At 68.6% G+C, this 55,458-nt stretch carries 52 protein-coding genes, 1 tRNA gene and 1 pseudogene (1 of these 54 only partly in view); 26 read left to right on the top strand and 28 right to left on the bottom strand.

What is annotated here, in order from left to right:
- The 9 genes from ACO1BU_RS11190 to ACO1BU_RS11150 form a co-directional block, all read right to left on the bottom strand.
- On the bottom strand, window positions 1-209 hold the 5' portion of the coding sequence (locus tag ACO1BU_RS11190) for a type II secretion system F family protein (protein ID WP_424136024.1). Its footprint begins 745 nt before the window's first position; only the first 209 of its 954 coding nucleotides appear in the window; it begins with the start codon at window positions 207-209; its stop codon lies off the left edge, out of view.
- The gene (locus tag ACO1BU_RS11185) at window positions 209-1,168 is read right to left on the bottom strand and encodes a type II secretion system F family protein (protein WP_424136023.1); all 960 of its coding nucleotides are present in this window, start codon (window positions 1,166-1,168) and stop codon (window positions 209-211) included. Before ACO1BU_RS11185 ends, ACO1BU_RS11190 begins: the two co-directional genes overlap by 1 nt.
- A complete protein-coding gene (locus tag ACO1BU_RS11180; protein WP_424136022.1) occupies window positions 1,168-2,508 on the bottom strand; it encodes a TadA family conjugal transfer-associated ATPase in 1,341 nt (446 codons plus the stop codon). Before ACO1BU_RS11180 ends, ACO1BU_RS11185 begins: the two co-directional genes overlap by 1 nt.
- A gap of 24 nt (window positions 2,509-2,532) precedes the next feature.
- Window positions 2,533-3,771: a CpaE/TadZ family protein gene (locus ACO1BU_RS11175; protein WP_424136021.1), complete on the bottom strand. Its 1,239-nt coding sequence runs from the start codon at window positions 3,769-3,771 to the stop codon at window positions 2,533-2,535.
- Window positions 3,761-4,060, bottom strand: a complete 300-nt coding sequence (locus ACO1BU_RS11170; RefSeq protein ID WP_424136020.1) for a hypothetical protein — start codon at window positions 4,058-4,060, stop codon at window positions 3,761-3,763. Before ACO1BU_RS11170 ends, ACO1BU_RS11175 begins: the two co-directional genes overlap by 11 nt.
- Before the next feature lie 5 nt (window positions 4,061-4,065).
- Window positions 4,066-5,619, bottom strand: a complete 1,554-nt coding sequence (locus ACO1BU_RS11165) for a type II and III secretion system protein family protein (protein WP_424136128.1) — start codon at window positions 5,617-5,619, stop codon at window positions 4,066-4,068.
- A 2-nt stretch (window positions 5,620-5,621) separates the two neighbouring features.
- Window positions 5,622-6,467: a Flp pilus assembly protein CpaB gene (cpaB, locus tag ACO1BU_RS11160; RefSeq protein ID WP_424136019.1), complete on the bottom strand. Its 846-nt coding sequence runs from the start codon at window positions 6,465-6,467 to the stop codon at window positions 5,622-5,624.
- Window positions 6,468-6,470: 3 nt separating this feature from the next.
- The gene (locus tag ACO1BU_RS11155) at window positions 6,471-6,980 is read right to left on the bottom strand and encodes a prepilin peptidase (RefSeq protein ID WP_424136018.1); all 510 of its coding nucleotides are present in this window, start codon (window positions 6,978-6,980) and stop codon (window positions 6,471-6,473) included.
- Between the two features lie 81 nt (window positions 6,981-7,061).
- Window positions 7,062-7,226, bottom strand: a complete 165-nt coding sequence (locus tag ACO1BU_RS11150) for a Flp family type IVb pilin (RefSeq protein WP_424136017.1) — start codon at window positions 7,224-7,226, stop codon at window positions 7,062-7,064.
- A 596-nt stretch (window positions 7,227-7,822) separates the two neighbouring features.
- Between ACO1BU_RS11150 and ACO1BU_RS11145 the strand changes: the two genes are divergently transcribed.
- The 4 genes from ACO1BU_RS11145 to ACO1BU_RS11130 all read left to right on the top strand — a co-directional run bounded on the left by ACO1BU_RS11145 (window position 7,823) and on the right by ACO1BU_RS11130 (window position 11,988).
- Window positions 7,823-9,175, top strand: coding sequence for a pilus assembly protein TadG-related protein (locus ACO1BU_RS11145; RefSeq protein ID WP_424136016.1), 1,353 nt, complete (start codon window positions 7,823-7,825; stop codon window positions 9,173-9,175).
- A 3-nt stretch (window positions 9,176-9,178) separates the two neighbouring features.
- Entirely contained in the window at window positions 9,179-9,589 is a 411-nt protein-coding gene (locus ACO1BU_RS11140; protein ID WP_424136015.1) for a TadE/TadG family type IV pilus assembly protein, read from the top strand.
- A gap of 19 nt (window positions 9,590-9,608) precedes the next feature.
- Complete coding sequence (locus tag ACO1BU_RS11135; protein WP_424136014.1) at window positions 9,609-10,046, top strand: TadE/TadG family type IV pilus assembly protein; 438 nt, start codon at window positions 9,609-9,611, stop codon at window positions 10,044-10,046.
- Window positions 10,047-10,146: 100 nt separating this feature from the next.
- A complete protein-coding gene (locus ACO1BU_RS11130; protein WP_424136013.1) occupies window positions 10,147-11,988 on the top strand; it encodes a hypothetical protein in 1,842 nt (613 codons plus the stop codon).
- 39 nt (window positions 11,989-12,027) lie between these two features.
- Here ACO1BU_RS11130 and ACO1BU_RS11125 read toward each other — a convergent pair whose 3' ends face one another.
- Window positions 12,028-12,987, bottom strand: a complete 960-nt coding sequence (locus ACO1BU_RS11125) for a Bug family tripartite tricarboxylate transporter substrate binding protein (protein WP_424136012.1) — start codon at window positions 12,985-12,987, stop codon at window positions 12,028-12,030.
- Between the two features lie 112 nt (window positions 12,988-13,099).
- On the opposite strand from ACO1BU_RS11125, the gene guaD reads away from it, so the two are divergent.
- Complete coding sequence (gene guaD, locus ACO1BU_RS11120) at window positions 13,100-14,434, top strand: guanine deaminase (protein ID WP_424136011.1); 1,335 nt, start codon at window positions 13,100-13,102, stop codon at window positions 14,432-14,434.
- Window positions 14,435-14,492: 58 nt separating this feature from the next.
- On the opposite strand, the gene ACO1BU_RS11115 is transcribed toward guaD, so the two are convergent.
- On the bottom strand, window positions 14,493-14,783 hold the full coding sequence (locus ACO1BU_RS11115) for a hypothetical protein (RefSeq protein WP_424136010.1): 291 nt from the start codon (window positions 14,781-14,783) through the stop codon (window positions 14,493-14,495).
- A gap of 266 nt (window positions 14,784-15,049) precedes the next feature.
- A complete protein-coding gene (locus tag ACO1BU_RS11110; RefSeq protein WP_424136009.1) occupies window positions 15,050-16,468 on the bottom strand; it encodes a carbohydrate porin in 1,419 nt (472 codons plus the stop codon).
- 231 nt (window positions 16,469-16,699) lie between these two features.
- On the opposite strand from ACO1BU_RS11110, the gene ACO1BU_RS11105 reads away from it, so the two are divergent.
- On the top strand, window positions 16,700-17,770 hold the full coding sequence (locus tag ACO1BU_RS11105) for a S1C family serine protease (protein WP_424136008.1): 1,071 nt from the start codon (window positions 16,700-16,702) through the stop codon (window positions 17,768-17,770).
- Between the two features lie 137 nt (window positions 17,771-17,907).
- On the opposite strand, the gene hemE is transcribed toward ACO1BU_RS11105, so the two are convergent.
- On the bottom strand, window positions 17,908-18,960 hold the full coding sequence (gene hemE / locus ACO1BU_RS11100) for a uroporphyrinogen decarboxylase (RefSeq protein WP_424136007.1): 1,053 nt from the start codon (window positions 18,958-18,960) through the stop codon (window positions 17,908-17,910).
- Window positions 18,961-19,290: 330 nt separating this feature from the next.
- Here hemE and ACO1BU_RS11095 point away from each other — a divergent pair, with 330 nt between their 5' ends.
- Window positions 19,291-20,166 carry a pyruvate, water dikinase regulatory protein gene (locus tag ACO1BU_RS11095; protein WP_424136006.1) on the top strand — a complete coding sequence of 292 codons (876 nt, stop codon included), beginning with the start codon at window positions 19,291-19,293 and terminating at the stop codon, window positions 20,164-20,166.
- A 76-nt stretch (window positions 20,167-20,242) separates the two neighbouring features.
- Window positions 20,243-20,860, top strand: a complete 618-nt coding sequence (locus ACO1BU_RS11090; RefSeq protein ID WP_424136005.1) for a Maf family protein — start codon at window positions 20,243-20,245, stop codon at window positions 20,858-20,860.
- Window positions 20,861-20,898: 38 nt separating this feature from the next.
- Here the strand turns inward: ACO1BU_RS11090 and ACO1BU_RS11085 are convergent, their stop codons facing one another.
- Window positions 20,899-21,696, bottom strand: a complete 798-nt coding sequence (locus tag ACO1BU_RS11085) for an NAD(P)H-dependent oxidoreductase (RefSeq protein ID WP_424136004.1) — start codon at window positions 21,694-21,696, stop codon at window positions 20,899-20,901.
- A gap of 95 nt (window positions 21,697-21,791) precedes the next feature.
- On the opposite strand from ACO1BU_RS11085, the gene ACO1BU_RS11080 reads away from it, so the two are divergent.
- Window positions 21,792-22,742 (top strand): LysR family transcriptional regulator, encoded by a 951-nt coding sequence (locus tag ACO1BU_RS11080; RefSeq protein ID WP_424136003.1) that lies wholly within the window; start codon window positions 21,792-21,794, stop codon window positions 22,740-22,742.
- An 89-nt stretch (window positions 22,743-22,831) separates the two neighbouring features.
- Here ACO1BU_RS11080 and secB read toward each other — a convergent pair whose 3' ends face one another.
- Window positions 22,832-23,341 carry a protein-export chaperone SecB gene (gene secB / locus ACO1BU_RS11075; protein ID WP_424136002.1) on the bottom strand — a complete coding sequence of 170 codons (510 nt, stop codon included), beginning with the start codon at window positions 23,339-23,341 and terminating at the stop codon, window positions 22,832-22,834.
- Between the two features lie 118 nt (window positions 23,342-23,459).
- Entirely contained in the window at window positions 23,460-24,014 is a 555-nt protein-coding gene (locus ACO1BU_RS11070; RefSeq protein ID WP_424136001.1) for a histidine phosphatase family protein, read from the bottom strand.
- A gap of 138 nt (window positions 24,015-24,152) precedes the next feature.
- Between ACO1BU_RS11070 and ACO1BU_RS11065 the strand changes: the two genes are divergently transcribed.
- The 5 genes from ACO1BU_RS11065 (at window position 24,153) to dnaQ (ending at window position 29,809) form a co-directional block, all read left to right on the top strand.
- The gene (locus ACO1BU_RS11065) at window positions 24,153-24,803 is read left to right on the top strand and encodes a Tim44/TimA family putative adaptor protein (protein ID WP_424136000.1); all 651 of its coding nucleotides are present in this window, start codon (window positions 24,153-24,155) and stop codon (window positions 24,801-24,803) included.
- 10 nt (window positions 24,804-24,813) lie between these two features.
- Complete coding sequence (gene mltA / locus ACO1BU_RS11060; protein WP_424135999.1) at window positions 24,814-25,815, top strand: murein transglycosylase A; 1,002 nt, start codon at window positions 24,814-24,816, stop codon at window positions 25,813-25,815.
- Between the two features lie 502 nt (window positions 25,816-26,317).
- Window positions 26,318-27,154: a chromate resistance protein ChrB domain-containing protein gene (locus tag ACO1BU_RS11055; RefSeq protein WP_424135998.1), complete on the top strand. Its 837-nt coding sequence runs from the start codon at window positions 26,318-26,320 to the stop codon at window positions 27,152-27,154.
- Window positions 27,151-28,530: a chromate efflux transporter gene (gene chrA / locus ACO1BU_RS11050; RefSeq protein ID WP_424135997.1), complete on the top strand. Its 1,380-nt coding sequence runs from the start codon at window positions 27,151-27,153 to the stop codon at window positions 28,528-28,530. Before ACO1BU_RS11055 ends, chrA begins: the two co-directional genes overlap by 4 nt.
- 583 nt (window positions 28,531-29,113) lie before the next feature.
- Entirely contained in the window at window positions 29,114-29,809 is a 696-nt protein-coding gene (dnaQ, locus tag ACO1BU_RS11045; protein ID WP_424135996.1) for a DNA polymerase III subunit epsilon, read from the top strand.
- A gap of 9 nt (window positions 29,810-29,818) precedes the next feature.
- On the opposite strand, the gene ACO1BU_RS11040 is transcribed toward dnaQ, so the two are convergent.
- From ACO1BU_RS11040 to ACO1BU_RS11030, 3 genes are all read right to left on the bottom strand, one after another.
- The gene (locus ACO1BU_RS11040) at window positions 29,819-31,762 is read right to left on the bottom strand and encodes an AI-2E family transporter (RefSeq protein WP_424135995.1); all 1,944 of its coding nucleotides are present in this window, start codon (window positions 31,760-31,762) and stop codon (window positions 29,819-29,821) included.
- A 132-nt stretch (window positions 31,763-31,894) separates the two neighbouring features.
- On the bottom strand, window positions 31,895-32,521 hold the full coding sequence (locus tag ACO1BU_RS11035) for a DedA family protein (protein WP_424135994.1): 627 nt from the start codon (window positions 32,519-32,521) through the stop codon (window positions 31,895-31,897).
- A gap of 3 nt (window positions 32,522-32,524) precedes the next feature.
- On the bottom strand, window positions 32,525-34,204 hold the full coding sequence (locus ACO1BU_RS11030) for an ArnT family glycosyltransferase (protein WP_424135993.1): 1,680 nt from the start codon (window positions 34,202-34,204) through the stop codon (window positions 32,525-32,527).
- Between the two features lie 96 nt (window positions 34,205-34,300).
- Here ACO1BU_RS11030 and ACO1BU_RS11025 point away from each other — a divergent pair, with 96 nt between their 5' ends.
- The gene (locus ACO1BU_RS11025; RefSeq protein ID WP_424135992.1) at window positions 34,301-34,519 is read left to right on the top strand and encodes a hypothetical protein; all 219 of its coding nucleotides are present in this window, start codon (window positions 34,301-34,303) and stop codon (window positions 34,517-34,519) included.
- Between the two features lie 189 nt (window positions 34,520-34,708).
- Here ACO1BU_RS11025 and ACO1BU_RS11020 read toward each other — a convergent pair whose 3' ends face one another.
- The 4 genes from ACO1BU_RS11020 to ACO1BU_RS11005 form a co-directional block, all read right to left on the bottom strand.
- The gene (locus ACO1BU_RS11020) at window positions 34,709-36,466 is read right to left on the bottom strand and encodes an ABC transporter transmembrane domain-containing protein (protein WP_424135991.1); all 1,758 of its coding nucleotides are present in this window, start codon (window positions 36,464-36,466) and stop codon (window positions 34,709-34,711) included.
- Window positions 36,463-36,957, bottom strand: coding sequence for a metallophosphoesterase (locus ACO1BU_RS11015; RefSeq protein ID WP_424135990.1), 495 nt, complete (start codon window positions 36,955-36,957; stop codon window positions 36,463-36,465). Before ACO1BU_RS11015 ends, ACO1BU_RS11020 begins: the two co-directional genes overlap by 4 nt.
- A 112-nt stretch (window positions 36,958-37,069) precedes the next feature.
- Complete coding sequence (locus ACO1BU_RS11010) at window positions 37,070-38,326, bottom strand: DUF5666 domain-containing protein (RefSeq protein ID WP_424135989.1); 1,257 nt, start codon at window positions 38,324-38,326, stop codon at window positions 37,070-37,072.
- Window positions 38,327-38,331: 5 nt separating this feature from the next.
- On the bottom strand, window positions 38,332-39,177 hold the full coding sequence (locus ACO1BU_RS11005) for a DUF6502 family protein (protein ID WP_424135988.1): 846 nt from the start codon (window positions 39,175-39,177) through the stop codon (window positions 38,332-38,334).
- Window positions 39,178-39,299: 122 nt separating this feature from the next.
- Between ACO1BU_RS11005 and ACO1BU_RS11000 the strand changes: the two genes are divergently transcribed.
- On the top strand, window positions 39,300-39,983 hold the full coding sequence (locus ACO1BU_RS11000) for an ATP-binding protein (protein ID WP_424135987.1): 684 nt from the start codon (window positions 39,300-39,302) through the stop codon (window positions 39,981-39,983).
- 51 nt (window positions 39,984-40,034) lie between these two features.
- Complete coding sequence (hydA, locus tag ACO1BU_RS10995; RefSeq protein WP_424135986.1) at window positions 40,035-41,423, top strand: dihydropyrimidinase; 1,389 nt, start codon at window positions 40,035-40,037, stop codon at window positions 41,421-41,423.
- Between the two features lie 98 nt (window positions 41,424-41,521).
- Here the strand turns inward: hydA and ACO1BU_RS10990 are convergent, their stop codons facing one another.
- Window positions 41,522-41,716 (bottom strand): hypothetical protein, encoded by a 195-nt coding sequence (locus tag ACO1BU_RS10990; protein ID WP_424135985.1) that lies wholly within the window; start codon window positions 41,714-41,716, stop codon window positions 41,522-41,524.
- Between the two features lie 162 nt (window positions 41,717-41,878).
- On the opposite strand from ACO1BU_RS10990, the gene ACO1BU_RS10985 reads away from it, so the two are divergent.
- The gene (locus tag ACO1BU_RS10985; protein WP_424135984.1) at window positions 41,879-45,544 is read left to right on the top strand and encodes a hydantoinase B/oxoprolinase family protein; all 3,666 of its coding nucleotides are present in this window, start codon (window positions 41,879-41,881) and stop codon (window positions 45,542-45,544) included.
- 48 nt (window positions 45,545-45,592) lie between these two features.
- Here ACO1BU_RS10985 and ACO1BU_RS10980 read toward each other — a convergent pair whose 3' ends face one another.
- The gene (locus ACO1BU_RS10980) at window positions 45,593-46,564 is read right to left on the bottom strand and encodes a LysR family transcriptional regulator (protein ID WP_424135983.1); all 972 of its coding nucleotides are present in this window, start codon (window positions 46,562-46,564) and stop codon (window positions 45,593-45,595) included.
- A 94-nt stretch (window positions 46,565-46,658) separates the two neighbouring features.
- Between ACO1BU_RS10980 and ACO1BU_RS10975 the strand changes: the two genes are divergently transcribed.
- The 3 genes from ACO1BU_RS10975 (at window position 46,659) to ACO1BU_RS10965 (ending at window position 49,023) form a co-directional block, all read left to right on the top strand.
- Window positions 46,659-47,738, top strand: coding sequence for a TauD/TfdA family dioxygenase (locus ACO1BU_RS10975; protein WP_424135982.1), 1,080 nt, complete (start codon window positions 46,659-46,661; stop codon window positions 47,736-47,738).
- Window positions 47,735-48,721, top strand: a complete 987-nt coding sequence (locus ACO1BU_RS10970) for a Bug family tripartite tricarboxylate transporter substrate binding protein (RefSeq protein WP_424135981.1) — start codon at window positions 47,735-47,737, stop codon at window positions 48,719-48,721. Before ACO1BU_RS10975 ends, ACO1BU_RS10970 begins: the two co-directional genes overlap by 4 nt.
- Before the next feature lie 143 nt (window positions 48,722-48,864).
- Window positions 48,865-49,023, top strand: coding sequence for a DUF6726 family protein (locus ACO1BU_RS10965; RefSeq protein WP_424135980.1), 159 nt, complete (start codon window positions 48,865-48,867; stop codon window positions 49,021-49,023).
- Window positions 49,024-49,077: 54 nt separating this feature from the next.
- Here ACO1BU_RS10965 and ACO1BU_RS10960 read toward each other — a convergent pair whose 3' ends face one another.
- From ACO1BU_RS10960 to ACO1BU_RS10950, 3 genes and pseudogenes are all read right to left on the bottom strand, one after another.
- Window positions 49,078-50,385, bottom strand: coding sequence for an NAD(P)/FAD-dependent oxidoreductase (locus ACO1BU_RS10960; protein ID WP_424135979.1), 1,308 nt, complete (start codon window positions 50,383-50,385; stop codon window positions 49,078-49,080).
- A 249-nt stretch (window positions 50,386-50,634) separates the two neighbouring features.
- Window positions 50,635-51,471, bottom strand: a pseudogene (folD, locus tag ACO1BU_RS10955) (bifunctional methylenetetrahydrofolate dehydrogenase/methenyltetrahydrofolate cyclohydrolase FolD); the annotation flags it as partial.
- Between the two features lie 11 nt (window positions 51,472-51,482).
- Window positions 51,483-51,785, bottom strand: a complete 303-nt coding sequence (locus ACO1BU_RS10950; protein ID WP_424135977.1) for a YggT family protein — start codon at window positions 51,783-51,785, stop codon at window positions 51,483-51,485.
- 227 nt (window positions 51,786-52,012) lie between these two features.
- On the opposite strand from ACO1BU_RS10950, the gene ACO1BU_RS10945 reads away from it, so the two are divergent.
- From ACO1BU_RS10945 to ACO1BU_RS10925, 5 genes are all read left to right on the top strand, one after another.
- Window positions 52,013-52,088: transfer RNA gene (locus ACO1BU_RS10945), tRNA-Ala, on the top strand.
- Between the two features lie 260 nt (window positions 52,089-52,348).
- Window positions 52,349-52,720 carry a response regulator gene (locus tag ACO1BU_RS10940; protein WP_424136127.1) on the top strand — a complete coding sequence of 124 codons (372 nt, stop codon included), beginning with the start codon at window positions 52,349-52,351 and terminating at the stop codon, window positions 52,718-52,720.
- A gap of 148 nt (window positions 52,721-52,868) precedes the next feature.
- Entirely contained in the window at window positions 52,869-53,579 is a 711-nt protein-coding gene (gene pyrF, locus ACO1BU_RS10935) for an orotidine-5'-phosphate decarboxylase (protein WP_424135976.1), read from the top strand.
- Window positions 53,576-54,250 carry a phosphoribosylanthranilate isomerase gene (locus tag ACO1BU_RS10930; RefSeq protein ID WP_424135975.1) on the top strand — a complete coding sequence of 225 codons (675 nt, stop codon included), beginning with the start codon at window positions 53,576-53,578 and terminating at the stop codon, window positions 54,248-54,250. Before pyrF ends, ACO1BU_RS10930 begins: the two co-directional genes overlap by 4 nt.
- Before the next feature lie 241 nt (window positions 54,251-54,491).
- On the top strand, window positions 54,492-55,458 hold a 967-nt coding region (locus tag ACO1BU_RS10925), incomplete at its 3' end, for a calcium-binding protein (protein ID WP_424135974.1).

Genomic DNA, 55,458 nt, shown 5'->3' with positions numbered 1-55,458 from the left:
AGGCGAATGGGAGCCCAGACCGAGCGGCGCGTCCGGGTCCGCGGCTGGTCCGTCCTGTCGCTGGCTGAGGATAGGGAGGTGCGGATCCGGATGGAGAGGTCCCGCTCCTCCGCAGCATGGGCGAGCAAGGCGGCGGCGGCGGCGGCCAGGCCGACCGCCCCGATCCCCGCAGTGATGGCCAGCAGCCAGGTCTGGGACAGGGCGATCATCAGTCCCGCCCCGCCTGCCGGATGAGGTGCCGGATGGTGAGCATCCCCAGCGCCATGAGACCCAGGCCAATCATGGCGAGGCGCTGTCCCGCCGGATTCTCGGTAAAGGTCCGGAGATAGTAGGGCTGGATGAAGGACATGCCGGCGCCGGCCAGGAACGGCAGGACAGCCAGCATCCCGGCCTGCATGCGGCCCTCTGCGGCGAGAGCCTTGGCCCGCTTGGTCATCGCCACGCGCTTGCGGACCATATCGGCCAGCGTGTCGAGCGTCTCCGCGAGGCTGCCGCCGGTCTGCGCCTGCAGCCCCAGCGTCACGGCGAGAAACGAGAATTCCGTAAGGCCGGTCCGGGCATGAACCCGCATCAGCGCGGCATCCACGGGGCGGCCGATTGCGATGTCGCCCACCACCCGCGTGAATTCCTCCTTCAGCGGTGAGGCGCTCTCCCGCGCGATGCCCCGCAGGGCTTCGGCAAGGGGCAGGCCCGCGCGGATCGCCCGGACCATCAGCCCCAGCGCATCAGGAAGCTGCTGGAAGATAGCGTCCCGGTAACGCCCGGTCTGCCATTTGAAGATGCCACGGGATGTCAGCAGCGCTGAGCCGACTCCACCGAGGATCCCGAGCGGCGTGCCGAGCATGTCGACGAGGCGCGAGCCGCCGAACAGCCCGGCCGCGATCGCGAGCACGGCGATAACCGGCCAGGGAATGACCCGGGCCGCTTGCGGCAGATCGGGATCGAAACCGACCAGCCGAAAAAGGCGGAGCTGGATCGCGCTGTGACGCACTTCCGTGACCCGGATGCTCGGCGCGGGAACCTTCAGATCCACAACCGGCGTTCCGGCCACCGCGAGGACCCGTTGCCGGAGCCGCGGCGCCCGGCGCGCCTCGACCAGGGCCAGCCCGCCAAGCAGGAGGCCGAAGAGGAGGAGGCCGGGCAGGAGCAGGATCATGGCGCCCTGCATCAGACGCTCTCCCGCACGGCGCGCATCCAGGCATCGGCGAGACCGAAATACTCCAGGCGTTCGATGAAGCCGGGGCGTGTGGCGGGGCTGGTCCAGCGTCCCCGGATCCGGCCGTCCGGGCCGTCGCCGTCATATTCGAAGGTGAAGATCTCGTTCATCGTGATGACCTCACCTTCCAACCCGCAGACCTCGGATACCTGGGCCACGCGGCGGCCGCCGTCGCGCATGCGCTCCACCTGCACGATCAGGTCCACGGCGCTGGCGATCTGGGTGCGGATGGCGCGGCTGGGCAGGCTGGTCTGGCCCATCTGCACCATGTTCTCGATACGGATCACCGCATCGCGCGTGGTGTTCGCATGCACCGTGCAATAGGAGCCGTCATGGCCGGTGTTCATGGCCTGGAGCATGTCGAAGGCCTCAGCGCCGCGCACCTCGCCGACAATGATCCGGTCCGGCCGCATACGCAGGGCGTTCTTCATCAGATCGCGCTGGTTGATCTCACCCTTGCCTTCGAGATTGGCAGGGCGCGTTTCCAGCCGCACCACATGGGGCTGCTGCAGCTGCAACTCCGCCGCGTCCTCGATCGTGACGATGCGCTCGCCAGGGTCGATCATGCGGCTCATCGCATTCATCATGGTGGTCTTGCCCGAGCCGGTGCCGCCCGAGATCACCACGTTCAGCCGGCAGCGCGCCGCGATTTCGAGCACCCGAGCCAGATTGGGGGACATGGACCCGCCGGCGGCAAGATCCTGCAGATCCGCCTTCCGTTTCGCGAATTTCCGGATCGAGATGCAGGCGCCGTCGATCGCCAGCGGCGGAAAGACCACGTTGACGCGGCTGCCATCGGTCAGGCGGCAATCCACCAGCGGGCTGGATTCGTCCACGCGCCGCCCGACAGTCGCCGCCATCTTCTGGGCAATCGCGTTCAGCTGGGCATGGCTCTGGAAGCGGACATCGGTCAGGTGCACCTTGCCGCGCACTTCGACGAAGACCCGCTCCGGGCCGTTCACCATGATGTCGCTGATGGTGTCATCGTTCAGCAACGGCTCCAGCGGGCCGAAGCCGACCATGTCATGCGTCAGCTCCTCGGCGATCCGCGCCTCGTCGCGGCCCGAGATCTCAACCCGTTCACGATTCGCGACATCATGCACCAGCGCCTCAAGCTGGGCGCGCAGGGCAGGGCCGGCCAGGCGGCCGGCCGCCACCGGGTCAACCTGCTCCAGCACCTGGCTCCGCAGGCGGCGCAGCACGTTATCCGCGACATTGGCGGGCGCGGCAGCCGAAGCGGCCGGCGGCGGGGTGGGCGCGGCCTCCTCGGCACGTCGTCCAAAGGTCCTCACGGCAGGGTCCTCTCGTCCGTCCGCCTAGCGCTTCCCGCCGCCGAGCAGCCGGGCGACGAGAGAGGTGGCAGGGGCCGTCGTCTTCAGATCCGCAACATGCTGGGTCAGTGGCGTCAGGGCGCGCCGGAAGGCGCTGCTGTCGGTCAGGGCTGGCCGGCCGAGATGGGCGGCACGCGGCAGGTATTTCGGCAGATCGGGGATGGTGAAGTCTGGTGGGCCGCCAAGCCCTTCTTCCACCAGCTTCGCCTTCAGCCCGCCCGGCAGCCCCACGCGGTTCAGCACGGTCGCCACCTGGCCCGCGCCGAGCGTGCCCAGCAGCTTGCGCAGGCCGAGCGTATCGCGGATGCCACCGATATCGGGCCCCGTTACCACCAGCCGGTGTGCCGCCATGGCATGGGCGATGCGTTCCGCGATCCCGGGCGGCGAGGGCGCGTCCACGACAACATAGTTGAACCGGGCCGTCAGCATGGCGAGCAGGTTCTTGACGCCGCCCTCGGTGGGCCGCGGGTCGGCATCCATCGGTTCCTCGGCTGCGATCAGGCGTACGCGCTCCGAGACGGGAACAGAGGAGCGGTCGAGAAAGAGCCCGTCCACTCGCTCCGGATCCTCGAGCGCGACGCGGAGACCGGTGCCGGAGCGCAGGCCCAGCATCATGCCCGTGGTGCCGCCGCGGAGATGCAGGTCAAGCAGTGCGACATGGCCGCGGCTGATATCCGCGAGATGCAGCGCGAGGTTCACGGCCAGGGTCGTCGTGCCGCAGCCCCCGCGTGCGCCGGAGACAGTCAGCAGGGTTCCGCCGCGCTCCGCAGTGCCCTTCGCTGCGCCGCCCGTCACATGTGGGCCGAAAAGGCGGGTGACGGCGTCACGGGTCAGCGGCTTGTAGAGATACTCCGCGACGCCAAGGTCGCGGGTCATGCTGCGGTACAGCGCGAGGTCAGAGCTTTCGCCGATAACAAGGACCCGCACATCCGGCGTGCAGACGCCAGCGAGAGCATCCAGCGCGCCGAGCGGATCGGCGATGCCGGACACGTCCACCAGCAGCATGACCGGCGTCACCTCGCGTTCCAGCGCGCGGGCGGCGGCATGGGCGTCGCCACGCCGCACCTGGAGCCCGGCACCGATATCGACAAGCCCGCCACGGAGGGCCGCCTCGCTCTCCTCATCTGTGACAAAGGCCAGCAGTGGGATCCGCGATTCATCCTGGGGCGCGACGTAGCGGCTTTCCTTCGGCGATTCGCGCTGCGGATTGCGTTCAACGAGCATCCGAGTTTCCTTGCGCAGATCCTGTGGCACCGCCGCCAATGGCCGAGGCGCGGCCGGAGGAAGGCAGCCGCCGCACCCGGTCATGAAGCAGGCGGTCGATGGCCATGGTGCCGGCGGTGCCGCGTTCATCCTGCGCCTCGGCGCCGCGGGTCGCATGCGCAGGATCGGCCAGCATGACCTGGATATTGCGGTCGTTCACGCCGGCCGGCTTCCAGGTGCCGGGCCGGCTGTAGTCGCCGCCCCCACAGGCAACGAGAAGCAGCAGGGGGGTTAGATAGACAGCGCGCATCCTCGCTACTCCACCATGAAACCGGCATCGAGGCGGGCACCCAGCGGTGCCGCCGTGCCGCCACGGGCCAGCTGCCGGCGATACAGGATGCGATCCAGGTCCGAGGCCGGGCGGAAGTTATCCGTCGGTGCTGCCAGGGCACGCGGGTCGGACACGGGGCGCACGAGATAGGGGGTGATGATGATGACCAGTTCGCTTTCGTTCCGGCGGAAGCGGTCGGACCGGAACAGCGCGCCAAGCACGGGCACGTCGCCCAGGCCGTTCAGCCCGCTGCTGACCAGGGTATTGGAGCGTTGGAGCAGCCCGGCGATCGCGAAGCTCTGCCCGCTGCCCAGCTCCACGCTTGTCTCCGCGCGACGCACGGTCAGCGCGGGGATCGTGACCGTGCCGCTTGCAAGCGGCACGCTGATCGAGCCGTTCTCCGACAGCTCGCTCACCTCCGGGCGCACGCGCAGGTTCAAGCGGTCCGGTCCCATCACGGTCGGCACGAAAGCCAGGGACACGCCAAACTGCTTGAATTCGACGGTGATGGAGTTGTTGCTGTTGTTCGCGGCCACCGGCACCGGGAACTCGCCACCGGCGAGGAAGCTCGCGACCTCGCCGGATTGGGCGGTCAGGTTCGGCTCGGCCAGGATGGTGATGAGCTGATCGCTCGCCAGTGCATCGACCACTGTGTTGATATCAAAACGCGAGGAACTGAAGCCGGCGGCAAGGCGCTGGGCGCCCGAGCTGCTGGCCGCCGCGCCGGTGATGGCGTTCAGCACCGTCCCGGCCGTGCCCGTGCGAAGGCCGAGCAGGAAGTTGTTTCCGTCATAGGCCAGGGCCTGCCAGTTGAAGCCCAGCTCCCGCGTGACCTGGCGGGAGATTTCGGCGACGCGGACCCGCAGATTCACCTGGATGGAGGAGAGCAGGGAAAGCGTGTTCACCAGCTCTGCATCCTCTCCGATCGCAGCGCGGGCGATGGCCTCGGCACGCTGGGCGTCGGCCGCGGTGGGCACGGTGCCAGACAGGACAAAGCCGTTCCGGCCTGCCGCGGCGACGCGCACCCCATCTGCCCCGCGCACCATTCGCCGGATCATGCCCTCGACCGCCGAGGCGGTGGGCCGGGGGGGTGCGGCGGGCGCCGCGGCAGCCCCCGGCATGGCCATGGCCTGCGGAGCCGCTGCAGCCGCAGCCGCAGCGCTGGGCGACACGACCACGTCATATTGCGCGACCGGCGCGCCATCCTCGGCCGTCGCGAGGACGGTCGTGCGGCCGGGAGCAACGGCCATGAGGAACAGGCTTGTCGGCGAGGCCGGCTGGATGCGCGCCACGCGCGGATCGGCGGCAAGCACCGTCAGGGCGGGCCGGGGAAGCGTCAGCAACCGGCCGGTTCCGGCTTCCAGCGTAACGGTCAGGGGCACGGGCGCGGCGGGCGGCTGCACCACCTGGGGAGTACGGCCCAGGTCGGGGAAGGGCGCGCGCGGAGAAGCCGGGGCTGGCGGAAGACTCGCCTGCGCCAGGACCGTGCCGGGCAGGAGGAGAGTGAGCGCGAGGGCAAGGCCGGCACGGGATGCCATGGTCACCGGAACACCACCTCCTGCTTTTCTTCGCCCTGTATCACCTGCATCCGCGCGCCTTGCGAGACCATGCCGGAGGCCAGGGCGGAGGAGACATCGGCAGCGAAGACAGGAGCACCGGCCGGAACCGCGTCCTGCTGGGGCTCGATCGCCCGGACAGTGAGGGCGATTCGCCCGAGCCGTGTGGCTACGGCGACACGCTCGGCCTGTTCGGAGGTCACCTCCAGCGTCACAGTACGGGCGATGCGCCCCACGGCGCTGTCGGTGCCGGTCGCGCCCTGGGTGAATTGCTGGTCCACCGCAATGACGCGCACATCGGCCAGCACCGTCTCGCCGACCACGCGGCGCCCGATCGGGGCGTCGGCGGCTGCCAATTCCTGGGTCAGGATCAGATCCACCTGGTCCCCGGGCCAGATCAGCCCGGCCGTGCCGGTCACGACATCGACGCCGACCGAAATCGCCCGGCGCCCCTGGCGCAGCACCGCGGCCAGGAAGCCGCGATCGCGCGGGCGGAGCACCTCGGAACGTGGCAGGACTTCCCCCGCCTCAAGATAGCGGCGCAGCAGGCCGCCCTGCAGCTCGGCACGCGCATCCTCGAGGACCGCGCCCTCCGGCAGGGCGTCCGGCGCGACCTCGCGCACTACCAGGTCGACATCCTTCAGCAGCGTGCCGGCCGGCATCGCGCGGGCGGTCACCAGCATGCGAACGCGCGCTGGCGGAGGCGGCGGGGTGGGCGTTGCCTCGGCCACCGGGACCGGTGCGGCTGGCTCGAGCACGCGGAAGGCCAGCGCACCGAGGCCGACGGCACTGAACAGGAGCGAGAGGATGATCAGGATGCGCAGATACATGCCTCAGAGCCCCCGAGAGCCGAGCAAGACGATAATGCCGCCGGCCGCGATGGCGACGGCGTAGGGAAGCGGGCCGCGCCGGCGGATCCGCCAGGACTCGACGGCGAGCACGCGGCCGAGCAGGCCCTGGGCACCGGGCGAAGAGGCGGAAGCCGGAAGGAGCCGGGCAGCGGCGATGTAGCTGAGGCCCAGCGCGCCACCGGCGAAAACCGTTACAATGGTGAAATTCCAGATGCTGGCCGGCGGCAGGGCCACCGCAAAGGCGCCCGCCAGCTTTACGTCACCACCGCCGAGAATGCTGCGCATCGCAAGAACGAAGAGAAGGCAGAAGAGAAAAAGCGCGGCGCCAAGCGAGAGAAGCAATGCTTCGGGGCCGGCCGAAGCGCGAATTGCAAGGGCGCCGGCGAGAAGCGCGAGACAGAGACTGTCGGGAATGAGCCGGGTGGCGATGTCCCGCCAGGCGGCCAGAAGCAGCAGGCACACCATGAGCAGGATCAGCAAGGTGTCTGTCATGGGAGTGCTGAGCGCCTCCGGCGCGAAGCATGCAGGCCGCTCTACTCGGGTGCTCCGTGGGAGCACCCGAGCGGGCAGGCCTTACATGATGTTCGTGAACTTGTTGGTGATCTCGGTGCCCAGGGAGGCGGCAGCGAGGGCAACGACGCCGACGATCGCGGCGGCGAGCACCGCGTACTCGGCCGCGGTCACGCCCTTGCGGTCGCGCAGAGTGTTCAGGGTCTGAGACAGAAGATGGGACAGCATGATTCGGATTTCCTGTGTTGGTCGGGTTGGTGGCCCGTCGCGGTTTGCGCCGAAGCCTGCCGGGTGTGTTTGTAGATCAAATACCACCCGGAGTTGCAGTGCTAAGTTGAAGTACACGGTTAAAAATTCGTTAGGAGTTGCACAATTCGCACGCAACGTCGCCTATTGTGAGATCAGTTCTTCCATTCGGTAATGGATAATTAGGTTTCTCAGGCATTTACGTCTGTTTCTTGAGAAACTTCTTACATTAGGTTCTAGTCTATCTGACCGGAAGTTCTGACTTCGTAAGTAACACTTCTATTGAAACGTCTTCGTACCGAATGTGAGAACACAAACGCCGCGTACTGATGCGCCTCTCCTCTTCGTAGCGCTGATGCGATGCGCCGACCCCGTTGCCCGAAGGAGCTACTTCGGGGGAGGCTTGTCGCTTCGGTGTGGACAACTACCGGTTGCGTTTATTGATGTCAACAATTTGTGATCATGGTAAACAGTCGTTCAACACGCCCCCTGACATGCAGGCGGCGGGCGCTCCGACCGAGACAACAACCGTGGAATTGAAGTTTTACAGCCGCCATCTCCGGGCAGGAGCAGGCATCGTGGGTGGAAGCCTCCGGTCAAAGGCCACGCTCCCACCCCCGTTCCGCCCTGCAGCGAATCCAACTCGTTCGGGCTCGCGGGGGCGCGCCATCCTGGGCCGGCGCGGATCCACCTCCGCCATTGTCGCCGTCAGCGCGACGGTGCTGCTGGGCTTTGTCGGCCTCGCCGTCGATGGCGGCGTCTGGTACCTGTCCATGCGCAACGCAACGAGCGCGGCGGATCTTGCTGCCCTAGCCGGCGCATCCGCCCGGGACCGCAGCGGCGATGGCGCGGCCGCCGCGCGGGACATCGCCTCGCGAAACGGCTTCAGCCCGGCTGACGGCGCGACGGTGAAAGTTAACATCCCGCCGCTCGGTGGTGCCTTCCAGGGGAACGGCTCGGCTGTAGAGGTGCTGATAACAAAGCCGCAGCGTGCAAGCTTCGCCAGCCTCTTTATCTCGCAGGCTCCCACCGTCCATACCCGCGCCGTGGCGACTGCGAATGTGACGGAAAAGGTCTGCCTGCTTGCCCTGGAGGGCGGGCTGGAACTGGGCGGCAACAGCACAAGCAGCTCGGTGTCCTGCGCCCTGGCCAGCAACGCGCCTTCTCCCGGTGGTATCTCCATCGTCGGCAGCGCGAGTGTTCGCACCGCTTCGCTCGACACGACTGGAACCTGCGTAGGCTGTGCAAGCGGCGATGTCTGGACGGACGACTCCCGCACAACCCGTCCAGCGGTGAGCGCGAACCGGCCGGATCCGATCCAGGATCCCTTCCAGTCGCTGCGATCCTGGACCCCAACCCCGGCTTCGGGATGCCAGTCCCTGAGCGCGGTCAAAGGGGTCATCAGCGCGAAGCCTGATCCTGCCCCGCCGATCTGCAACATCACCGTCGGCACGAACGATACGCTCAACCTCGCGCCAGGCCTCTATTACGTGAAGGGCGATCTAACCGTGCAGGGCGCCATCAACGGCAATGGCGTCACCCTCGTCATGACCGGCGAGCCGGACAATGTGGGCACGATCCGCATCAACGCACAGGCCAGCGGCAAGCTACACGGCCCCTCCTCCTCCCTCATCCCCGGCTATCCCGCTGCTGCAGGGCTCGTGCTCTATCGCGATGCACGCGCCACGAACAACGGGACCACGAAAGAGGTGCAACTGAATGGCGGTGCCTCCATGGATATTTTCGGCGGTATCTATCTTCCCACCTCCGACGTGGTGATCAACGGCCGCAGCGCGATGGGGTCGAACTGCTTCTCCATCGTGGGATACCGGCTTTCCCTCTCGGGAAACTCGGATACGTCCGTCGATGTCTCAGGCTGCGCCGGGGTGACACCCTATGCGACTGTCCGCACCGTGCGCCTGGTGGAGTAGATGATGCGCCTGCCGAAGATCGGCCGTCGCGGCATCGCCGCCTCGGAATTCGCTGTGCTCGCCCCTGTGCTGATCCTGCTCCTCCTCGGCGTCCACGATGTCGCCAATTCCTTTTATACCTCGATCCAGCTGGAATCCGCGGTCCGGGTCGGCGCGCAGCAGGCGATTGCGACGCCTGGAAACCTGGATGCCATGCGGAACGCGATCATCGCCGCGGCACCCGGTCTCACCACGGCGGATGTTCCGCTGCCGGCCGTCTCCTGCGAATGCCAGGGCGTGGCCGCTTCCTGCGGAGGAACCTGCAGCGCCGGAGAGGCGCGCTATGTCACGCTGACCGCACGGCGCAATCTTACACCTTTGCTCTTCTCCTCCTTCTCCAGCGGATCTGGTCATGCAGTTGTCCGCCTCCGCTAGGATGAATCAGGCGCGGGCCATGACCCGCATCAGGAGCACGGTTGCCGGCGTGGTGCGTTGCCGGCGTGGAGCGGCGGCGTCGGAATTCGCCATCATCGGCGTTCTGTTGTTCAGTCTCATGATCGGCATCATGGAGGTCGGCCGCTACCTCATGATCGTGCAGGCCCTGCGGACCGTAACGGCTGACGCGGTGCGCCTGGCCGTGCTGCGCGCGTCGGCGAATCTGAATGCTGGCAACGCCGCTTGCACGAATCTGTCGGGCAACCTGTCCGGCGCGAACGCGCGGGTTCCCGTGCTGAAAAGCGAGGCGCTGTCGGTCACGCTGAGCGGCTGCGGCACCCAGGCCGGCATCACGACCGTCAACGTCACGGCCACGTTTCCCTTCACCTACTCGATCCCGCTGCTTCCCACCACATCGCTCCAGCTGCGCCAGACCGCGCTGGCGGTCGTCAATTAGACCGGTGCGCTACCCCGTCCAGGGGAAGCCAGTGCCGGACCCGCCGCGGCAAGCCCTCTGGCGCCCCGGGATTTTTCCTCGACAGTCTCCAGGTGGTCACGTGCAAAACTCCTCCAGCTCCGAGCCGCCGGCCTGGCTCCTCCTGCTGATCGTGCTGGTCGGCGCTGCACTGCATCTGCTCCTCGCCTCCAAGACGGACATCATGCAGGGCAGGCTGCCGGACACGGACAGCTATGTCCGGGTGATGCGCATTGATGAGCTGTGGCGCAGCGGTGCCTGGTATGCCGAGGTCACGCCGCGGCTGAACGCGCCGGAAGGCTTGTCACTGCACTGGACCCGTCCGCTCGACATCCTTGCCCTGGGGCCGGCCCTCGTGGCCCATGCGATCTTCGGCATCGACATGCGCGCGGGCATCTTCTGGTCCGCCGCTCTCCTGTGTCCCGTGCTTCACCTGCTCTGTGTGCCCGCCGCGATCTGGGCGGCGCGAGCCGTCTGGCCGGCGACGGATTCTCTTTTCGCGGGCCTGCTTATCCTTACCCAGCCGGTGGCCATGACGTACAGCATGGTCGGACGCTCGGATCATCACACTCTTGTCCTGCTCTGCGCCGTCATTCTCCTTGGCGCGGGGCTCCGGGCCCTGATGGATCCGGGGCGGCACCATGCGGCACTCCTCGCCGGCGCGGCCTCTGGCCTCGGGGTCTGGGTGAGCCCGGAGGCGCTTCTCGTCGTTACCCCCGTGCTCGCGGGCTTCGGTCTTTTCTGGTGGTGGGCAGAGGATGGCGCACCGATCGCGCGGCAGGGATCCCGCATCGCACTCGGCATGCTGGCGGTGATCCTGCTGGCCATCGCCACGGAACGGCCGCCTTCGGCATGGCTCGACGGTGACTACGACAAGGTTTCCATCCAGCACGCGCTCGCTGCCGGGCTGGCCGCGATGGTCTTCTTTCTGGCATCCCTTTTTCGTGGGGGCCGGCTGTCACGCCTCGCGGCGGGGACATTCCTGTGCGGCGTGGCGGCAGGAATGCTGTTGTTCCTGTATCCGGCCGCGGCTTCCGGCTCCATGGCGGCTGCCGACCAGGCGACAGCCACGCTCTTCCTCCCCTTCGTGGGGGAGATGCAGCCCTTGCGCGCCAACGCCGAGGGCGAACTGGCCGTTCTCGTGCACTGCCTGGGCGCGGTGCCAGCGGCAGGTCTGGTGCTTCTACTCGGGGGCGCCGGATGGCGCGACGGCGTGCGGGGCCGGGCCCTTGTTCTGCTTGGGCTGACACTGGCAGCCTGCACCGTGGCCGCGATCCTTCACCGCCGCTTCGCCCTGGATCTGGCGGCACCGGCCTCCCTCCTTGGCGCGGGATTGCTGACCTGCATCCAGTCGCGCCTGGCACACAGGCACCTGCGCCTCATGGCCAGCATTCTGGCCCCATCACTTCTGCTCTTCGCGCCGCCTGCCCTTGCGCGCTGGTGGCCGGAGGACAAGCCGGCGGTGCAAGCCTGCCGGTCCGGGGCCCTTTCCGAATGGCTGAACCAGGAGCAGCCCGGTCATCCGACGGAGGACGGGAAATCCTCTCCGATCATCATGTCGAACGATATGCGCGGCGCTCCCGAACTCGCCTGGCGCACGTCCTATCGCTTTGTCGTTGCTCCCTATCATCGCGGCGGCCACGCCTTCGCGGATACGCGGCAGCTCCTGGATGCGGCGAATGAGGACGAGATGCGCGCGGTGCTGCTGCGGCGGCAGGCCCGCTATCTCCTGTTCTGCACGCAAGGCGCCCCGGAGCGCCTGATGCCGGCGGAAGGCAGTTTCGGCGCGCGCCTGCTCGCCGGAACGGTATCGCCGGAATGGGCCCACCCGGTCAGCCTGCCGGAACCCCTGACCGAGGCTTACAGCCTCTTCGAATTGTCCCTGCCGGAGCACCGCGAGGCAGGAGGCAACCTTGCGCCATGACGGGGTTGCTGAACGAGCGGAGGTCCCGGACAGCCCAGGCTACTCCGCCTTCAAGTCCAGCTCGCGCACCTTCTTGCCCCAGAACTCGTATTCTTCCTGGATGGCGCGGGCGAAAACAGCGCGGGGCTGCTCGGCCGCGACCTCAAGCCCGTCCCGCTCCAGGCTGCGGGCAAAGCGCGGGTCGCGGATCGCCTTGTTGGCGGCGGCCTCCAGGCGGCTCATCTCGGCCTCCGGCGTACCGGCGGGTGCGAAGATGCCGTGCCAGCCCAGGATGACGATGCCGGGCAGTCCGGCCTCGGACAGGGTGGGCACCTCGGGCAGGGAAGGAAGGCGGTGCTCGCCGGTCACGGCGATGGCGCGCAGGCGGCCATCCCGCGCCAGCGGCACGGCGGGTGGCGGGGAGGAAAAATTCATGGTCACCCGGCCAGCGACCACGTCCTGCAGCGCCGGCGCCGTGCCGCGGTAGGAGATGTGCTCCATCTCAACCCCCGCGGCCTCCGCGAAGAGGATCCCGGCCAGGTGGTTGTTGGAGCCGACGCCACCGGAGGAGAAGGTGAAGCCCGCATTCGGGCGCTTCCCAGCCGCGATCAGCTCCTGAAGGTTGTTCGCCGGCACCTTCGGGTCGACCACCAGCACATACTGGTAGGAACTGGCCTTCGTGACCGGTGCGAGGGCGGTGGAGAGATTGATCCGGTCATTCCGCTGAAGATGCGGGTTGACCACGATGTTGGTCGAAACGGCGAAGAGCAGCGTGGTGCCGTCCGGCCGCGCGCGGGCAACCGAGGTGGCGCCGACATGCCCGGCCGCGCCGCCGCGGTTCTCGACGATGACGTTCTGCCCGAGCTGCTCCATCAGGATGGGCGCCAGTTCCCGCGCCACGATGTCCGTGCCGCCGCCAGCGGCATAGGGCACGACCAGCGTAATGGGGCGGCCCTGGGCGGAGGCGCGTGTGATGAGGGCAGGGGCCGCGAGGAGCGGCAGGAGGTGACGGCGCTTCATGGTGATTTCCATCCCGGTCAGGCGGACGTAGCCCTGTGGAAGGCCATGTCGCAAGCGGTCTTCACCGGAACTTGCAGGGTGGCATGATGGGCGGAGGAGCAGGGAGCAGCGCGTGACCGACGGATTGCTGGGCCTGCGCGGCCAAGCCTTCACCTTCCGCCATGATCCCTTCCGGGGCGATGCCGAGGCGGCGCTGCGGCACTGGCCCGACGCCCTGGTGGTGGTGCGTGGCGGCCGGATCATTGGCTTCGGCCATCATGCCTCGGAGCGCGCCCGGCACCCGGACGATATGCCGGTCCACCATTACCCCGATGGCATCATTGGGCCGGGCTTTATCGACGCGCATGTTCACTACCCGCAGTTGGAGATGACCGGCGCCTTCGGGGAGACGCTGCTCGACTGGCTGCAGCGCTACACCTACCCGACCGAGGCGCGCTTCGCGGACGCGGCCCATGCCGCGCGCGTGGCATCGCTCTTCCTGCGCGAGTTGCTGCGGGCGGGCACGACCACCGCCGCCGTCTACTGCACGGTGCATGAACATTCGGCCGATGCGCTTTTCGCCGAAGCCGAACGCCAGGGCATGCGCATCATCGCCGGCAAGGTGCTGATGGACCGCCACGCGCCGGACCAGCTGCTGGATGGCGCGGATCACGGCATCCCCGCCACGCGGCGCCTGATCGCGCGCTGGCACGGGCGCGGCCGACTGCTCTACGCCATCACGCCACGCTTCGCCCCGGCCTGCACCGGTGCGGCGCTGGAGGCGGCGGGGCAATTGTGGTGTGACAACCCCGGCACCTATGTGCAGACGCATCTCTGCGAAACCGAGGCGGAGATCGTCTGGGTGCGGGAGCTGTTTCCCGCGGCCTCATCCTATCTCGATGTCTATGCGCGCGCCGGCCTGGCCGGGCCTCGCGCGATCATGGGCCATGCCGTGCATGTGACCGAGGGTGATCGCGACGCGCTACGCAGCACCGGCTGCGCCGTGGCGCATTGCCCCAGCTCGAATCTCTTCCTCGGCAGCGGCCTGTTCCGGCTGCATGAAATGAAGGCGGCGGAGGTGAAGGTCGCGCTGGGCAGCGATGTCGGCGCCGGCACCGGGCTTTCCACCCTGCGGACGCTCGGCGATGCCTACAAGGTCGCGCGTCTGGGTGGCGCGCGGCTGCATCCGGCCCAGGCCCTCTGGCTCGCGACCCGCGGCGGCGCGGAGGCGCTGCGCCTGGAGGACCGCATCGGCACGCTGGCGCCGGGGATGGAGGCGGATCTGGTGGTGCTCGACCCCTGCGCCACGCCCGCACTGGCGCTGCGGACGGAGGGCTCGGCTGATCCGGCGGACCGGCTTTTCGCCCTGATGGCGCTGGGGGACGAGCGCGCCGTGCGGGCGACCTATGTCGCCGGACGCCTGGCACATGACCGGGATGCGCCAGGAAGACAGGATGACGGCGCCTGAAACGATACTGGCCCGCCCCTGACGGGACGGGCCAGTGAGGGCATCCGGATGGAATGCCTCAGCGGGCGCGGCGGCGCGCCGGGGCAGTGCGGGCCGGGGCCGGCGTGGGGGCGGGCTCGGGCGCCGGGGCGACGTTGGCCGGGGTCACGCCGCGCGACTTGTCCAGCTCCTCGAGCATGCACTTCTTGAGGCCGAACTCCGTCGCGTTCGGAAGGCGCTGGGTGCAGGCCGGCCGGAAGGCTTCCTCCGGCGGCGGCGCCACGGCCGGGGTCGGGGCGGGCGTGGTCGTGCAGGCCGCCATCAGCGCCAGCGACGGAAGCAGCGCGGCCTTGAGGATCGTCTTGGTCACTGGATCGTCCTTGGAGAATAGGACCCGCATGTTTGTTCCACGGGCGGTCGCCCTTCTAGGGCGCCCCGCCGCGCGCGTCACGGGGGCTTTTCCTGGGTTTGCGGGGTGGTGTTGCGATGAAGGATGAGGGTGGCTTTTAGAAGACTCTTCCACCCGGATCCCGGCGCAATCGGCGGAACTTCGGCTCATCCGCCAACAGATGGTGGGGTCCGGGGAGCATAATGCTCGCCGGTGAGGGGCTGGGAGGCAAAGCCTCCCCGAGCAGTCTAGAACGACACCCGCGCCCGCAGCGCGAACAGCGTTACCGGCCCACGGTCCCGGTTATAAGTCGGGTTGACCACGTGCTGGACATCGAAGGCCAGGTTGAAGCCCGGCGCGAGGGCCGCGTCGTAGAAAGCCTCCGCCACATATTCCGGCCCGCCACGCAGGGCGCCGTCGCCAGTGATGAAGCCGATGCCGCCGGCCTCCAGGTAGCGGCGGCGCCCTTCCGAGATCCAGCCGATATTGCCACCCAGCCCGACCGTATCCCCCGGCCTGTTCCAGCGCCCGCCTTTGAGCGAGAGGCCAGCGGAAACGGCGCGGTCCATCTCCGTGAACATCCAGTTCTGCGTACGCCCGTCATTCCAGGAAAGGCGGGCGAAGGCGCCGAGATCCTCGGCCAGCTCCTGCTCGAAGGTCAGGGCGGCCATCCGCTTCGTGCGGTAGCCATGCGGATTCAGCTCGAAACTCTCGGGATCCCGGGGGTCGATTTCGCCCCAGCTGGACTGGCGGGTGCGGGAGAGGCCGAGGATGAGGCGGATCGCGCCGGGGCGGCCGCCGATATTAGTGAAGCGGTCCACCTCCCCCAGCAACTGCCAGGCGCGGGTGATGGAGGGATCGAGGAAGAGGCCGTTCACGCGGCGCGCGACCTGAAAGGCGCCGGCGCGCAGGCCCCAGGTCCCATTCTCCCATTCGGCGGCGGCGCCGATGGTCCAGCCGCGGGCATCGGCCGCATAGTCCACCGCGCCGGCCCCCACCAGCGCCCAGTTGAGGAATTGGGTACGGGCATCATGGGCATAGCTGTTGCGGTCGAAGATGTCCCAGACCGACATCTTGCCGATGGTGATGGTCAGGCGCTCGCGCGGGATAGGGCCGCTGAAGCGCAGCGGGTCGTCCTCGCCCTCCACCATGTCGGCGGAAAGGCCGATGGTCTGGCGGAAGAAGGCGCGCGGCACGAAGAAGGTCGGCTCGGTAGAGCCGAGCCGGAAGGCCTCGTTGTTCGGGAAGGCGGCAACGCCCGTGGAGTTGGACAGGCCAAAGCCGCGCGTGACGGAAAGATCCACCACCGCTTCCGCCCCCTGCCAGAGGCGGCGGCCGAGGATCAGGTCGGTGGAGAGGGTGTTGGCGGCCGACGCCTCGGGCTTGAGACTGCCCGGGCCCTGGTAGGGCGAGCGGAAGCGGGGATGGCCCTGGAGGACGAAAGTCGCCTGGCCATGAACCAGCCAGCCCTGCTCCTCCAGCCGGCTCAGCCGGGCGGCGATCTCGGGGAAAAGGGCAGGAGCATCGGTGTCGTCGGTGCCGGGCGAGGCGCCCTGCTGGGCTGCCGCGATGCCTGGAAGCAGAAGCACGAGAAGAAAGGCCCGCATCAGCGGACCGAGACAGGCCCACCGCACCGGGCGGGGACGGCGGGTTAGGCGGCCAGGCATCGCAACTCCCTACATCGCTGGACAATACATGAAGAGCTGTTCATCTTGTGAGATGTGCAGAGATTTAATCAATCAAATCAAAGTCATAGCTTGGTAGATGAGGCGCAGCCATCTGGCAAGGCCAGATGGCTGACCGGAAGCCGCCTGCCTTGGCCGGGCGGCGGCCAGGTCGCTACCGGATCGGCGATCCGGATTGACGGAAGACGGAAGCTTCCACACATCGTCGCGGCCATGCGCGCCCCTCTCCCCGCCGTCCTGCTTTCCCTCAGCCTGATGGCGCCGGCTTTGGCGCAGGCACCGGCCACAACAGCCCCGCCCACCGCCGCCACCCAGGCCGAGGAGGGCTTCCGCGTGGTGAACCGGACAGGGCAGGAGGCAACTGCCCTCCACGCGGTCCGCAGCGGCCGGCCGGACTGGGCGGGCAACCTGCTGCCGCGGCCCCTGCCGGCCGATGCCGCCTATCGTCTGCGCCCCAGCGCCCAGGCCGGCTGCCGGTTCGATATCCGCCTCGTGTTGGCGGATGGGCGCGAGGCAGTGGCGCGCAACCAGGAAATCTGCGCGAACCGCGAAATCACGCTGGATGCCTCCACTGTGGTTGCCGCCGGCGCCGCGGGCCGCCCCTCCCCCAGCGCGCCCACGCCGCCCGAGGCCCTGCCCCGCCCCGGCGTCCGCGCCGCGACCGGCACAGGCTTCCTCGTCGCCAATGAGCGTGTCCTGACAAACCGCCATGTGGTGGATGAGTGCAACCGCGTCCTGGTCCGTGGGCCCGACGGCCGCAACCACGCCGCCGTTCCGCCCGCCCGCACCGACGCGAAGCTGGACCTGGCCGTGCTTACCGTGCCCGGCCTCACCGGCCCCGTGCTTGCCTTCCGCCAGGACCCGCCGCTGCGTCGGGGTGAGGGCGTAGTGGCCTATGGCTACCCCCTCAGTGGCCTGCTTTCCTCCGACGCCAAGCTGACGCGGGGCGAGATCAACGGCCTGCGCGGCTTGCGTGACAACCCCGACCAGATCCAGATCAGCGCCCCCGTGCAGCCCGGCAATTCCGGCGGACCGCTGCTGGACATGCAGGGCAATATCGTCGGCGTCGTCGTTTCCAAGCTGAATGCCCAGGCCGTGGCCGGGCGCACGGGCGACATCGCCCAGAACATCAACTTTGCCGTGCGTGGCGAGCGTGCCGCAGCCTTCCTGCGCACCGCCGGGGTGCCCTTTACGGCAGCCAGCAGTAACGGGCCGGACCGCAGCGCGGCGGATGTGGGAGAGATCGCGGAGCGGGCGACGATGTTCATCCGCTGCGAGCGCTAGGCCCTATCCACCAAGGCCCCACCGGGGCGCCAGACCCCGCGATCTGTTTTCGCGGGGAACAGCGATTGAGGAATGGTGCCGCAGGCCTTTGATTTAGGCCGTTGGGGAGGTCCAGGGAGGCTAAGCCTCCCTGGGGTTCACCCCCGCTTCACCTGCTCAACAAGCGCCGCGACATGCTCGATCGGCGTATCCGGCGTGATTCCATGCCCGAGGTTGAAGACAAAGGGCCGTCCGCGCATCGCATCGAGGATGGCGGCCGTTGCCGTGCGCAGCGCCGCGCCGCCCGCGACCAGAGTCTTTGAATCCAGGTTTCCCTGTAGCGTGACCTCGCCTGGCAAGGGACCGGTCAGGTCCACCGTCTCATCCAGCCCCACGGCATTGACCCCCGTACGGGCGGCGTAGGCGGGGATCCCCGGACCGGCCAGACGGGGGAAGCCAATTAGGGGGTAGTCGGGCCCGAGCCGCAGGCGGAGGCGCGCCACGAGGGCTGCCGTGGGCTCGATCACCCAACGCTCGAAGCCCTCGGGCGGAAGGAGGCCGGCCCAGGAGTCGAAAAGCATCAGCGCCTCGGCACCAGACTCAGCCTGGGCGACCAGATAGGCCTCCGAAGCATCGAGCAGCTGCTCAAACAGGCTGGCAAGAAGAGCGGGGTTTTCCTCGGCCATGCGGCGCGCTTCGGGGAAGCCATGGCCGCCGCGGCCATCGACCATGTAGCAGGCCACCGTCCAGGGGGCGCCGGCGAAGCCGATCAGGGCCGTGCCGGGATGGTCCTTTTCCAGGCCCCGCCGGATGCGGCTCACGGTTTCCATGATGGGGGCGGCGCGGCGGGCGGCTTCCAGCGGGCGCAGGGCGGCCATGGCCGCCGCGTCGCGCACCGGATCCAGGATCGGGCCCACTCCATCCACCCCACCCTGGCCGTAGCGCAGGGGCTGGCCCATGGCCCAGGGAAGCATGGGCAGATCGGTGAAGAGGATGGCCGCGTCCAGGCCGGGGAAGCGGCGCAGGGGCTGGAAGGTAACCTCGGCTGAGAGCTCGGGGTTCAGGCACAGCTCCAGGAAGCCGCCGGCCTTCTCCTTGGTGGCGCGGTATTCCGGCAGGTAGCGGCCGGCCTGGCGCATCAGCCAGATCGGCGGCGGCCAGACGGGTTCGCCGGCCAGGGCTCTCAGGAAGGGTTTGTCCACGGGGTCCATGGGCCCCCTTTCACTCTAATTAGGATTCTTAAGAAAGAAGGGGTGTTTGTAGAGCCCTGTGAGTCCTGTGGACGCAACTGGCGGCGCATGTCGTCCCGAGGGTTTTCCACAGGCTGGAAGGTGCCGCGACTCGCTAACCGAAGGCGAGTCGGTGACTCGCTCCGCAGGACTCCCCTGGGCGCTGGAGGATTCCATCCCAGGTGGCGTGAGTCGTGACTCACCATCCCCATGACTCAGGACGGGTCCGAAGGGGCCCGGATTCATCCCCATGACTCACGAAAGGGAGTCGCGTCCTCCCCAGCCCGGGCTGCATCGACTAAATGCTTCTCCATGTCGCGCACCACCAACCTCCACCTCGTCTCCGACAGCACGGGGGAAACGCTGAACTCCATGGCGCGCGCGACGCTGGCGCGCTTCGAGGAGCCGCATGTGATCCAGCACCGCTGGTTCCTGGTGCGTTCCCGTTTCCAGCTCGAACAGGTGCTGGAGGGTATCCAGGCAGAGCCTGGCCCGGTCCTTTTCACCATGGCCGACAAATCCTTGCGGCACAGCCTGGAGGAGTTCTGCGGCCGGCTGGGCGTCACTCACCTCTCTGTGCTCGACCAGACGCTGGATCTGCTCCAGCGCGAACTCGGCGAAGCCGCCAAGGAGAAGCGCGCGGCCCAGCACGTGCTGGATGCCGATTATTTCCGCCGGATCGACGCCATGCATTACGTGCTGGCCCATGACGACGGCCAGGGCACGGCCGGGATCGCGGAGGCCGATGCCTGTCTTGTCGGCGTCTCCCGCAGCAGCAAGACGCCCACCTGCTTCTACCTGGCCAATCGCGGCATCAAGGCCGCCAATGTTCCCATCGTACCCGGCAGCCCCTTGCCGCCGGAGCTGGACAATCCACCCTGTCCCGTGATCGGCCTGACGATCGAGGCCAATGCCCTGCTGGAGATCCGCCGCCACCGGCTGAAGCTGATCGGGCAAGGGGGTGTGCGGCAGGATACGACGGATTACGTAGACCCGGAGGCCGTGAGGGCCGAGATCCTGGCCGCGCGTCGCCTCTGCACCTCGCGCGGCTGGCCGGTGATCGACGTGACGCGCCGCAGCATCGAGGAAACCGCGGCCACCGTGCTGCAGCTGATGGAAGCCTGGCACGCGCGGTCCGCCCCGCCGGGCACGCCGCATGGGGCGAACCAGGGGCCGCCGGCGCGGTAGCAGGAAAGGACCCGAGGGAAGGCATCCCCCGGATCTCTTCTATTTTCGATAGCGCTGGGGCGCGGGTGGGGATGGCATGACAACTTTGCAGATGGCGGAACCAGCGATCGTCCTGGCCAGCGCCTCGGCGGCGCGGCGGGCGGTGCTGGAAGCAGCGGGGCTGCGTTTCGAGGCAATCGCCGCGGCGGTGGACGAGGCCTCGATCAAGGAGAGCGCCAAGGCCGAGGGCTTCCCAGCCTCTGAGGCGGCGATCATGCTGGCCGAGGCGAAGGCCCGCCGCATCGTTGCACGCCGGCCCGAGGCGCTGGTGATTGGTTGTGACCAGATCCTGGTGATGGGGGACCGCTGGTTCGACAAGCCGGAAAGCCCCGCCGCGGCGCGCGCGCATCTGGAGGCGCTGCGCGGCAACACGCACCAGCTGGTCACGGCCGTCTTGTGCTGGCGCAACGGCCAGCGGGTCTGGCAGCATGTTGCCACCCCCCGCCTGACCATGCGCCCGGTTTCGGATGAGTTCCTGGACGGCTATCTGGCCCTGGAAGGCGAGCAGGTGACGGCGACCGTCGGCGCCTATCGGCTGGAAGGGCCAGGCATTCACCTCTTCGACAAGGTGGAAGGCGAGCACGCGGCCATCCTGGGCCTGCCCCTGCTGCCGCTTCTCGGCTTCCTGCGGCAGCATGGGGTTTTGCTGCGCTGATGTCCCGAGGCACCGCCGCTCGGCAAGGCGGTGCGCGGTCAGCCAGCCGCGTCCCGATTATTGAGGTGAAGTGCGAAGCTGGTCGTTCCCGGATCTCCTAGATCGGGGCGAAGCTGCATGCTCGGAATCAGATAATCGCCGCCATTTTGCCGGCGATAGGGAAGGGGCTGAGTGGTTTCCAGCGTCCGCATTCTCTCGCGCAGGCGCTCGGCAGCAGCCTCGAAGCCAGCCGCATCAAGACGATCCGCATTGTAGACCACAAAGGGCGGAAGCACGTCGTAGCCGGGATAGTAGAGAACCCCGTGATGGATGGGGAACAGCAGGTCATCTATCGGCCCGTTGATTCCGCGGGCAGAGTAATGCTCCGCCCAACCGCCGGCCGTCACGATCAGCATGGCGCGCTTTCCCGCCAGAATGCCTTCGCCGTAGCGGTCGCCCCATCGCTTGTCGCTGTGCTCACCGACGCCATAGGCGAACCCGTAAGAGTAAACCCGATCGATCCAGCCCTCGAGGATGGCCGGCATCGTGAACCACCAGAGGGGAAACTGGAGGATCAGGGTATCGGCCCAGAGGAGCTTCGCCTGCTCGGCCTTGACGTCTTCGGTCAGCGCCTTGGCAGCAAACCCTTGGCGCGACGCGGCCGGCACCTTCAACCGCGCGTCCGGTGCAAGCAGGGGAAAGTCGGCACGGTCAATCTCGGATTTCCAGCCATCGGCATAGAGATCCGACACCCGCACCTGGTGACCCCGGGCCTCGAGCTCCTTGATGGCGACATCGCGGAGCGCGCCGTTGAGCGAGCGCGGCTCGGGATGAGCGAAAACAAGAAGAACTTTCATGAGCCAGTGATCCGTTATTGGGAACTTGGCCCTTCAGCTAGGCGTTTTCAGTGTGATCCACTACGTGTCGCCAATGCATAAGATTATGCCGGATAATGGATAAGCCGGAGGTGACGCTCGAACGCATGCGGACCTTTGTCCGCGTGGCTGAGCGAGGAAGCCTGTCGGCGGTCGCGCGGGAGCTCGGAGTAGGGCAATCGACGATCACGCGGCATCTGCGGGAACTGGAGGAAGCCGTGGGCCTGCCCTTGCTCAGCAGGACGACCCGCCGCGTGATGATGACGGATGAGGGCGGCCGGTATTACGCGAATTGCGTCCAGATCCTGCGCCTCGTGGAGCAGGCTGCGGACGAGGCACGTGGCACGCGCGGTGCGCCGGCCGGTACGATCCGGATATCCTGCACGGCAGCCTTTGGGGTCCTGCAGGTCAGCCGGCTCATCTTCGCGTTTCAGGACCGCTATCCCAATATCGGGTTCGATCTCAGTCTCAGTGACGAGCGCGTCGATCTTGTCAGGGAAGGTGTCGATATCGCACTTCGCCTGGGCCCGCTCACGAATAGCTCGATGAAGCTTCGGGCCCTCGGCCAGTCCCGGCGTCTGCTTGTCGCAGCTCCGGAATATCTCGCGGAGCGAGGACGACCGGCCGTTCCCCAGGAACTGTCTGGCCATGAGGGCATACGGATGTCGAATGTGGCGGGAAGTGATGTGCTGGTCCTACAGGGACCGGGCGGCGAGCGTCATTCGGTGCCCTTCGGGGGGCGCCTTCGGATCGACCATGGGCTTGCTGCGCGTGAAGCGCTTGCCGCCGGGCGTGGTATCGCGCCCGCCCATCAGTGGCTTATCAACGACCTTCTGACGGCCGGCCGGCTCGTGCCGATCCTGCCCGATTACGAGTTGCCACCCGTTCCCTTGAACATGCTGATTGTTCCGGAGCGTGCTGGCATAGCCCGGGTCCGGCTGCTGGCCGACTTCCTCGCCGAGCAGATCGCCGGGATTCCGGGGATCGAAAAGCGGCGGCCGGGACGTTCGCCCGCGCGGCGCAGCTAAGCCAGCCCATTTCAGCATTCTGGCGCGGGACAAAAGCCTCGCTTTTGCCCGGGAATTTTGGGGAAGGCAGAGCCTTCCCCAGGGAAAGCTCAGGAAACGGCCGGCTCCATTGGCGCGCTGCCCTGGCCGCGGCGGGACTGCCACAGGGCCACGAAGTCGATCGGCGTCAGGGCCACCGGCATGAAGCCGCCATCACGCGTGACATCGGAGAGGATGTTGCGCGCGAAGGGGAAGAGCAGGCGCGGGCATTCGACCAGCAGCACGGGCTCCAGCACGTCCGGCTGGACGTTGACGGTGAAGAGGCCGCTATAGGCGAGCTCCACGATGAAGGCGGTGGTGTTGTCGGAGGTCTTGGCGTCGCAGCGGATCTGCAGCGTCACCTCGAACACGTTGCCGCCGCTCTGCATGGCGCGGGCCTGGACATCCAGGGCGACGTCGATCCGCGGCTGCTCGCGCATCGTGGTGTAGATGTCGGGCGCGCCAGGCACCTCGAAGGAAAGATCCTTCACATATTGCAGGTTCACCACCAGCGGCGCCGGGGGCTGGCCGTTCATGGCGCCATTCGGGGGCATGTTGGCGGGCGGCGGCAGGTCGGACATGGGTTGGGGCCTCTGGCGTTCGGGGTGTAGCGCTATGCCGCGCGGTCGGCGCGGCGGGGTAGCACGCGGCAGGGTTGGATGTCAGGCGGGCGACAGGGCTGTCATGTGTGCCGTCCCATCACTTCTGCCACTCGAAGGTTTCGGGACCCGCCTCGCAGGGATCGCAGCGGATCCACTGCCCGTTCATGAGGGACTGGCCGGTCATGGCGATGATGAAGCCCCAGTGGCAGACCACCACCGTATGGGCCCAGTCCGGGCGCTCCCGCATCTCCTGTCGGAACATCCGGGCGCGGGACATGATGGAGTCCACCGGCTCCTCCTCGCCTGGCCACCAGATGGCGTCCAGATGGGCGAAGTCGTGCTCCGGCCAGTCCGCCGCCAGGGCGTCACGATGGGTGCCGACATCGCAGGCAAAGGCAAAGCGTTCCCGCACCAGCGACTGGACATGGACGGGCAGGCCGAGGCGCCTGGCCAGCGGCGCGGCCGTCTGCAGGGCACGGGTATAGGGGCTGGCGATGATGCGGGTGATGCCTTCACCCGCCAGGGCCTCGGCCGCGGCCTCCGCCTGCTCATGGCCCAGCGGCGTCAGCCGCGGATCCTCAATGCCCGGATCCACGCGGGTGGCCGTGAAATGCAGGTTGAACTCGCTCTGGCCGTGTCGCAACAGGATCATGGGCATGGCCTCCGGTCTTCGGCAGCGGATAGCGGTCGGGCGCAGGGCGCACAATGCACGGGCTGGGGACACGCTGAAGGGATGGCTGTTGCGGTGGGGCCACTGGGCCCCTAACTGTCAGGACATGAGGAGATCGTAATGCAAGGCGGCGGCTTCCCGGTTGATCTGATCCTGTTCGGGATGGTGGCAGCCTTCCTGGTTCTACGGTTGCGCAGCGTGCTGGGGCGGCGGACGGGCTTCGAGCGCCCGCCGGCCGATCGAGCGGCCGCGCCTGTTCCCCCCATGGCAGGGGCCGCCCCGGCCCCTGCCATGCCGCGCCGGGGCGTGCCCGATGCGCGCGGCCCGGTGGGCCAGGCCCTGGCCCGTATCCGCAGCGCCGACCCGTCCTTCGATCCCTCCGCCTTCCTGGGCGGGGCCGAGGGCGCCTTCCGCATGATTGTGGAGGGCTTCGCCGCCGGGAACCGCACGCTGCTGCGCGACCTGCTCTCCGACGAAACCTATGCTGGCTTCGAGCGCGCCATTGCCGACCGCGAGGCCAAGGGCGAGGTGCAGCGCACCGAAATCCGGGAGATCCGGGAGGCCGTGATCGAGGGCGCCGACCTGCGCGGCACCATCGCCGAGGTGACGGTCCGCTTTGTGTCCGACCAGGTGAACCTGACCACGGATGCCACCGGCAAGCCTGTGGCCGGCGCGGATGCGGTGACGGAGCTGACGGATATCTGGACCTTCCAGCGCGATACCCGCAGCACCGATCCCGTCTGGAAGCTCGTCGGCACCCGCTCCGCCTGAAGCAGACCGCTTGAAGCAGCTGATACGCGCCCTGGAAGGGGCCCGGAGGCGAAGCCTGCCGGGCCTCTTTCTGCTGCTTGCGGGATGCGGTGGCCTGCCCGGTTATGACCGCGACCGCGTGTCCGAGGCCATCCCCGCCTTCCAGGCCGGCTGCGCCGCCATGGCCAATCCTGGCCCGCTAGCCGCTGCCTGCGCCGAAGCCGCCACGCTTCCCCTTGGGGACGAACGCGCCGCGCGGGCCTTCCTGGATCGGCATTTCGAGCCCGTGTCTGTCGGGGAAGGGCTGATCACCGGCTATTACGAGCCCGTCCTTCGTGTCTCGGCCATCCCCGCACCTGGCTTCACCGCCCCCCTCCTCGCGCTGACCCAAGGCGCTCCCGACCTGGACCGCGCCGGAATCGAGGCGGCTGTGGCCCGCGGCGAATGGCCGGGCGAGGTGCTCGCCTGGGCCGATCCGGTGGACGCCTTCTTCCTGCAAATCCAGGGCTCTGGCCGCGCGGTCTTCCCGGATGGCACGGTCCGCCGCCTCGGCTATGCCGGGAAGAACGGCCATCCCTATGTTCCCATCGGCCGCCTGCTGATCGAAAGCGGGGCCATGGCGCGCGAGGATGTCTCGATGCCCTCCATTCGCGCCTGGCTGCGCGAGGCGCCGCCCGGGGCCGCGCGGGCCCTGATGGACGCCAACCCCTCCTGGGTATTCTTCCGCTGGCGGGATGACCTGCCGCCGGAGAATGGACCTATCGGCACGCTGGGATCACCACTCACCCCGGGCCGCTCCGTCGCCGTGGATCGCAGCCACACGCCGCTCGGGTTCCCCCTCTGGATCGCCACCCGCCACCCCCTGACCGGGAAGCGGCTGGAACGCCTGGTGATCGCCGGGGATACTGGCGGCGCCATCCGGGGCCCGGCCCGGGCGGACCTGTTCTGGGGTTGGGGCGACGAAGCCGGTGCGGCTGCGGGGCTCATGCGGGCCCAGGGACAGGTCTGGGTGCTTCGGCCACGGGGGCAGTGAACTGTTGAGTTACGGGACCCCACGATGCTCCACCTCCTGGACCTTCGCAGGGGAGCATGATGGTTCCCGGTCCCCACCATCCGCTTGCGTCGGCATGGGGTAGCAGTGTCCAGAAGCGAGCCCATCCCATGGCGGAGATCCAGGCGAATGGACACCGCGGGGCGGTCCCATCCCTAACAATCCCGGCTCTTCGGTCCAGCGTCCGTCATGTCGGGGAAGCAGTCGCGGGCTTCCGAACGCCAGATCTTTCTACTTTGCGCCCGTTCCATTCACCCGGAAAATGCGGGCTGCTTCCAGGAAGCGGATATTGCCTGTCGAACGGCAAAATGGCCGGTCCACACCCGACTGCGTCCTGAATCCGTGGGGGAGAGCGCCAGGAGGACGACTTGACACCTAGGTCCATGGGAGGACATCGTTTCGGCAAGGGGAACCGCGATCGCCCCGTGAGGCTTCGGCTGAAGTATCGCGTCCGCAATCCCATGCCGAAGGGAGAGGACGCCCCATGCCCGCGCCTGATACCATCACTGCCATTCAGCTTTCCCGCCTCATCGGCCTGCCCGACGCGCCTGTCATCCTGGATCTCCGCATCGGGCAGGACCACTCGACCGACCCGCGGCGCATCCCGACATCGGTCCTGCGCAACGCGGCCTCTGCACCCGAATGGACCTCCGAGTTCGTCGGCCGCTCTGTGGTCGTCGTCTGCCAACGCGGCCTGAAACTCAGCCAGGGCGTGGCCGCCTGGCTGCGCCATGCCGGTGTGAAGGCCGAGGTGCTGGAGGGTGGCTTCGAGGGCTGGGCGGCGGGCGGTGGGCTGCTACTCCGGCCCAACCACATCCCGGAGCCTGATGCGCAGGGCCGCACTGTCTGGGTCACACGGTCCAGACCAAAGATCGACCGCATCGCCTGCCCATGGCTCATCCGGCGCTTCGTCGATCCGAAGGCGGTATTCCTGTACGTTGCGCCCGCGGAAGTCCGGGCAGTCGCCGAACGCTTCGGCGCGACGCCGTTCGACGTTGAAGATGTCTTCTGGAGCCATCGCGGAGAGAACTGCACCTTCGACGCCATGGTCGAGGAGTTCGGCCTCCAGTCGGAGGCGCTTGCCCGGTTGGCCACCATCGTCCGTGGTGCCGATACAGATCGGCTCGATCTCACGCCCCAGTCGGCAGGCCTGCTGGCGGCCTCGCTCGGCATGTCACGCATGTACCGAGACGACTTGGCTCAACTCGACGCTGCCATGGGGCTGTACGACGCCTTCTACCGCTGGAGCCGAGACGCGGTTTCCGAGACGCACAACTGGCCTGCAGCCGTCTCGAACCCTCGTTCGGAGAGGGTTGCATGAGCGAGGTCACACTCGGGGTAACTGCCACGCAGTCCGCCGTGTCCGCAGAGGACAAACCGCGCCTGCCATCCTTTGGGGAAGCTCTAAGGGTCTGGCTGAAGATTGGCCTGCTCTCCTTTGGTGGTCCGGCCGGGCAGATCGCGCTCCTGCACCGCGAGGTGGTCGATGACCGCCGCTGGGTCTCCGACGCGCGTTTCCTGCACGCGCTGAACTTCTGCACCCTGTTGCCCGGGCCGGAGGCGCAGCAACTCGCCACCTATTTGGGCTGGCTGCTGCATGGCGTACGCGGGGGTATCGCCGCCGGGGTGCTGTTCGTCCTGCCAGGCATGGCGGTGATGCTCGGATTGTCCATCCTCTACGCCACGCTGGGCGAAGTGCCGGTCGTTGCCGCCCTGTTCTTCGGCCTGAAATGCGCCGTGCTGGTGCTGGTGGTCGAGGCGCTTCTGCGGGTAGCCCGACGGGCACTGAAGACCAACTCCGCCTGGGCGCTGGCGGCGGTCGCCTTCGTCGCGCTCTACGCGTTCGGGGTTCCGTTTCCCGCCGTGGTACTGACCGCGGCGCTGATCGGCTATTTCGCGCCCAGTGCGTTCAAGGGTGGCAGCCATGGCGAGGCGAAGGATGGCCCGCCCGCGGTGCTCGATGCGGTGCTCGCAGCGGACCCGGGTCGCCCCGCCCGGCTTGCTGCAAAGGCGTGGCGTGCTGGATTGGCTGCAGTCGCCCTGTGGTTGTTTCCAGTCGCGGTCCTGGTGGCGGCCAGCGGTGGCGTCTTCGCCGATGTCGCGTGGTTCTTCTCGAAGATGGCGGTTGTCACGGTCGGCGGCGCCTATGCGGTGCTGGCCTACGTGGCGCAGGAGGCCGTGCAGGGCTATGGCTGGCTGACGCCGGACCAGATGCTGGTCGGCCTTGGCCTCGCGGAAACCACGCCCGGGCCGTTGATCCTGGTCCTTCAGTTCGTGGGTTTCCTGGCGGGCTACGGTCAGGGCGGGCTGTTCTGGGGCATTCTGGCTTCGGTGCTGACGGTGTGGGTCACCTTCGCGCCCTGCTTCGCCTTCATCTTTCTCGGGGCGCCCTATGTCGAGCGGTTGCACTCCAACCGCGAACTGACCAGCGCCCTGGCTGCGGTGACGGCAGCGGTGGTGGGCGTCATCGCTAACCTGGCGCTCTGGTTTGGCCTCCGGGTACTCTTTGCCGAGGTGCGACGCTGGGAGGCCGGCTTCGTGGCCTTGGACCTGCCAGTTCCCGGCAGCCTCGATCCGCTTGCGCTGGCGCTTGCCGCACTCGCAGCGGTTTGCCTGTTCAGCTTCAAGCTCGGGCTTCTGCGAACGCTCGGTATCACCGCCGCAGCCGGGTTGGTGGCGAAGCTCGCCCTCGGCTGAGCGCACACCACGCGAGCCAAAAGGCGGACAGGGCGAGGACACCGATCCGGCACGGAACGGGTTCTTGCCCCCAGGGCTGTTACGGAAAACTCCGATTGCATGACGGGACCAGGGGCCCCGCCGAGCAGCGGTCCCCAGCTTCCGACAATCGCTTCAACCAAAATGGCGTCGGTCTCCGGCAGGGGAAGACCAGGAAGAAGCGGCGGGAAATGCCGCTTTCCTGCACCTCCGTCTCTGAACGGGACGGGCCGCTTCCGGCCCGGTCATTCCATCGAGCGCGCAGCCCGACGGCTCGCATTTACGTCCGCTCGCGAGGCTGGAGCGGACACCCGCGTCCTACGCTCTCTGCCAGCCCTTTACGCCCCGAAGCGCGGGTTGGTTGATCTGATCACCTAAGGAGCTGATCTCGTGACCTAGTTTCAGGGTCCAGTGAGCGCTGCTGCCCCATACCGGAAGAACAGATCGCGGGGTCCGGGGTCCCCGGTGGGCCTCGGCGGAAGGTTTGGAAGGCGGCGCCTCCCAAAGGCAGCCTACACGACAGCGGCCGATACCGCCCGAACCCGATCCGCCCTATCTTCCCTCCATGTCCCGCGCCCTCATCCTCGATACCGAGACCACCGGCCTAGATCCTGCCACCGGCGACCGCGTGCTGGAGGTGGCGGCGATCGAGGTGGTGAACCTGATGCCCACGGGGAAATTCTTCCACCGGCTGATCAACCCCGAGCGCGACGTGCCGCCCGAGGCGACGAAGGTGCATGGTTTCACCGCCGCGATGCTGGCCGACAAGCCGGTCTTCGCGGCCATCCTGCCGGAGTTGCTGGACTTCCTGGGCGATGATCCGGTCATCGCCCACAACGCGCCCTTCGACTTCAACTTCCTGGACCACGAATTCGACCGCTGCCGCGTCCCGCGCATCCCGCGCACGCGGATGGTGGACACGCTGGAGATGGCGAAGAAGCGCTTTCCCGGCCTGCCCAACAGCCTGGACGCGCTGTGCCGCCGCTTCGGCATCGACCTGTCGGCCCGTACCACCCACAACGCGTTGCTGGACGTGCAGCTCCTCGGTCAGGTCTATCTGGAGCTGATGGGCGGCAAGCAGCCCGGGCTGGAGCTTGCCACCACGATCGGTGGCAACCGCAACGGGCTGGTAGCCGCGACTGGCCCCGCCGCGCCACGTACGCCCCGGCCGATCACGCCCTCGGCGGAGGAGCTGGAGCGTCATGCCGCCTTCATTGCCAAGCTGAAGGATCCCGTCTGGGCCACCCTGGATGCCGGCTGAGCCGGTGCTTCAGGTCTCGCTGGCTGCGGTTGCCGGGGTTCCTGCCTGACTGTTCGCGGTTGTCCGCGATACCAGGCAATCCAGGGCTTCCTGCAGCGATCTTGCCTCGCAGATCTCCTGACCCTCCTCCCGCAGCGCCGCCATGACCGGGCTGTCGCGTCCCGCGCCCCAGACCCCGGCCACCAGCAGCGCGCCGGGAAAGCGCCGCCGCAGCCGCCGCATGGCGTAACGCGCGCTGGCGGCCCCGCTTCCCTTGTCGAGCGCCGAAAGCACCACGGCCTGCACGCCCGCCTGGGCCGGTACCACCTGCCGTAGTGCGTCATTGGACAGGGCCATGGCCCCGAATCCCTTCAGCGTCAGCACCTGCACCAGCATGACCGTCGCCTGCTCGTCCAGCCTTCCACGCCCGGCCACGCAGAGCACGGCCCCCGGCATGCGCCAGTCGGGCGGCGCTTCCCAATCCTCCAGCTTTTCCGCTTCCTCGCCGCCGGCGCGTTCCACCGGCCCGTTCACCGCGACCGCCTCGGCGTCCTCATGGTCCGACAGATCGTCCAGCAGCCCGTCCACCCGCGTCCGCAGCACGTCCAGCCGTGCCCGGTTCAGCGCGCCGCGCGCGGCATCGCCCTGCGCCAGGGAAAGCCCGGGCAGCGCCACGGTGTCGTAATAGGCCCGCAGAGGCATGGTCCGGAGCTGCAGCTCCGCCTGCTCCGCCAGCCCGTCTCCGTCCCCTGCCAGGGCCCGCTGGTAGAAGGCTTCCGAGGGTTCCAGCGGCGCGCGGTCGCCCAGCAGCACGTCCAGGAACTCCAGCCGGTCCACATGGCGGCCCAGCACCACCAGCCCGACCGTCAGGGGCGTGGCCACCAGCAGCCCCACAGGTCCCCAGAGCCAGGCCCAGAAGGCGGTGGCCAGCAGCACCGCCACGGGGGAGAGACCGGTGGAGTGGCCGTAGACCAGGGGCTCAAAGATCTGTCCCATGACCGGCTCGGCGACGCCGAACAGCAGAAGCACCCAGATCAGCATCGTCCAGCCCGGATCGACGGCGACCGCCAGCAGCAGCGGAAAGGCCGCCGCGATGAAGGCCCCGATGAAGGGCACGAAGCGCATCATCCCGGCGATCACGCCCCAGAGCAGCGGGTTCGGGATCCCGATGGCCCAGAGCCCGGCCGCGATGGCCAGTCCGAACCCCGTATTGAGTGCTGTCTGCGCCAGGAAATAGCGGGAGAGGCGAGATGCCGCCTCGTTCAGCGCCGCCGTGGTCCGTTGCAGATCGCGCGAGCCGATCAGCTTGATGACGCGATCCCGCAGGTCCTCCCGGTACAGCAGCAGGAAGACCACGAACACGATCACGATGCCGGTGGTCGCGACGGGGCCGAGCAGGGGCCCGACCACGCGCTGCAACACCGTCAGCAGCCCCGGCGTCGGCTCCCGCACCTCCACGGGCAGCGGTGGCAGGCCCGTGCGCGGCGCGGTGGAAGAGGAAGGAGCTTCTTCGTGCCGCGCCAGGTTCTCCCCCAGCGTCTGCAGCATCTCCGATACGCGTCCGACCAGGCCGCCATCGCCGAACAATCCGTTCAGCTTCTGCATCACCGTGGCCTGGTAATAGGGCAGCTCGTTCGCCAGCTCCGTCAGCTGCCGCCCCACCAGCACGCCGACGCCGGACAGCACGCCAACGGCCAGGAGCACCCCCAGCATCTCAGAGGCGACGCGCGGGACGCCCAGCTTGCGGAAACCCCTGACCACCGGCGCCAGCACGAAGGCCAGCAGCACCGCGAGGGCCAGCGGAATCAGCAATTCCCGCGTGAAATAGAGCACCGCCACCAGCGCGATGCCGGCATAGAGAATGCCCGGCCCGCTCGTGGGCACCCCCGCTGCCGCCACCCCTGCGGAAAGGCCCGATCCGGCAAGGCCAGTGCTCCGCGCGCTGCCGGGGCGAGGTTCGATGGCGTCCGACATGGTCTCCACATGGCAAGAGGACCGGATCGGAACGCGGCGCGCCGCCTTTGGTCACAAAGGATCGCCGGCGAGCGCCGGCTCAGCCTGTCCGTCCTTATCAAAGCAACGCCGCCGGGCGGCGCAGCAGGGATGTCAGGAGCCGGATTCCCCGGCATCCCGCCGCCAGCGGTGCCGCGTGCGCCAGAGGTGCCAGGCGTAAGCCAGCGCGCCAGCCGCCAGCACGATGATGGCGAGCGGCTCCATCCAGTGTCCGATCACCTCCCATTGCCCTTCGAGCCACCAGCCGGCAGCCATCAGGAAGCCCGTCCAGACGGCGGTGCCCAGGGTGGTCGCGGGATAGAACACCCAGCGGTTCATCCGTACGATCCCGGCCGGCACCGAGATCAAGGTGCGGGGCCCCGGGAGCAGACGGCAGAGAAAAACCGCCCCACTGCCCCAGCGCAGCAGAAGGGTGCCGGCGTCACGCACATCCTGGCCGACGATGCCGATATACCGGCCATAGCGATCGGCCAGATGCTCGATCCTGTCCTGGCCGATGGCGCGGGCGGCCTCGTACCAAGCGGCGTTGCCCAGGATCGCGCCGAAACTGCCGGCCAGGAACACCGCCACCGGGTTCAGCTGGCCCTGGGCGGCGGCGAAGCCCGCCACGGGCATGATGGCTTCCGAGGGAATGGGCGGGAAGATGTTCTCCGCCAGCATCAGCAGGAAGATGCCGATGGTGCCGGTGGCCGCGACCACATCGGCGATCATCTGCAGCATCGGTCAGGGCACCCGGAACAGCACGATGGCGACGTGGCGCCCACGCACGTAGTTGAAGCCCTCGACGCGACCGACCGCGTGGGGATGCAGGCCGATCGCCGCGGCCTCGGCCTCGAAGCGCGGCAGCTCGCGTCCTTCCACGGCCACAAGGCGGCCGGCCCCGCCGGCCAGGAAGCGGGCCGCATCCGCCCCGGTGGTCAGCAGCCGGGTTTCCGTCCCGACCGCGAAGACGAGGGAGGGCTCGTGGAAGCCGGTGATGCCGAAGCGGCTCGCCGGGACGCCCTCCGCCGCCACCAGCGTGCCGACCCGCGTGGAAACCCAGGGGGCGGTCAGGTGGGGCAGCACCCCGCCCAGCACGACCCAGTAGAGCGGGACAGCCAGCACGGCCGCGGAGAGGCCGGCGCGCGCCCATTCGCCGGCCCGCGCCGCGCGCGTCGTGGCCCAGAGCAGGAGGCCGATCACCGGCACGGCCAGCAGACCCGGGATGGAGACGCGCCCATCGGCTAGCACTGGCAGGACCACGGCGCCGATGGCCAGCCCGATGCCTGTGCCGTACAGGGCCGCCCAGCCGATCCAGGCCAACCAGCGCGGCGCCGACTGGCGGAGCGGATCGCAGGCCCAGGCGGCCCCGAGCAGGAACAGCGCCGGATAAGCCGGCAGGACGTAGTGCGGCAGCTTCGTCGCCACGGCCTCGAAAAGCAGCCAGGTCGGCGCGGCCCAGGCCAGGAGAAAGCGGGTGCCGGGCCGCAGCCGCGCGGCCCAGGCCCCGGCCAGGCCACGCAGCACCAGGAAGGCGCCGGGAAAGGCCGCGATGCCGAAGCTGAGCAGGTAATAGCCGGGCGGGCCCCAATGGGCTTCCTCGCCGGAGCCGACCTTGTTCAGCATGTCGTCGCCCAGGGCCTGGCTGAAGAAGCGGCCCTCGGTGGCGATGCCGATCGCGACCAGCCAGGGCAGGGCGCAGCCGATCATGAGCGGGATACCCCAGCCTAGCCGCAGCGCCCGCACCCAGGGGGCGCCAACGCGCCAGCCGCGATCGGCCACATAGAGGGTCAACCCGGCGAAGAGCGGCACCATCGGCGCGATCGGCCCCTTGAGCAGCACCCCAACCCCCAGCGCCAGCCAGAAGCCCAGCGCGGCTCGCGCCGTGAAGGTGGAGGGGGCGAGATAGGCCCGCCCCATCAGCCCCATGGCCGTCGCGATGGTGGCCAGCAGCGCCGCGTCGGTCTTGGCGATATGCGTCTCGACCACCAGCAGCAGCGAGGCCGCGAGCAGGGCCGAGGCCAGGAAGGCCGCGCGCCGCCCCACCAGCGCCCGCCCGAAGGAATAGGTGGCCAGGACCGCCAGCCAGGCGCCCAGCGCGGCAGCCAGCCGGTAGCTTCCGATCCAGCCTCGCGCCGGTAGCCCGACGGCTTCCATGGCATGGACGATGCCGGCCTGGGCCCAGTGAATGCCGACCGGCTTCTTGTTCCGCTCCACCGTGCCGTTGCGGATGCGGACATAGTCGCCGCTCTCCACCATCTGGCGGCTGGCCTGGGCGAAGCGCGCCTCGTCCCGGTCCCCCGCAGGCAGCGAGAAGAGGCCGGGGGCCCACATCAGCAGGCAGAGCAGGGAGAGCCAAAGGCGGGGCCGCCGCGTCTCCCGAAGGCGGTCCAGCGCACCGGGTGACGAAGGGGCAATGACCATGGCTGGCGCCTTACCGGCGCCTGCCAATCGAGTCGAGCCCCGCCCCAACATCCCTGGCCCTGCGGCGTTCACATGCCAGACCGAGGAGAACCCAACATGTCTGACACGCCCGAAATCGTGCCCCCCGATCCCTCCCCCGCGCCCGGCCCGGCCCCTGGCCCGGAGAACCCGGTGCCTGATCCCGTGACGCCACCTTCCCCGCCAACGCCGGAAATTCCGGGCTCGGACCCGGTCGGGCCTGATAATGACCCGATCGGGCCTGATATCCCGCCGATCGGGCCGGGGCCGGGGGGAATGCCGCCGACCGTGATGTAGGGCGCGGGGAGCCTGGTTGGTCTGGAGCTCCGCCGAGGGTCCACGACCCTCGGCAACCGCCAGTATCGCCTTCCGCCGGCGAAAGGCTTGTGGTGCTGCCCTCGATCGGCTGCGCCCTGAAAACCGGTCGCGGGGCCCCGGCGAAGGGGGTACGGGGGAAGCGCCGCTTTCCCAGGCCATCGCCTCATCCTAGGCCGCCGCGAATTGCAGCCGCGCCAGCCGGGCATAAAGCCCACCTTCCGTCACCAGCGCGTCATGCGTGCCCTCCGCCACCACCCGCCCGGCATCCATCACCACGATCCGGTCCGCGCGCCGCACCGTCGCCAGACGATGGGCGATGACGAGCACCGCGCGACCGCGGGCGAGGCGGGCGAGGGCGGCCTGGACCGCGGCTTCGCTTTCCGCATCCAGGGCGCTGGTGGCTTCGTCGAGCAGCAGGAGAGGCGGGTCGCGCAACACGGCACGGGCGATGGCGATGCGCTGGCGCTGGCCGCCGGAGAGGCGCACGCCCTTCTCGCCAAGAAAGGTGTCGTAGCCCTGGGGAAGGGCCTCGATGAAGTGGTCGGCATCGGCCGCCCGGGCGGCGGCGCGGATTTCGGCCTCGGTGGCGTCGGGGCGGCCATAGCGGATGTTCTCCCGCACATCGGCGCCGAAGATCACGGGATCCTGCGGCACCAGGCCAATACGGGCGCGGAGGGCGGCGGGGTCGGCGGCGCGGAGGTCGATGCCGTCCAGCGTGACGCGGCCGGAATCCGGATCCCGGAAGCGGAGGGCGAGCTGGAAGAGGGTGCTCTTGCCGGCGCCGGAGGGACCGACCAGGGCCACCGTCTCGCCCGGCTCCACGGCAAGGGAAACGCCATCGACCGCGAGCTGCTCCGGGCGGCTGGGATAGCGGAGGCGGACATTCTCGAAGGCGAGGCGGCCGATGGCGCGGCCCTTGGCGGGGGTGGGCAGCGGTAGCGGGTATTCGGGCGCGCGGATGGCGGGGGTGGTGGCCAGGAACTCTCCCACGCGCTCGGCGGCGCCGGCGGCGCGCTGCACGTCGCTCCAGAGTTCGGAGAGCGAGGTGACGGAGGTGGCGACGAGGACGGCGTAGAACACGAAGGCGGAGAGCTGGCCGCCGGTCAGGTGGCCCGCCAGCACCTCGCGCCCGCCGATCCAGAGGCTGAGGGTGATGGCCCCGAAGCCGAGCAGGATGATGCTGAGCATCAGCAGGGCGCGGACCCGCACGCGGGCGAGGGAGGCGGCCACGCTTTCCCCCGCCCGGGCAGCGAAGCGGTCGAGGTCGGCGGCTTCATGAACATGGGCCTGGACGGTGGCCATGGCGTTCAGCGTTTCCTCCGCCTGGGCGCCGAGATCGGCCACGCGCTCCTGCGCGATGCGGCTGAGGCGGCGTTCCCGCCGGCCGAAGACGACGAGCGGGATGACGATCAGCGGCGTGACGGCGATGACGAGCAGGGCGAGCTTCGCGCTGGTGACGAAGAGCATGGCGAGCGCGCCGAGGGTGGTGAGCAGGGCGCGCAGCCATTGCGATACGGCCGCGCTGACCAGGCCCCGCAGGATCTCCGTGTCGGCGGTCAGCAGGGTGAGGACGTCGCCGGTGCGGTGCTGCTCGTAATGGCTGGGGGGCAGGCGCAGGGCGTGGGCGAAGACCTTGCGTCGGAGCGCCGCGCCGATCGTCTCCCCCAGCCAGGACACCAGGTAGAAGCGGCTGGCGGTGCTGATGGCGAGGAGCACGATCAGGCCGGCGAGCAGCAGGGCGTGGTGGTCGAGGCTGGCGGCGCCGCTGCGGCCGGCGAAGCCGTCATCGACGATCCGCCGCAGACCCTGGCCGAGCAGCAGCAGCAGGCCGGCGGCCGTGCCCATGGCAATCATCGCCAGGGCCGTGCGCCCGGCATGGGGGCGCAGCAGGGGCAGGATGATCCGCAGCGCAGGGAGGCGGTTCATACCGTGGCTTCCGGTCGTAGGTCTGCCAGGCGGACAGGGCGATAGCCGCGCGCGTCCACGCCGACATCGTATTGCCGGGGCAGCGGCTTCAGCCGGCCATGGGAATGGCCATGCAGGTTCCAGGCGCCCTTTCCCTGGCCGTTCCAGCTGCGGAGCGGGTAGTGGCATAGGGTGAGGAAACGGCCCTCCCGCTCCAGCTCGATGAAGGGCTGCAGGCTGGCCCAGCCTGAAAGCGCGCGGATCGCGGGCGGGTCGTTGTTGCCCCAGACCAGATGCTTGGTGCCGTGCAGCCCTTCCAGCAGCCCGGCCGGATCGCGGTGGCCGATAGCGAAGTCACCGAGATGCCAGACCTCGTCATCGGGGGCGACGGCCTCGTTCCAGGCCTCGACCAGGGCGGCGTCCATCGCGGCGGTGGAGGGGAAGGGGCGGCGCATCAGGGCCCGAAGGGCGCCATGGGCGAAATGCGTGTCAGCGGTGAACCAGCAGGCCAAATCCGTGCACTCACCTCTGCCGGGTTCCGGGCGCGCCTGGGCGCAGCCGGATGTGGTCAGCCCAGGAAGCCGCGGATATGGCCATGCGCCCCGGCAGGTCAAATACCGGGGATCAGCGCCCCCTGCCCGACCCCGCCGGCCCATCCGGCGGGCCTGCTTCCAGCAGCCGGCCCTCGGGCGAACCATCCCGGCCGCGTGGTCCCGGCTCGCCGCGCCGGGCGGCGTCGCCGCGGGATTGCGGGCCGCTCCAGCGGCCGGTGGTGTCGCGGTCCAGGCCGCGGCGGGTTTCGAAGCTGCGGTCGGGCATCGGGGCGCGCTCGCCCGGACCAGTGCCCGTGATGCCCGGCGCCGCGCCCACCCCAGCGCGAAGGCCGGTGGCGGAGAGCGGCATGCCGGGGCCGCCGCGTAGTTCCAGGACGCGCCGGCCCGGCGTGACGGGGCCGATGCCCGGGCCAGCCGGGAGGGAGAGGCCGGGGCCGAGCATGAGGCGGCCGCCGATGATGCCGACCTGCGCCTCGATCAACACACGGGCCGTGCCGAAGAAGGCGGGCGGATCGCGCATCAGGCGGTCGGGCTCCACGCTGTCCGCGACCAGCACGCCGTTCTCGATCCGGCCGCGCGCGAGCACCGGGCCGTCCGGGGGCAGGAGGAGACCGGGGGCAGGGCGCAGGAGGAGGGTGCCGATCCGCGGGGGGCCCGCCAGGGTGGAGAGGCTGCCGAAGACGAGGGTGGCCCCGGGGGCGGGGCGCGGGTCGATGCGGGTGGCGGTGAGACTGCCATCGGGCGCGCGCAGACCACTTACCAGGACCTGATCGCCCACGCGCCAAGGCTGGCCCGGCGGCAGTGCGCCGGCGGTGGTGATACGCTGGCCGGCGACCTGGATCGCGCCGGGCTCGACCGCCTCCACGGGGCCGGCAAGCTCGTGGCGGATGGCGATGCGGCGGGCGCGAAGGGCGTGTTCGGATTCATCGGCGTCCAGCACTACCACCTGGCCGACGCGCAGGGCCGCCGGGCTGGCGAGGCCATCCGCGAAGGCCACTGGCTGGGCGGGGTCATAGGCCACGTGCAGGCCGTTGACGCAGATGCTGGCGAAGCCGGTGACGACACCGACGATGCCCATCCGATGGATTCCGGTGCCGCCGATGCCGCGTTCGCCTTCGGAATCCGCCACGGTCTCGGCGCGGATCCCGGTGCCGCCGATGCCACGCTCGCCTTCGGCCAGGGTGGTGGGTGGGCCGCCATCAGGGCCGACGCGGCAGAAGGGCGCCGTCGTTTCAGCCATGGGGGCCGGGGCGGGAGCGGGCGGAGCTTGGGTGGCGCAGGCGGCCAGCAGGGCCGCGGCGAGGGCAGCCGGAGGAACGAGGCGCATGGCGGTCAGGGCGCCGGTTTCGCCGGCTCGTCCTCGGAATAGAGATAGATTCCGAGATTGACGCGGCGGGTGGGGGTGCCGGGCTCGGCCTCGCCTTCCTCCAGCAGGGCGAGGGCCAGGCGGTTCATCTCCAGCAGCAGCCGGTGCGCGCCCTCGCGGCTGGCGGCCTCGAGGCGCGCGGCAGCCTCGGGGCGAAGGCGGTCATAATGCAGGCTGCGGTCAAAGAATGGGGGCGTACCGGCGGCGGAGACATTCGCGGCGGCCGCCGCGATGTGGTCCTGCAGGTTGCGCGAGAAATAGAAGAGCTGCCCCTCGATATGCTGGTTGGGCAGGTAGGCTGAGGTGCTGAGCCGGATCAGGTCGTCCGGGCCGATGGTGACGAGGCCTTGCTCCAGCCAGTTGTCGAGCACCGTCCGGGGGCGGACATCGGTGGTGACGGAGGCGACCAGCGCGTCGAAGGACGGGGCGCCCTCCGGGGCGGAGCGAGGCAGCGGCAAGGGCAGGCCGTCAGGGCCGGCATAGGCGGAGAGGCCGAGCCAGCGGGCGGCAATCTGGCTGCCGAGAGTAACGACCTGCGGCACCTGGTCGGGCTCGGGCGGCGTCTCGCGCAGCCGCCGCAACTCCTTGCGGTGAATGCCGGTGAGGAGGCTGAGGCGGCTATCGGTGCGGGCGCGGGCGTCCTCGGCCATGCCTGCGGCTACCTCCACATACAGGCCGCGCAGCAAGTCGGCGATGACCGGAAAAGTCAGGCCGGCGCGGATCAGCAGCCGCACCAGGGGGCGCAGGAGGCGGCGCAGCGGGCGGAGGAGCGCATCCGCTGGTGGGGGGGAGGGAAGGGTCGAGGCCGACATCAGGTGACGCGTGGATAGCACGGTGAACAGGTGGGAAGAAATCCCACGCAAGCTTGACGTGGGAAATTTTCCCACATAGCGTCTGGTCATGCCCTTCGGGGCACCACCAGGATCGATCCGCCATGACCTTTCTCGCTGCCCGCCCTCTAGCCCCAGCCGAGCCCTGGTCGCCCCTGCCCCATGCCGGGCGGCGGGAGGAGGAGGTAATCTCGATCGGCCTGCTGCGGCACCACACGAAGAACGCGCTGCAGCGCGTGCTCTGCGAAGTGGCGAAGGTGCGTGGGCTGGAGGAGACGCGGCAGGGCCATCGCGTGATGCAGGAGCTGGAGCGGCGGGTGATGCTGAGCGTCTCCCTCTCCGACGCGCTGTTCGGCATAACCCATGCGCCGCTGGGGATGGAGGACCGGCTCAACTCCGTCTGCGAGGCGACGGTGGAGCTGATGAGTGATCCCGATCAGGTCCTGCGGCTGGAAGTAACAGTGGAAGGCGAGTGCCCGGCGGCGCTGAGGATGACGGTGCTGCGGGCCGCGCATGAGATGGTCGGGAATGCCGTGAAGCACGGGCTGCGTGCCCGGCTGCTCGGCCATGTCCGGGTCCGCCTGGCGAGCAACGCCGGGGCGACGCGGCTGACGGTGGAGGATGACGGCTGGGGCTATGCCGGGGCGCGGGACGGGGGTGAGGGGCTGGACCTCCTGCGGTCGCTCGCTGCCCTGCATGGTGGCACGACGACGCTCCAGCGCATTCAGGTGGGCACCCGGGCCGCGATGGAGTTGCCGCATGGTCGCGGCCCCCTGGTGGCGGGCTGACGAGCCAGCCCGCTGCCCCTAACCTGCGCTTGTCCATCAGGGGGTTTGCGCATGTTTGATCTGGCCATCCGCGGCGGTACGGCGGTTCTGGGTGGCGCGGTGGTCCGCTGCGACATTGGCGTCCGCGACGGCCGGATCGTGGCGATCGAGGACCGGATCGACAGCGCGGCGCAGGTGATTCCGGCGGATGGGCTGCTGGTGCTGCCCGGCGGCGTGGATTCCCACTGCCATATCGAGGAGGCCCTGCCCGAAGGCGGTGTGCAGGAAGAGAGCTGGGAGAGCGCATCCCGCTCCTGCTTCGCCGGGGGAACCACGACGGTCATCGCGCATGTGCCGCAGTTCAAGGGCGGGCTGCTGATGGAGCAGCACCGGGCAGCCCGGGAGCGCGCCGCGCGCGCGATGATGGATTACGGCCTGCACCAGATTGTGGCTGAGCCTTCCGAGGCCGCCATGGCCGAGATCCCCGCGCTGGTGGCGGAAGGTGTCGGTAGCCTCAAGGCCTTCCTGACCTATGACGCCCTGCATCTGGACGATGCCGGCTTCCTGGCGGTGCTGCAGGCCGCGCGCCGGCATGGGCTGATGGTGCATGTGCATTGCGAGAACTACGACGCCATCAATCTTTCCACCCGCACGCTGCTTGCCGCAGGCTATACGGCGCCGAAATACCATGCGGTGTCCCGGCCCCCGGTGGTGGAGCGGGAGGCGACCTACCGCGCCATCGCCCTGGCCGAGTTGGTGGGGCAGCCCATCCAGATCTTCCATGTCTCCTGTGCCGAGGTGGCGGAGGAAATTGCGCGCGCCCAGGCACGCGGCCTGCCGGTCAAGGCCGAGACCTGCCCGCAATATGTGACGCTGACCGCCGACGACATGGACCGCCCGGGCTTCGAGGGTGCGAAGTTCATGTGCAGCCCCGCCCCCCGCACCGCCGCCGACCATGAGGGCGTGTGGGAGATGATCCGCCGTGGCGTGCTGGATGTGGTGACGTCAGACCATTGCGGCTTCTCCTATGAGGGAACCCGCGGAAAGGCAAAGAACGGGCGGGATGCGAGCTTCGACGCGATCCCCAATGGCATTCCCGGCCTGGCCGCGCGCCTGCCAGTGATTTTCTCCGAGGGCGTTTCCAAGGGCCGGATCGACCTGCCGACCTTCGTGCGGCTGGTCTCGGAGAACCCGGCGCGGATCGCCGGCATCTACCCCCGCAAGGGCGCGATCGCGCTGGGAAGTGACGCCGATCTCGTGCTCTGGGATCCCGCGCGCCAGGTAACCATCACCAACGGCCTGATGCAGCACGCCATCGACTACACCCCCTATGAGGGAATGCAGGTCACGGGCTGGCCCACCAGCACGATTCGGCGGGGCGAGGTGGTGATGTGGAACGGGACGGTGCTGGCCCAGCCCGGCAGCGGGCAGTGGCTGCGGCGGGGGCCGGCGGCGAACTGAGAAAGGGCGGGGAAGCGAACTCCCCCGGGCCCCTCTTTTTTGCCTGTCTCACTGATGCGCTGGCGGGGCAGGCGCACCCCTTCTTTAGTCGGCCAGCGTCAGAGCGGCGCGCCGCGGTTGCTGTCGAAGATGAAACCGGGATTGGTCATTCCGGTGCCGCCGGAACTCAGGACCCCCGGCAAGGAGGAGCGAGAGGCGTATGCGGATCCGCCTCCGTCCTGGGCGCAGGCGGCGAGGGAGCTAAACAGGGCGCCCATGAGCGCCATGCGAAGGATCACGGGGTAGATTTTCATGGAGTACTGGCCTTCATCCCGGCGGCCTTAAGGCATGACCGTCCCGGGTAAGCCGATCAACGCCGCGGCCGGCCCGGGGTTTGCCTGCCCCGGGGCCCGGGCCCCCTCGCCCCCCGGCCACCTCCGGGTTAAGCATCGCTGCGCCGCAGCAAGGAGTTCCGCATGTCCGCTTCCACCCAACGCTCCTGGGACTTCTGGGTGGACCGGGGCGGCACCTTCACCGATGTGATCGGGCGCGACCCTCAGGGCCGGCTGCACGCGCGCAAGGTGTTGTCCGAAAACCCGGGGGCCTATCGCGATGCCGCGGTGCAGGGCATCCGCCTGCATCTGGGGCTGGCGGCCGGAGCGCCGATCCCTGCGGGGGCCGTGGGTGAGGTGCGGATGGGCACGACGGTGGCCACCAATGCGCTGCTGGAACGCAAGGGCGAGCGCACGGCGCTGATTACCACTCGCGGCTTCCGTGACGCGCTGGCGATCGGCCACCAGGCGCGGCGCGACATCTTCGCGCGCCGGGTGGTGAAGCCGGAACTGCTCTATGCGCGGGTGGAGGAGATTGCGGAGCGCGTGCGCGCCGATGGCACCGTCGAGGCGGCGCTGGACGAGGGCGAGCTGCGCCGCGTGCTCGAAGCGCTGAAGGCAGATGGGTTCCGTTCCCTTGCCATCGTCTTCCTGCATTCCTGGAAGTTCCCGGCGCATGAGGCCGCGGCCGCCGCCATGGCGCGGGAGATGGGCTTCGCGCAGGTCTCGGCCAGCCATGAGGTGGGGCCGCTGATCAAGCTGGTGGGCCGCGGCGACACTACCGTGGTCGATGCGTATCTCTCCCCGGTGCTGCGCCGCTACGTGGCGCAGGTGGAGGAGGAGCTGGACGTCACGCGCACGGGTGCGCGGGTGATGTTCATGACCTCGGCGGGCGGCCTGACCGCGGCCTCGCTGTTCCAGGGGCGGGACGCGATCCTGTCCGGCCCCGCGGGCGGCGTGGTGGCGCTGGCGCGTACGGGCGCCGAGGCCGGGTTCGAGCGGGTGATCGGCTTCGACATGGGCGGCACCTCCACCGATGTCGCGCATTATGCCGGGCAGTTCGAACGTGCACTGGAAACCGAGGTGGCGGGCGTGCGGATGCGCGCGCCGATGATGCTGGTGCATACGGTGGCGGCCGGTGGCGGCAGCATCGTGCGGTACCAGGATGGACGGCTGCGCGTGGGGCCGGAAAGCGCGGGCGCCGATCCCGGGCCGGCCTGCTATCGCCGCGGTGGGCCGCTGACCGTGACCGACTGCAACGTGATGACGGGCAAGCTGGTCCCCGACCTGTTCCCGGCCATCTTCGGCCCGAACCAGGACCAGCCGCTGGATGTGGAGGCCGTGCGCTCGGCCTTTGCCGCGCTGGCGGCGGAGCTGGGCGGCGACCGGACGCCGGAATCCGTGGCCGATGGCGCGTTGCGCATCGCCGTGGCGGGCATGGCGGAGGCGATCAAGACGATCTCCGTCCAGCGCGGCTATGACATCACCAAATATGTGCTGAACGCCTTCGGTGGCGCCTCCGGCCAGCATGCCTGCCTGGTGGCGGATGCGCTGGCAATGACGCGGGTGCTGATCCATCCCTTTTCGGGCTTGCTCTCGGCCTATGGCATGGGGCTGGCGGATATCCGGGCGGTGCGGCAGCGCACGCTGGACCGTCCATTGCAGGACGCGGCGCTACGGGAGGTCGGGCCCGCACTGGAGCTTCTGGCCTCGGAGGCGCGGGGCGAGGTGCTGACCCAGGGCGTGGCCGCCGATGCGCTTTCCACCCGGATTGCGTTGCTGCTGCGCTATGCCGGAACGGACACGCCGCTGGAGGTGCCAGCCCTGGAACTGGCGGGGCAGGCGGATGTGGTGGCCGCTGCCGGCACGCTGCGGACCGACGCGCTGCGCGAGGATTTCGAGAAGGCGCATCTGGCGCGCTTCGGCTTCACTGATCCGACGCGGGACGTGGTGATCGAGGCCGCGCTGGCCGAGGCGGCCGGTGGCGGCGCGTCTGCGATGGCACCGGTGGCGGGTGCGACGGACGGCGCGGCGCCGGAGCCCCTGCGGCAGACGCGCTTCTTCTCGGGCGGCGCCTGGCATGACGCGGCGGTGTATCGGCGCGAGGTGCTGCGCACCGGCCAGTCCATCGCCGGGCCCGCGCTGATCATCGAGCCGAACCAGACCGTGGTGGTCGAGCCCGGTTGGTCCGTGACGCTGACCCCTGCGGATCACCTGGTGCTGGATCGCGTGGAGGTTCTGCAGCGCGGCCAGGCGCTGGGCACCGAGGCCGATCCGGTGATGCTGGAGATCTTCAACAACCTTTTCCGCTCCATCGCCGAGCAGATGGGCGTGGCGCTCCAGAACACGGCCAGCTCGGTCAACATCAAGGAGCGGCTCGACTTCTCCTGCGCGGTCTTTGACGCGGAAGGCGGGCTGGTTTCCAACGCGCCGCATATTCCGGTTCATCTGGGTTCCATGGATGGCAGTGTGGAGAGCATCATCCGCGCCAACCCGAACCCGCGGCCCGGCGATGTCTGGGCGCTGAACGCGCCCTATAATGGCGGCACGCATCTGCCGGACATCACCGTCTGCACGCCGGTTTTCGGCAAGGACGGGAAGGTGATGTTCTGGGTGGCTTCGCGCGGGCATCATGCGGATGTCGGCGGAACCGCACCCGGATCGATGTCCCCGGATGCGACGACGATCGAGCAGGAAGGCGTCTATATCGACAACCTCCTGCTCGTGGAGCAGGGGCGCTTCCGCGAGGATGCGGCGCTGGAACTGCTGACCGGTGCCAAATACCCCGCGCGCAACCCGCCGCAGAACATCGCCGACCTGAAGGCGCAGGTGGCCGCGAATGCGCGTGGCGCGGCGGAGCTTCTGCGGGCCGTGGAAAGCTTCGGCGTGGATGTCGTGCACGCCTATATGAAGCATGTGCAGGACAATGCGGCGGAAAGCGTGCGCCGCGTGCTGGACCGGCTGCCGGAGGAAGCCTCCTTCGACTACGCCATGGATTCAGGCCGGCGCGTGCGCGTGCGGGTCAGCGTGGACCGCAAGGCGCGCGAGGCCACGGTGGATTTCACGGGAACCTCGCCGCAGCAGCCCGACAACTTCAACGCGCCGAAGCCCGTTACGCGCGCGGCAGTGCTCTACTGCTTCCGCTTGCTGGTGGATTCCGACATCCCGATGAATGCGGGCTGCCTGCGCCCTATCAGGATCGTTGTGCCGGAAGGCTCCATGCTCTCCCCGCAATGGCCGGCGGCCGTGGTGGCGGGCAATGTGGAGGTCTCCCAGGCCGTGACCAGCGCGCTGCTGGCCGGCATGGGCGCGCTGGCGCCGGCGCAGAGCACCATGAACAACCTGACCTTCGGGAACGACACCTACCAGTATTACGAGACCATCTGCTCCGGCGCGCCAGCTGGGGAAGGTTTCGACGGGACGCCGGGGGTGCAGACACATATGACGAATTCGCGCCTGACCGACCCGGAGATCCTGGAGACGCGCTTCCCCGTGGTGCTGGAGGAATTCTCGATCCGCGAGGGTTCGGGCGGCATGGGCAAGTGGCGTGCGGGCGATGGCACGCGCCGCACCATCCGCTTCCTGGAGGATATGGAGGTCGCCATCCTCTCCGGCCATCGGGAGGTGCCGCCGCCCGGCTTGTTCGGCGGCGAGCCGGGCGAGTTGGGCCGCAACCTCGTGCGCCGGCTGGACGGGACGGAGGAGGTCCTGCCGGGCTGCGCCAAGTCGGCGCTGCGCGCGGGTGAGGCGGTGACGGTGATCACTCCGACGGGCGGCGGCTTCGGGCCAGTGGCAGAGCGCGGCAAGTAGGCGCGGCGTTCTGATGGAGGCGGTCCGGCCTGCGCGGCCGGCCGCCTTTCAGGAACGGCCATCCAGCGACAGCAAGGCCAGCATGCCCGGCGAGGACGACACCTCCAGTCCCTTCACCCGCAGCCGGCCCAGCGCATCGAGCATGTGGCGGGCCACCTCCCGCGCCGCGGGGGTGAGCGAACGGCCCGAGCGCTTCAGAACCGACAATTCCCGGCGCAACACCGGCGTCAGCGGCCGGAAGACGAGGTTGGAGCGGCTTGTGATCGGCTCCGCCGTCAGGGCGGGCAGGATCGTCACGCCCGCTCCATTTTCCACGAGACTTTGCATGCAGGCCGCGCTCGAAACCTCGTAGCGCGCCCGCGGCAGGTTGCGCGCGATGGTCCGGTTTTGGTCGAGCTGGCGGCGCAGGCCGTTATGCGCGCTCATCGCGACATAGGTCTCGTTCGCCACCGCACTCCAGCGCAGCGGCGCGGTGCTTGCGCCGAGCGGGGAATCCTTCCGGCAGACGACGCCAAAAACATCGCGCAGCAGCACCTCCGCATCGAGATCGCGCGCGGGCTGCGCGAGGGTGGTGATGCCGAAGTCGATCTCGCCGGCGAGCAGCCGGCTGGTCACGTTCTCCACCCCCTCATCGATCAGGCGCACCTCGATGCCCGGATATATGCGTCCGAGCTCAACCAGCGCGGGGGCGAGGACATGGATAATGAAGGAGCCCGCCGCCGCGATGACGACACTGCCACGCCGGCGCGCGGCGGCGGCGGTGATGTCGTCCAGCCCGCGGTCGAGATCCTCAAGCAGGCGCTCGGCCGTTGGCAGGAATTCCAGGGCCTGCGCCGTGGGGATAACGCGCCGCGTCGTGCGGTCGAACAGCGCGAGGCCGGTTTCCTCCTCCAGCGCCTGCACATTCAGCGTCAGGGCCGATTGCGACATGCCGAGGGAGCGCGCGGCGCTGGTGAAGCTGCCTTCCCGCGCGACGGTCACGAAGGCTTCGATCTGGCGCAGGGTGACCCGGCGTCTCATAGAAATACCTCATTAATCCATCAGATCTATGATATAGACGCGGAATAAACGACACGACAGACTTTCCTCAACACGTTCCAAAAGGGAGGAAATGATGTCGGAAGCACTGGCCCTTGATGCGCCCGCCTTGCCGCCGGGACCGATCGGGGGACCCGCCGCCTGGCGCGGTCCGGAGATGATGCAAAAGAAGGACTGGCTGTATCAGTTCACCGACGCCGAGCTGGCCGAGCTGGATGATGCGGTGCGCGCCCATACGGCCTCGGGCCGGTCAATGGGCGAGATCACGGCCGCCAACTTCCATTTGCCCAAGCTGGCGGGCCGCCTGAAGCAGGTCCTGAAGGATGTGCTGGAAGGCCGGGGCTTCGTGCAGTTCCGCGGCTTCCCCGTGGACCGCTACACGACCGAGGAGAGCGCCGTCGCCTATCTCGGCATCGGCAGCCATCTTGGCTCCTTCCGCTCGCAGAACGCGAAGGGGCATCTGCTCGGGCATGTGCGGAATCTCGGGCTCGACATCAAGAAGCCGACCACCCGCTACTACCAGACAGACCGCGCGCTGGAGTTTCATACGGACAGCTGCGACATCGTCGGCCTTCTCTGCCTGAAGGTGTCGAAGTCGGGTGGCGAGAGCCGGATCGTCAGCTCCGTGACGCTGCATGACGAGATGCTGCGCCGCCGCCCGGATCTGTGGCGCCAGCTCTTCAACGCCTTTCCGACCGACCGCCGCGGCGAAATTCCGCCGGGCATGCTGCCCTGGTTCGAGGTGCCGGTCTTCAACTGGTATGAGGGCCAGCTCACAACGATCTATTCGGGCCAATACATCCGCTCGGCGCAGGTCAATTGCCCGCAGGCGCGCCGCCTGACGGAGAAGGAGCGCGAGGCGCTCGACTATCTCGACGCCCTGACGAACGATCCCGAGCTGAACCTGACCATCGAGTTCCGGCCAGGGGACATGCAGTTCCTGCACAACCACCAGATTCTGCACAGCCGGACCGATTTCGAGGATTGGCCCGAGCCGGAGCGGCGGCGTCATCTCCTGCGGCTCTGGCTCTCGCCGCCCGGGGCGCGGCCTCTGCCGCCGAGCTTCGCCCAGCGCTACGGCTCGCTGGAACCCGGCAACCGCGGCGGAATCGTGACCGAGAGCACCACGCTCCAATTCGTGCTCGAACCACAATGACCGGCGCCGCCCGCATCAGCCGCCGCACGGCGTTTGCGGCGGCGGCGGGACTAGTCGCGGCACCCAGGCCAGGCCTCTCGCAGGCCTGGCCGTCGCGGCCGTTCCGCATCATCGCGCCGTTCCAGCCGGGCGGCATCGTGGACAACCTGGCCAGGCTGCTGAGTGACCGCATGCAGCGCAGCCTGGAGCAGCCCCTGGTGGTAGAGAACCGCCCGGGTGCCGGCGGCAATATCGGCACGGCGCTCGTCGCGCGCGCCAAGGGCGATCCCTACATGCTTCTCGTGGGCAGCAGCGGGCCGCTTGCCGTCAGTCCGACGACGGAGAAAAATCTCGGCTATGATCCGCTGACGGACCTGACGCCGATTACCATCCTCGCCGCCACGCCCCTGGTGATGGTGGTGCCAGCCTCCTCACCGCACCGCACGCTGCAGGACCTCATCGCGACGATGCGGCGGGACGGGAAGGAGGCCCTGTTTCCGACGCCCGGTGTGGGTTCCCCGCAACTCCTGGCGGGGCAGGCCTTCTGCCAGCGTATCGGTGTGACGCCTTCCGCCGTGCACTACACGGGCAGCGCGCCGGTGGTGATGTCCATCATCGCCAATGAAATGCCCTGGGCCATCGAGAATCTGGTGCTGGTCCTGCCGCATATTCGCGCCGGCAAGCTCCGCGCCATCGCGGTGACGAGCCGGGAGCGCGCGGCCATGTTGCCGGAGGTACCCACCTTCGTGGAGGCGGGCGTTCCCGGTTTCGAGGCCACGGGCTGGTACGGGCTGCTGGCCCCAGCCGGCATCCCGGCCGAGGTGGTGGACCGTATCCATGCCGCGGCGGTGGAGGCCCTGCGCGATCCGGAGACGGCGCAGCGCATCGCGGAGATGGGCTCGCCCAACATCACCAGCACGCCGGGTGAGTTCAGGGATATGATTGGGCGGGAGATCCGGAAGTGGCGCTCCGTCCTGCTCGCCTCGAATACGGGCCCGCAATAGGACAGATGACGGAAGGGCGGACCGGCTTGGTAAGCTGGATCCGCCCTCCGCCCGGAATGCTCGGGTCAGCCATGACGGGAACACAGGTTTAACGTCCCCGGACTGCGGCGTTCTCCATCGGAGCGGAACCGAAGGAGGACAGTATGCGACTAATCCTGTGTCTCACCGCGCTACTCGGCCTGAGCGGCTGCGGCGTCGTTGCTCTGCCCTTCCGCGTTACCGGAGACGTTGTGCGGGCCGTGCCCATCGTGGGCGAGCCGGTGGGTGCGCCGATCCATGCCGTTGGCGACGTCATCGACTGACACCGGCTCTGGGGCACCAGACGGGGGTGCGGGGCTGCTTCGGGCGGCACTGCCCTATTCGGCGGGTGTCATGGCTGGCGCCGCCTCGGGCATAGCCGGCCCCCAGCCGCGGCGGTGCAGCCACGACATGATGTGGTAGATCGTCTTGAAGGACAGCATCGACAGCGTGACGCGCGGATCGCTGATGCGGCCGCGGGCGAGGTTGCCGGCCAGCATGTTGATGATGCCATCGCGCATCCAGAGCGTGTTCTTCGGCGCCATGAACAGACTGCGCATGACCGGGTCATTGATGCGGTAGATGAGCCAGCCGATAGCGTCCATCGCCTGCGCCAGCTCTGCATTCGTCGCGCGGCAGGCGGCGGCCCCGGCCGCGGGATCATCCAGCCAGGTATCGGCAGCCTTGGCGCCCAGCTCGCCCGCCGTCATGGCCATCAGCACGCCCGTGGAGAACATCGGATCCACGAAGCCATAGGCATCGCCGATCATCAGGTAGCCTTCGCCGCAGCCCGATTTGGCACGGTAGGAATAGTTGGCGGTGCTGTAGATTTCCGAGGTCATCTGCGCGTTGCGCATCCGGGCGGAGACAGTGGGGCTGGAGGCGATGCGGTCCAGGAAGATGTCCTTGGCGCTTCCCTTGCGCCCCTTCCAGGCGGCCTGGTTGCCGACGAAGCCGACGCTCATCACATTGCCGGGCAGGGGGATCAGCCAGAACCAGCCGTCATCGGCCAGATGGACGGAGATGTAGCCGTCCAACTCGCCTTCCCGCCGCTCCACGCCCGTGAAGTGGGCGTACATGGCGGCGGTGTTGTTGTACTTGTTGGACTCCTTCAGCCGGAACTTGCCGGCCAGGAAGGTGTCGCGGCCAGAGGCATCCAGCACGAAGCGGGGGCGGAAGATCAGCTCCACACCCTCCTTGGTGCGGGCCGTCACCGTCGCGCGCTCTCCCTTGGCGCCGAAGGTGATTTCGGTCACCCGAGTGTCTTCCAGCGTCGTGGCGCCCAGGCGCTCGGCGTTCTTGAAAAGGGCGGCGTCGAAATCGGAGCGGCGGACCTGCCAGGAATGGGTGCGCGCCTTGTTCAGCGCCCGGGCGAAGGGGAAGGCGCAGGAACGGCCGGTGCGGTCGGAGACGAACTCGGCACCCGGCTTGTGCACGCCCATGGCCTGCACTGTCTCGAGCAGGCCCAGGCGCTCGATGATGTCGAGGTTCCTGGGAAGCAGGCTCTCGCCGATATGGAAGCGGGGATGGGCGTCCTTCTCGATCATCACGACGTCCCGGCCGGCCTTGGCCAGCAATGCTGCCGCCGTAGAGCCGGCGGGCCCGCCGCCGACGATGAGGACATCCGGGGTCGCAGTCTGTTCCATGGGGCGAAGGTTTCAGCGCGGCCCGGCGGGCCGTCAAGCAGGAAGGTTGAAGCTGAAAGCCCCGGCGGCACCGTAACTGGCGCGCCCCAAGAAGAAGAGATTGAATGCGAGTATTCGACCTAAAGCCGGAGGAGAATACCTGCTCCTCCGGCCCTTACTTCAGGCCAGGCCCGGCCCGTGCCCGTAAGACTGCTCCGGCGTGGCATGCAGCTCGGCCACGCCGCCATTGGGCTCCAGCTCCATGGCGCCGCGGCGGGCCAGGGCGGCTTCCAGCGTGTTCTCCAGCAGGCAGGCGATGGTCATGGGGCCGACGCCGCCCGGCACGGGGGTAATCCAGCCCGCCCGTTCCCGCGCGGTTTCAAACTCAACATCGCCGGTCAGCTTGCCGTCCAGCCCCCGGTTGATGCCGACATCCACCACCACGGCACCCGGCGCGATCCAGTCGCCCTTCACCATGCCGGCCCGGCCCACGGCGGCAACCAGCACCTCCGCCCGGCGGCACTCCTCGGCGATGTCGCGGGAGCGGGAGTGGAGCACGGTCACCGTGGCATCCGCGGCCACGAGCAGCGCGGCCATGGGGCGGCCCACGATCGCGCTGCGCCCCAATACCACGGCCCGCTTGCCCGGCAGCGCCACTCCGGCCTCGGCCAGCAGGTGCATGACGCCCTTGGGCGTGCAGGGCACCAGGCCAGGCAAGCCCGCCGCCAGCCGGCCCGCATTCACGGGGTGGAAGCCGTCCACGTCCTTGGCGGGGTCCACCGCCTCCAGCACCTTTTGCGGGTCGATATGCTTGGGCAGAGGAAGCTGCACGAGGATGCCGTCCACCGCCGGATCGGCATTCAGGCGGCGGACCGTCGCGAGCAACTCGGCCTCGGGCACCGTCTCGGGCAGGAGGATGGTCTCGCTGTCATAGCCCGCCTCCTTCGCCGCGCGGTCCTTGGAGCGGACATAGACGACGCTGGCCGGGTCATCACCAACCCGCACCACGCGTAGGCCGGGGCGGAAGCCAAGCCCCGCCACGCGCGCCGCAAGCCCGGCGCGCAGCCGCGCACCAATGGCCTTTCCGTCAAGGAGCTGCGCCGTCATGTCCGCGCCTTTCAGACCGTCAGCCGCCAGAGAGCGGGAAAGACCGTGATGTTGAGGAAGATCCGCAGCGCCTGAAGCAGCAGGATCAGCACCAGGGGCGAGAGGTCCACGCCGCCAAGATCCGGCAGGATCCGCCGGATCGGCCGCAAGGCCGGCTCGGTCACCCGCCAGAGGAAATCGCCGATCGACCAGACCAGGCGGTTGCGGGTGTCCAGCACGTTGAACGCGGTCAGCAGGCTGAAGACCGCTGCGATGATCAGGATCCAGACATAAAGGCCGATCACCTGATCAATGAGCCAGAACAGAGCCGTCATCCCACCACCCCCGGACCCGCGTTGCGCCCATGGCGCGCGGTGCATGTCTCGCTTATGGAGCCGGAGCTTGCCGCGCGCATCACGCGCGGCGCCCGTTTGCGCCCCTGGTGCCCGCTGTGTATGGCCCGCGTAGGGGGCCGTCCAGCGGGACGCTTGACGTGGCCGCGCCGGCAGGGAATAAGCCGCCCTCACGCGCTGGTCCCCAAGCCGGCGTGGGCGATGGTTTAGGGGCTGTAGCTCAGTTGGGAGAGCGCGTCGTTCGCAATGACGAGGCCAGGGGTTCGATTCCCCTCAGCTCCACCATCCGCCCCAGGGCTTTCCATTTTCCAGCCTCGACATCAGCTCCGTTCCCTGGGTAGTGGGCCTCATGATGCTTATCTGAGGTAAGCTGGCCTCTCCTACCCGCTTCAGACAGGGCCGCCCTTAGTGGCCAGTCCCGCGACTTTAACGCGAGGTTCTTTGTCGTTGCTCACACAGGTATGTTGCCTGACGCGGAACGCGGGTACGTATCACGCGTTGGCCAACCATAGGTTGTCAGGTTCGGGAGAGCCGCCTTGTGTGACGTGTTGGTGGTCGAGGACCAGTCCTTTGTGCGCATGGTCGTCGTCGACATGTTGGAGGATGAGGGGCTGAACGTGCGTGAGGCCGGGACGCCGGACGAAGCGCTGCGGATCGGCAAAGACATGCCAAATTGTTCGCTGCTGGTCACGGATATCGACCTGGAATCGCCGGACATGGACGGCTTCGGCGTGGCGGAGGCGCTGCGGCGCCGTGTTCCCGGGATGCCGGCCGTGTTTGTCTCCGGCCGCCCCTGGCTCCTGCAGAAGCGTGCCCTGGAAGCTTATGAGAGGGCGCTGGCGAAGCCGTTCACCCAGGCTGAGCTGGTCGATGCGGTCAGGGCGCTCATGCGGTCGCTCCCCGGCCACCCGGAATAGGGGCGTTTCGGAAGCGGCGGGAATCCGCTGGCCCCTGCCGTGAAGGAAGCTGGCCTGACGTCTCGCGTGTCACCGCCTGTCCCGCTAAGAGGCGGCGGCCGGACACGGCCCGGAAGGGATACGAGAACGGCTGATCAGGAGCTTGCCCATGGTTCAGCGACCGAACCGCGCCGGCATCATCGCGGCGCTGGACACCAGCAGCCCCGCGCAGGCCGAGGCCTGGGCAGAGGCGCTTGCCCCCCATGTCGGGATGCTGAAGCTCGGCCTCGAATTCTTCGTCGCCCATGGCCCGGCCGCAGTAGCCCGCCTTGGCCGTCACCGACCGCTGTTTCTCGACCTGAAGTTTCACGACATCCCGAACACCGTAGCCGGGGCGGTCCGCTCCGCCTGCGCGCTGCGCCCGGCCATGCTCACCATTCACGCCGCCGGCGGCGCACCCATGATCGCTGCCGCCCGGAAGGCGGCGGAGGAGGAAGGCGGCGCCGACCGCCCCGCCATCCTGGCGGTGACGGTTCTCACCAGCACAAATGCCGCGACCCTGGCCGAAACGGGAGTGGCCGGCGGTCCTGCCCAGCAGGTATTGCGTCTTGCCCGGCTGGCGCTGGAGGCAGGGGCGGACGGATTGGTCTGTGCCCCACCCGAGGTTCCGCTGATCCGCGGCGCGCACGGCGCGGCACCACTCTTGGTTGTGCCGGGCGTGCGCCCGGCTGGCAGTGCGCGGGGCGATCAGGCCCGGGTTGCGACCCCGGCCGAGGCGGCCGCCTCAGGTGCCGACTGGCTCGTCATTGGCCGCCCCATCACCACCGCCCCTGATCCCGCCTTGGCAGCGGCAGCGATCGCGATGGAGCTGGCGGCATGACCGAGCTCAAATTCTGCGGCCTCAACGATGTGGAAGGTCTGGATGCCGCCGTGTCGGCCGGCGCGGATATGCTGGGCTTCGTCTTTTTCCCGCCCTCGCCGCGCAACGTGACGCCCGAGGCAGCCGCCGCGCTGTCCGCCCGAGCGCCGGCCTCAGGCGCGGGCGGCCCGCGGCGTGTCGGCCTTTTCGTGGATGCGACGGATGAGCTGATCGCCGCAGTGCTGGCCGCGCTGCCGCTCGACATCCTTCAGCTTCACGGCAGCGAATCGCCAGCCCGCAGCGCGGAAATTCGTGCTCGTTTCGGTCGGCCGGTGATGAAGGCCCTTGGAATCGCAGTGCCGGAGGACCTTACGGCGCTGGCCAGTTATGCCCCGGTGGTGGACCGGTTTCTCCTGGACGCGAAGAGTCCCCCTGGCGCGACGACCCCCGGCGGCAATGCGCGGGCTTTCGATTGGTCCATTCTGGCAGGCCAGATTGTGCCCCGGCCCTGGCTTCTGGCCGGCGGTTTGACGCCGGGCAACGTCGCCTCGGCCCTCCAGGCCACAGGCGCGAGCGGGGTGGATGTGTCATCCGGCGTGGAGCGGGCGCGAGGGCGCAAGGATCCGGCGCTGATTGCCGCCTTCGCGCAGGCGGTTCGCGGCCGATCGGGGGAAACTAGCGGAGAAAGCTGAAGGCCCGGAGTTACGGGGAGAGCAGCATCTTCGTGCCGCCGCGACATGCAGGCGCCAGTCCGCAGCGGGCGTCATTTTGAATATCAAAACGGCCCCAAGATGCAGGAAGGATCCATCTAATCATTTCAATTTGGCATCACTGCAACGTGCAGGGTTATACAACCCTAGGTTGCTAGGCGCTCCTCCCCTCTAAAATCAATCTTCCGCACATCTTACTCACACATGGCGGAGAATTCAGAATATGGCCGGGAAAGTTTCCTACTCCGACAATATCCAGACGACGGATGAGGATGACTCCATCCTGTTCCGCAGCGTCGCGGATTTTCGGGCGACAACCAGCCTCAATGGCGGCGCCGGCAGTGACACGCTTCGCTTTGTAGGTGCGGATGGCAGCCTTGCCTCGGCGATCGGCGGGACCATTGCGCTGACCGATTTCAGCGGGTTCTCGAACCTGGAGAACATCGTGCTCGGGAACGGCCCCTGGGTCATCGACCTCGGTGCGCGGGCCAAGAGCGCCTTCTCGGGCGGGGTGGTCCATATCTACGCCACTGAGTCGACCGATTCCGTGGACATTTCCGTCAAGACCGGCGGCCCGACCCTCTATGCCACCGGTTCTGGCAGTGATGACCGGATCTATGGCGGCGACGGCAACGACGTGATCGAGGGCGGCACGGGCGGCCTGGATGGCGATGGCGGCCATGACATGCTGCGCGGCTATGCCGGCAACGACACGATTGTTTTTCATGCGGGCAGCTACACGGCGGCGGACAAGGTGGATGGCGGCGCGGACACGGACACGCTGCGGCTGCTGGATGGCCAGGTCCTGGCCGACAAGGCCTTCCAGAACACCGTGAACATGGAGGTGATCTCGCTCGGCGACGGGGCCTACAACCTGACGCTGGACGCCTTTGCCAAGGCGGCCTTCACGGGCGGGCTGGTCAAGGTCGCGGCGGGCGCGGGCACCGACGCCCTCACCCTCAATGTCGGCGCCAATGGCCCGGCGGTGACGGTGACGGGCAGCGCCGGGGCTGACGCGATCACGGGCGGGGCCGGGGCCGACACGATCAATGGCGGCGGCGGCGACGACATCCTCAAGGGCGGCGCGGGCAACGACACCATCGTCTTCAACAACGGTGCCCTGACCGCGGGCGACACGGTGGATGGCGGCGCGGGCTATGACGCGATCCGCCTGCTGGGCGGCGGCACGC

Origin of the sequence: Roseomonas chloroacetimidivorans (assembly GCF_049629625.1) — a bacterium.
Classification (GTDB): domain Bacteria; phylum Pseudomonadota; class Alphaproteobacteria; order Acetobacterales; family Acetobacteraceae; genus Roseomonas; species Roseomonas chloroacetimidivorans.
Note: the sequence above shows the minus strand (reverse complement) of the source record. Positions and strands in the feature narration are given on the sequence as shown.

Excerpts from the sequence above, each read along its gene's own strand:
- ACO1BU_RS11185 (WP_424136023.1), bottom strand. The coding sequence starts at position 1,168 with ATGCAGGGCGCCATGATCCTGCTCCTGCCCGGCCTCCTCCTCTTCGGC.
- ACO1BU_RS11175 (WP_424136021.1), bottom strand. The coding sequence starts at position 3,771 with ATGCTCGTTGAACGCAATCCGCAGCGCGAATCGCCGAAGGAAAGCCGC.
- ACO1BU_RS11170 (WP_424136020.1), bottom strand. The coding sequence starts at position 4,060 with ATGCGCGCTGTCTATCTAACCCCCCTGCTGCTTCTCGTTGCCTGTGGG.
- ACO1BU_RS11165 (WP_424136128.1), bottom strand. The coding sequence starts at position 5,619 with ATGGCATCCCGTGCCGGCCTTGCCCTCGCGCTCACTCTCCTCCTGCCC.
- cpaB (WP_424136019.1), bottom strand. The coding sequence starts at position 6,467 with ATGTATCTGCGCATCCTGATCATCCTCTCGCTCCTGTTCAGTGCCGTC.
- ACO1BU_RS11155 (WP_424136018.1), bottom strand. The coding sequence starts at position 6,980 with ATGACAGACACCTTGCTGATCCTGCTCATGGTGTGCCTGCTGCTTCTG.
- ACO1BU_RS11150 (WP_424136017.1), bottom strand. The coding sequence starts at position 7,226 with ATGCTGTCCCATCTTCTGTCTCAGACCCTGAACACTCTGCGCGACCGC.
- ACO1BU_RS11140 (WP_424136015.1), top strand. The coding sequence starts at position 9,179 with ATGCGCCTGCCGAAGATCGGCCGTCGCGGCATCGCCGCCTCGGAATTC.
- ACO1BU_RS11135 (WP_424136014.1), top strand. The coding sequence starts at position 9,609 with ATGACCCGCATCAGGAGCACGGTTGCCGGCGTGGTGCGTTGCCGGCGT.
- ACO1BU_RS11125 (WP_424136012.1), bottom strand. The coding sequence starts at position 12,987 with ATGAAGCGCCGTCACCTCCTGCCGCTCCTCGCGGCCCCTGCCCTCATC.
- ACO1BU_RS11110 (WP_424136009.1), bottom strand. The coding sequence starts at position 16,468 with ATGCCTGGCCGCCTAACCCGCCGTCCCCGCCCGGTGCGGTGGGCCTGT.
- ACO1BU_RS11105 (WP_424136008.1), top strand. The coding sequence starts at position 16,700 with ATGCGCGCCCCTCTCCCCGCCGTCCTGCTTTCCCTCAGCCTGATGGCG.
- hemE (WP_424136007.1), bottom strand. The coding sequence starts at position 18,960 with ATGGACCCCGTGGACAAACCCTTCCTGAGAGCCCTGGCCGGCGAACCC.
- ACO1BU_RS11095 (WP_424136006.1), top strand. The coding sequence starts at position 19,291 with ATGTCGCGCACCACCAACCTCCACCTCGTCTCCGACAGCACGGGGGAA.
- ACO1BU_RS11090 (WP_424136005.1), top strand. The coding sequence starts at position 20,243 with ATGACAACTTTGCAGATGGCGGAACCAGCGATCGTCCTGGCCAGCGCC.
- ACO1BU_RS11085 (WP_424136004.1), bottom strand. The coding sequence starts at position 21,696 with ATGAAAGTTCTTCTTGTTTTCGCTCATCCCGAGCCGCGCTCGCTCAAC.
- ACO1BU_RS11080 (WP_424136003.1), top strand. The coding sequence starts at position 21,792 with ATGGATAAGCCGGAGGTGACGCTCGAACGCATGCGGACCTTTGTCCGC.
- secB (WP_424136002.1), bottom strand. The coding sequence starts at position 23,341 with ATGTCCGACCTGCCGCCGCCCGCCAACATGCCCCCGAATGGCGCCATG.
- ACO1BU_RS11070 (WP_424136001.1), bottom strand. The coding sequence starts at position 24,014 with ATGATCCTGTTGCGACACGGCCAGAGCGAGTTCAACCTGCATTTCACG.
- ACO1BU_RS11065 (WP_424136000.1), top strand. The coding sequence starts at position 24,153 with ATGCAAGGCGGCGGCTTCCCGGTTGATCTGATCCTGTTCGGGATGGTG.
- ACO1BU_RS11055 (WP_424135998.1), top strand. The coding sequence starts at position 26,318 with ATGCCCGCGCCTGATACCATCACTGCCATTCAGCTTTCCCGCCTCATC.
- chrA (WP_424135997.1), top strand. The coding sequence starts at position 27,151 with ATGAGCGAGGTCACACTCGGGGTAACTGCCACGCAGTCCGCCGTGTCC.
- dnaQ (WP_424135996.1), top strand. The coding sequence starts at position 29,114 with ATGTCCCGCGCCCTCATCCTCGATACCGAGACCACCGGCCTAGATCCT.
- ACO1BU_RS11040 (WP_424135995.1), bottom strand. The coding sequence starts at position 31,762 with ATGTCGGACGCCATCGAACCTCGCCCCGGCAGCGCGCGGAGCACTGGC.
- ACO1BU_RS11035 (WP_424135994.1), bottom strand. The coding sequence starts at position 32,521 with ATGCTGCAGATGATCGCCGATGTGGTCGCGGCCACCGGCACCATCGGC.
- ACO1BU_RS11030 (WP_424135993.1), bottom strand. The coding sequence starts at position 34,204 with ATGGTCATTGCCCCTTCGTCACCCGGTGCGCTGGACCGCCTTCGGGAG.
- ACO1BU_RS11025 (WP_424135992.1), top strand. The coding sequence starts at position 34,301 with ATGTCTGACACGCCCGAAATCGTGCCCCCCGATCCCTCCCCCGCGCCC.
- ACO1BU_RS11020 (WP_424135991.1), bottom strand. The coding sequence starts at position 36,466 with ATGAACCGCCTCCCTGCGCTGCGGATCATCCTGCCCCTGCTGCGCCCC.
- ACO1BU_RS11010 (WP_424135989.1), bottom strand. The coding sequence starts at position 38,326 with ATGCGCCTCGTTCCTCCGGCTGCCCTCGCCGCGGCCCTGCTGGCCGCC.
- ACO1BU_RS11005 (WP_424135988.1), bottom strand. The coding sequence starts at position 39,177 with ATGTCGGCCTCGACCCTTCCCTCCCCCCCACCAGCGGATGCGCTCCTC.
- ACO1BU_RS11000 (WP_424135987.1), top strand. The coding sequence starts at position 39,300 with ATGACCTTTCTCGCTGCCCGCCCTCTAGCCCCAGCCGAGCCCTGGTCG.
- hydA (WP_424135986.1), top strand. The coding sequence starts at position 40,035 with ATGTTTGATCTGGCCATCCGCGGCGGTACGGCGGTTCTGGGTGGCGCG.
- ACO1BU_RS10990 (WP_424135985.1), bottom strand. The coding sequence starts at position 41,716 with ATGAAAATCTACCCCGTGATCCTTCGCATGGCGCTCATGGGCGCCCTG.
- ACO1BU_RS10985 (WP_424135984.1), top strand. The coding sequence starts at position 41,879 with ATGTCCGCTTCCACCCAACGCTCCTGGGACTTCTGGGTGGACCGGGGC.
- ACO1BU_RS10980 (WP_424135983.1), bottom strand. The coding sequence starts at position 46,564 with ATGAGACGCCGGGTCACCCTGCGCCAGATCGAAGCCTTCGTGACCGTC.
- ACO1BU_RS10975 (WP_424135982.1), top strand. The coding sequence starts at position 46,659 with ATGTCGGAAGCACTGGCCCTTGATGCGCCCGCCTTGCCGCCGGGACCG.
- ACO1BU_RS10970 (WP_424135981.1), top strand. The coding sequence starts at position 47,735 with ATGACCGGCGCCGCCCGCATCAGCCGCCGCACGGCGTTTGCGGCGGCG.
- ACO1BU_RS10965 (WP_424135980.1), top strand. The coding sequence starts at position 48,865 with ATGCGACTAATCCTGTGTCTCACCGCGCTACTCGGCCTGAGCGGCTGC.
- ACO1BU_RS10960 (WP_424135979.1), bottom strand. The coding sequence starts at position 50,385 with ATGGAACAGACTGCGACCCCGGATGTCCTCATCGTCGGCGGCGGGCCC.
- ACO1BU_RS10950 (WP_424135977.1), bottom strand. The coding sequence starts at position 51,785 with ATGACGGCTCTGTTCTGGCTCATTGATCAGGTGATCGGCCTTTATGTC.
- pyrF (WP_424135976.1), top strand. The coding sequence starts at position 52,869 with ATGGTTCAGCGACCGAACCGCGCCGGCATCATCGCGGCGCTGGACACC.
- ACO1BU_RS10930 (WP_424135975.1), top strand. The coding sequence starts at position 53,576 with ATGACCGAGCTCAAATTCTGCGGCCTCAACGATGTGGAAGGTCTGGAT.